General features: G+C 70.4%; 49 protein-coding genes (2 of these 49 only partly in view). 41 read left to right on the top strand and 8 right to left on the bottom strand.

All coding sequences use genetic code 11. From position 1 onward, the window contains the following. Positions 1 to 879 carry the 5' portion of a LysR family transcriptional regulator gene (locus tag AB0B64_RS01030; protein WP_358173619.1) on the bottom strand. The gene continues 81 nt to the left of window position 1, outside the view, so only the first 879 of its 960 coding nucleotides appear in the window; it begins with the start codon at positions 877 to 879; its stop codon lies beyond the left edge, outside the window. A 212-nt stretch (positions 880 to 1,091) separates the two neighbouring features. Here AB0B64_RS01030 and AB0B64_RS01025 point away from each other — a divergent pair, with 212 nt between their 5' ends. The 11 genes from AB0B64_RS01025 (at position 1,092) to AB0B64_RS00975 (ending at position 13,986) form a co-directional block, all read left to right on the top strand. Next, positions 1,092 to 1,802, top strand: a complete 711-nt coding sequence (locus AB0B64_RS01025; RefSeq protein WP_357952326.1) for an SDR family oxidoreductase — start codon at positions 1,092 to 1,094, stop codon at positions 1,800 to 1,802. Between the two features lie 136 nt (positions 1,803 to 1,938). Then, positions 1,939 to 3,186 carry a YbfB/YjiJ family MFS transporter gene (locus tag AB0B64_RS01020; protein ID WP_358173616.1) on the top strand — a complete coding sequence of 416 codons (1,248 nt, stop codon included), beginning with the start codon at positions 1,939 to 1,941 and terminating at the stop codon, positions 3,184 to 3,186. A 54-nt stretch (positions 3,187 to 3,240) separates the two neighbouring features. Further along, on the top strand, positions 3,241 to 3,609 hold the full coding sequence (locus tag AB0B64_RS01015; RefSeq protein ID WP_357952328.1) for an SgcJ/EcaC family oxidoreductase: 369 nt from the start codon (positions 3,241 to 3,243) through the stop codon (positions 3,607 to 3,609). A 69-nt stretch (positions 3,610 to 3,678) separates the two neighbouring features. Next, positions 3,679 to 4,914, top strand: coding sequence for a CoA transferase (locus AB0B64_RS01010; RefSeq protein WP_358173613.1), 1,236 nt, complete (start codon positions 3,679 to 3,681; stop codon positions 4,912 to 4,914). Continuing rightward, complete coding sequence (locus AB0B64_RS01005) at positions 4,911 to 5,921, top strand: LacI family DNA-binding transcriptional regulator (RefSeq protein ID WP_358173610.1); 1,011 nt, start codon at positions 4,911 to 4,913, stop codon at positions 5,919 to 5,921. The genes AB0B64_RS01010 and AB0B64_RS01005 overlap by 4 nt, the downstream gene beginning before the upstream one ends. Before the next feature lie 105 nt (positions 5,922 to 6,026). Next, the gene (locus AB0B64_RS01000; protein WP_358173606.1) at positions 6,027 to 8,408 is read left to right on the top strand and encodes a glycoside hydrolase family 2 protein; all 2,382 of its coding nucleotides are present in this window, start codon (positions 6,027 to 6,029) and stop codon (positions 8,406 to 8,408) included. Beyond that, the gene (locus tag AB0B64_RS00995; RefSeq protein WP_357952333.1) at positions 8,405 to 10,096 is read left to right on the top strand and encodes an ABC transporter substrate-binding protein; all 1,692 of its coding nucleotides are present in this window, start codon (positions 8,405 to 8,407) and stop codon (positions 10,094 to 10,096) included. The genes AB0B64_RS01000 and AB0B64_RS00995 overlap by 4 nt, the downstream gene beginning before the upstream one ends. 54 nt (positions 10,097 to 10,150) lie before the next feature. Beyond that, positions 10,151 to 11,137 carry an ABC transporter permease gene (locus AB0B64_RS00990; RefSeq protein ID WP_358173603.1) on the top strand — a complete coding sequence of 329 codons (987 nt, stop codon included), beginning with the start codon at positions 10,151 to 10,153 and terminating at the stop codon, positions 11,135 to 11,137. A 4-nt stretch (positions 11,138 to 11,141) separates the two neighbouring features. Then, on the top strand, positions 11,142 to 12,011 hold the full coding sequence (locus tag AB0B64_RS00985; protein ID WP_357952336.1) for an ABC transporter permease: 870 nt from the start codon (positions 11,142 to 11,144) through the stop codon (positions 12,009 to 12,011). Continuing rightward, positions 12,008 to 13,093 (top strand): ABC transporter ATP-binding protein, encoded by a 1,086-nt coding sequence (locus AB0B64_RS00980; RefSeq protein WP_357952337.1) that lies wholly within the window; start codon positions 12,008 to 12,010, stop codon positions 13,091 to 13,093. Before AB0B64_RS00985 ends, AB0B64_RS00980 begins: the two co-directional genes overlap by 4 nt. Further along, entirely contained in the window at positions 13,090 to 13,986 is an 897-nt protein-coding gene (locus tag AB0B64_RS00975; RefSeq protein WP_358173600.1) for an oligopeptide/dipeptide ABC transporter ATP-binding protein, read from the top strand. The genes AB0B64_RS00980 and AB0B64_RS00975 overlap by 4 nt, the downstream gene beginning before the upstream one ends. A gap of 68 nt (positions 13,987 to 14,054) precedes the next feature. Here AB0B64_RS00975 and AB0B64_RS00970 read toward each other — a convergent pair whose 3' ends face one another. Then, on the bottom strand, positions 14,055 to 14,972 hold the full coding sequence (locus AB0B64_RS00970; protein ID WP_358173597.1) for an LLM class F420-dependent oxidoreductase: 918 nt from the start codon (positions 14,970 to 14,972) through the stop codon (positions 14,055 to 14,057). A 240-nt stretch (positions 14,973 to 15,212) separates the two neighbouring features. On the opposite strand from AB0B64_RS00970, the gene AB0B64_RS00965 reads away from it, so the two are divergent. The 5 genes from AB0B64_RS00965 to AB0B64_RS00945 all read left to right on the top strand — a co-directional run bounded on the left by AB0B64_RS00965 (position 15,213) and on the right by AB0B64_RS00945 (position 21,682). Then, positions 15,213 to 17,582 carry a glycoside hydrolase family 6 protein gene (locus tag AB0B64_RS00965; RefSeq protein ID WP_358173594.1) on the top strand — a complete coding sequence of 790 codons (2,370 nt, stop codon included), beginning with the start codon at positions 15,213 to 15,215 and terminating at the stop codon, positions 17,580 to 17,582. A gap of 316 nt (positions 17,583 to 17,898) precedes the next feature. Beyond that, positions 17,899 to 18,795: an MEDS domain-containing protein gene (locus tag AB0B64_RS00960; protein ID WP_357952341.1), complete on the top strand. Its 897-nt coding sequence runs from the start codon at positions 17,899 to 17,901 to the stop codon at positions 18,793 to 18,795. Beyond that, complete coding sequence (locus AB0B64_RS00955; RefSeq protein ID WP_358173591.1) at positions 18,785 to 19,591, top strand: ATP-binding protein; 807 nt, start codon at positions 18,785 to 18,787, stop codon at positions 19,589 to 19,591. The genes AB0B64_RS00960 and AB0B64_RS00955 overlap by 11 nt, the downstream gene beginning before the upstream one ends. Before the next feature lie 484 nt (positions 19,592 to 20,075). Beyond that, positions 20,076 to 21,086, top strand: coding sequence for a PASTA domain-containing protein (locus AB0B64_RS00950; protein WP_358173587.1), 1,011 nt, complete (start codon positions 20,076 to 20,078; stop codon positions 21,084 to 21,086). Beyond that, positions 21,083 to 21,682, top strand: a complete 600-nt coding sequence (locus AB0B64_RS00945) for a hypothetical protein (protein WP_358173585.1) — start codon at positions 21,083 to 21,085, stop codon at positions 21,680 to 21,682. The genes AB0B64_RS00950 and AB0B64_RS00945 overlap by 4 nt, the downstream gene beginning before the upstream one ends. A 9-nt stretch (positions 21,683 to 21,691) precedes the next feature. On the opposite strand, the gene AB0B64_RS00940 is transcribed toward AB0B64_RS00945, so the two are convergent. Then, complete coding sequence (locus AB0B64_RS00940; RefSeq protein ID WP_358173582.1) at positions 21,692 to 21,934, bottom strand: hypothetical protein; 243 nt, start codon at positions 21,932 to 21,934, stop codon at positions 21,692 to 21,694. A gap of 9 nt (positions 21,935 to 21,943) precedes the next feature. On the opposite strand from AB0B64_RS00940, the gene AB0B64_RS00935 reads away from it, so the two are divergent. Then, positions 21,944 to 22,288: a hypothetical protein gene (locus AB0B64_RS00935; protein WP_358173579.1), complete on the top strand. Its 345-nt coding sequence runs from the start codon at positions 21,944 to 21,946 to the stop codon at positions 22,286 to 22,288. 77 nt (positions 22,289 to 22,365) lie between these two features. Here the strand turns inward: AB0B64_RS00935 and AB0B64_RS00930 are convergent, their stop codons facing one another. Then, the gene (locus tag AB0B64_RS00930; RefSeq protein WP_358173576.1) at positions 22,366 to 22,920 is read right to left on the bottom strand and encodes a hypothetical protein; all 555 of its coding nucleotides are present in this window, start codon (positions 22,918 to 22,920) and stop codon (positions 22,366 to 22,368) included. Between the two features lie 133 nt (positions 22,921 to 23,053). Here AB0B64_RS00930 and AB0B64_RS00925 point away from each other — a divergent pair, with 133 nt between their 5' ends. Beyond that, positions 23,054 to 23,761 carry a hypothetical protein gene (locus tag AB0B64_RS00925; RefSeq protein WP_358173573.1) on the top strand — a complete coding sequence of 236 codons (708 nt, stop codon included), beginning with the start codon at positions 23,054 to 23,056 and terminating at the stop codon, positions 23,759 to 23,761. A gap of 77 nt (positions 23,762 to 23,838) precedes the next feature. Here AB0B64_RS00925 and AB0B64_RS00920 read toward each other — a convergent pair whose 3' ends face one another. Next, on the bottom strand, positions 23,839 to 24,516 hold the full coding sequence (locus AB0B64_RS00920; protein WP_358173569.1) for a GntR family transcriptional regulator: 678 nt from the start codon (positions 24,514 to 24,516) through the stop codon (positions 23,839 to 23,841). 97 nt (positions 24,517 to 24,613) lie between these two features. Here AB0B64_RS00920 and AB0B64_RS00915 point away from each other — a divergent pair, with 97 nt between their 5' ends. The 14 genes from AB0B64_RS00915 (at position 24,614) to AB0B64_RS00850 (ending at position 43,550) form a co-directional block, all read left to right on the top strand. Then, entirely contained in the window at positions 24,614 to 25,486 is an 873-nt protein-coding gene (locus AB0B64_RS00915) for an FAD binding domain-containing protein (protein ID WP_358173566.1), read from the top strand. Between the two features lie 49 nt (positions 25,487 to 25,535). Then, the gene (locus AB0B64_RS00910; protein WP_358173564.1) at positions 25,536 to 26,042 is read left to right on the top strand and encodes a (2Fe-2S)-binding protein; all 507 of its coding nucleotides are present in this window, start codon (positions 25,536 to 25,538) and stop codon (positions 26,040 to 26,042) included. Between the two features lie 49 nt (positions 26,043 to 26,091). Further along, the gene (locus AB0B64_RS00905; RefSeq protein ID WP_358173561.1) at positions 26,092 to 27,552 is read left to right on the top strand and encodes a molybdopterin cofactor-binding domain-containing protein; all 1,461 of its coding nucleotides are present in this window, start codon (positions 26,092 to 26,094) and stop codon (positions 27,550 to 27,552) included. Between the two features lie 2 nt (positions 27,553 to 27,554). Next, positions 27,555 to 28,574, top strand: coding sequence for a molybdopterin cofactor-binding domain-containing protein (locus tag AB0B64_RS00900; RefSeq protein WP_358173558.1), 1,020 nt, complete (start codon positions 27,555 to 27,557; stop codon positions 28,572 to 28,574). Next, positions 28,568 to 28,870, top strand: coding sequence for an EthD family reductase (locus AB0B64_RS00895; RefSeq protein ID WP_357952352.1), 303 nt, complete (start codon positions 28,568 to 28,570; stop codon positions 28,868 to 28,870). Before AB0B64_RS00900 ends, AB0B64_RS00895 begins: the two co-directional genes overlap by 7 nt. After that, on the top strand, positions 28,867 to 29,739 hold the full coding sequence (locus AB0B64_RS00890; RefSeq protein WP_358173556.1) for a MoxR family ATPase: 873 nt from the start codon (positions 28,867 to 28,869) through the stop codon (positions 29,737 to 29,739). The genes AB0B64_RS00895 and AB0B64_RS00890 overlap by 4 nt, the downstream gene beginning before the upstream one ends. Then, on the top strand, positions 29,732 to 30,901 hold the full coding sequence (locus AB0B64_RS00885; protein ID WP_358173553.1) for a VWA domain-containing protein: 1,170 nt from the start codon (positions 29,732 to 29,734) through the stop codon (positions 30,899 to 30,901). The genes AB0B64_RS00890 and AB0B64_RS00885 overlap by 8 nt, the downstream gene beginning before the upstream one ends. Before the next feature lie 18 nt (positions 30,902 to 30,919). Then, a complete protein-coding gene (locus AB0B64_RS00880) occupies positions 30,920 to 31,831 on the top strand; it encodes an amidohydrolase family protein (RefSeq protein ID WP_357952356.1) in 912 nt (303 codons plus the stop codon). A gap of 75 nt (positions 31,832 to 31,906) precedes the next feature. After that, positions 31,907 to 33,580, top strand: coding sequence for a protein kinase (locus AB0B64_RS00875; protein WP_358173550.1), 1,674 nt, complete (start codon positions 31,907 to 31,909; stop codon positions 33,578 to 33,580). Between the two features lie 110 nt (positions 33,581 to 33,690). Continuing rightward, positions 33,691 to 35,526 carry a glycoside hydrolase family 97 catalytic domain-containing protein gene (locus AB0B64_RS00870; protein WP_358173547.1) on the top strand — a complete coding sequence of 612 codons (1,836 nt, stop codon included), beginning with the start codon at positions 33,691 to 33,693 and terminating at the stop codon, positions 35,524 to 35,526. A gap of 234 nt (positions 35,527 to 35,760) precedes the next feature. After that, entirely contained in the window at positions 35,761 to 37,092 is a 1,332-nt protein-coding gene (locus tag AB0B64_RS00865) for a BNR-4 repeat-containing protein (protein WP_357952359.1), read from the top strand. A 162-nt stretch (positions 37,093 to 37,254) separates the two neighbouring features. Next, positions 37,255 to 38,154 carry a CHRD domain-containing protein gene (locus AB0B64_RS00860; RefSeq protein WP_357952360.1) on the top strand — a complete coding sequence of 300 codons (900 nt, stop codon included), beginning with the start codon at positions 37,255 to 37,257 and terminating at the stop codon, positions 38,152 to 38,154. 238 nt (positions 38,155 to 38,392) lie between these two features. Then, the gene (locus AB0B64_RS00855; protein WP_358173545.1) at positions 38,393 to 42,358 is read left to right on the top strand and encodes a metallophosphoesterase; all 3,966 of its coding nucleotides are present in this window, start codon (positions 38,393 to 38,395) and stop codon (positions 42,356 to 42,358) included. A 58-nt stretch (positions 42,359 to 42,416) separates the two neighbouring features. Beyond that, positions 42,417 to 43,550 carry a HupE/UreJ family protein gene (locus tag AB0B64_RS00850; protein WP_358173542.1) on the top strand — a complete coding sequence of 378 codons (1,134 nt, stop codon included), beginning with the start codon at positions 42,417 to 42,419 and terminating at the stop codon, positions 43,548 to 43,550. A 27-nt stretch (positions 43,551 to 43,577) separates the two neighbouring features. Here AB0B64_RS00850 and AB0B64_RS00845 read toward each other — a convergent pair whose 3' ends face one another. Both AB0B64_RS00845 and AB0B64_RS00840 read right to left on the bottom strand, forming a co-directional pair. Beyond that, entirely contained in the window at positions 43,578 to 44,489 is a 912-nt protein-coding gene (locus AB0B64_RS00845) for a LysR family transcriptional regulator (RefSeq protein WP_358173539.1), read from the bottom strand. 47 nt (positions 44,490 to 44,536) lie between these two features. Then, complete coding sequence (locus tag AB0B64_RS00840) at positions 44,537 to 45,058, bottom strand: MauE/DoxX family redox-associated membrane protein (protein ID WP_357952364.1); 522 nt, start codon at positions 45,056 to 45,058, stop codon at positions 44,537 to 44,539. An 84-nt stretch (positions 45,059 to 45,142) separates the two neighbouring features. Here AB0B64_RS00840 and AB0B64_RS00835 point away from each other — a divergent pair, with 84 nt between their 5' ends. From AB0B64_RS00835 to AB0B64_RS00800, 8 genes are all read left to right on the top strand, one after another. Continuing rightward, positions 45,143 to 47,872 (top strand): BTAD domain-containing putative transcriptional regulator, encoded by a 2,730-nt coding sequence (locus tag AB0B64_RS00835; RefSeq protein ID WP_358173536.1) that lies wholly within the window; start codon positions 45,143 to 45,145, stop codon positions 47,870 to 47,872. 158 nt (positions 47,873 to 48,030) lie between these two features. Further along, entirely contained in the window at positions 48,031 to 48,216 is a 186-nt protein-coding gene (locus AB0B64_RS00830) for a hypothetical protein (protein WP_358173533.1), read from the top strand. 132 nt (positions 48,217 to 48,348) lie between these two features. Then, on the top strand, positions 48,349 to 48,999 hold the full coding sequence (locus AB0B64_RS00825; RefSeq protein ID WP_357952367.1) for a hypothetical protein: 651 nt from the start codon (positions 48,349 to 48,351) through the stop codon (positions 48,997 to 48,999). Beyond that, positions 48,996 to 50,873: an ABC transporter ATP-binding protein gene (locus AB0B64_RS00820; protein ID WP_358173530.1), complete on the top strand. Its 1,878-nt coding sequence runs from the start codon at positions 48,996 to 48,998 to the stop codon at positions 50,871 to 50,873. The genes AB0B64_RS00825 and AB0B64_RS00820 overlap by 4 nt, the downstream gene beginning before the upstream one ends. Beyond that, entirely contained in the window at positions 50,870 to 51,364 is a 495-nt protein-coding gene (locus tag AB0B64_RS00815) for a S26 family signal peptidase (RefSeq protein ID WP_357952369.1), read from the top strand. The genes AB0B64_RS00820 and AB0B64_RS00815 overlap by 4 nt, the downstream gene beginning before the upstream one ends. Before the next feature lie 178 nt (positions 51,365 to 51,542). After that, a complete protein-coding gene (locus AB0B64_RS00810; RefSeq protein WP_358173527.1) occupies positions 51,543 to 52,439 on the top strand; it encodes a hypothetical protein in 897 nt (298 codons plus the stop codon). 94 nt (positions 52,440 to 52,533) lie between these two features. Continuing rightward, positions 52,534 to 52,989, top strand: a complete 456-nt coding sequence (locus AB0B64_RS00805; RefSeq protein WP_358173525.1) for an SRPBCC family protein — start codon at positions 52,534 to 52,536, stop codon at positions 52,987 to 52,989. A 90-nt stretch (positions 52,990 to 53,079) separates the two neighbouring features. Beyond that, complete coding sequence (locus AB0B64_RS00800; protein ID WP_357952372.1) at positions 53,080 to 54,030, top strand: SPFH domain-containing protein; 951 nt, start codon at positions 53,080 to 53,082, stop codon at positions 54,028 to 54,030. Positions 54,031 to 54,087: 57 nt separating this feature from the next. On the opposite strand, the gene AB0B64_RS00795 is transcribed toward AB0B64_RS00800, so the two are convergent. Beyond that, positions 54,088 to 55,440 (bottom strand): cytochrome P450, encoded by a 1,353-nt coding sequence (locus tag AB0B64_RS00795; RefSeq protein ID WP_358173522.1) that lies wholly within the window; start codon positions 55,438 to 55,440, stop codon positions 54,088 to 54,090. A 318-nt stretch (positions 55,441 to 55,758) separates the two neighbouring features. On the opposite strand from AB0B64_RS00795, the gene AB0B64_RS00790 reads away from it, so the two are divergent. Then, positions 55,759 to 57,671 carry the beginning of a DUF4132 domain-containing protein gene (locus tag AB0B64_RS00790; protein ID WP_358173519.1) on the top strand. Its footprint extends 2,947 nt past the window's final position, so the window shows 1,913 of its 4,860 coding nt (coding positions 1-1,913); it begins with the start codon at positions 55,759 to 55,761; its stop codon lies beyond the right edge, outside the window.

Below are 57,671 nucleotides of genomic sequence, written 5' to 3'. Positions count from 1 at the left end.
CGCATCGGCGTCCAGACCGAGCCTGCCGACGTCACGGGTCAGGGCTTCGACGGCGGCCCGTACGGCGCCGCGCTTCTCGCCGTGGCGGCACACCAGGGCCCAGGTCCAGTACGGCGATGGATCGATCACCGGTCGCCGGACGAGATCAGGCGGCAGGGGAGTGGTCTGACCCTTCGGTGAATTGATGACGGGGCGGCGCAACCGGCGTACGTGGTCGAAGAACGCCGCGTCGGTGATGCCACCATCGTCGATGTGCACGGTCTGGGATCCGGTGTCGCGGGCGAACTCTTTGGCATAGCGGTTCCAGGAGTCCCAGGTGACGGTGTCGGTGTCCAGCAGCACCAGCGTGTCCCTGGCCCGGACCGCCGACGTTTCGGAGCCCGCGGAGATCGCGTGGAGCCGATCCGCGCCGATCAGCCGAGCCTCGAGATCGTAGGCGGCCAGGTCATCGGTCTGAACCCAGCAGATGGCCAGATCGATGCTGCCGTCGGCCACCCGGCCGGCCTGGGTGTGTGACGGCATGACCCACGCGTCGACGTGCAACTGCGCTATGCCGGACAGGCGGGCGGCCAGGTCGGGGGGCCGCCAGTTGACGTACCCGAGCCGGACCGGTTCGGGGGCGGACATACGGGCCGCGGACGCGCGCAACTCGTCGGCCTGTCCGAGCAGCGCCCGGGTCGGGGCCAGCAACGCCTCCCCGGCCTGAGTCAGCGCGACCGAGCGGCGGTCCCGGTCGAACAGCCGCACCCCCAGGTCCCGCTCCAGCGCCTTGATCTGCTGGGAGAGCGACGGGCCGGCGATGCGCAGCCGGGCCGCGGCGCGGCCGAAGTTCAGCTCCTCGGCCACAGCCACGAAATAGCGCAGCTGGCGTAGCTCCACCCGCCCATCGTAGAGCGGTAGGAGGCTGTGCCTACCAGCAGAGAGCAAGCCCGTCGTGGCGCGACGGCGACCGCTGGGTGCACGATGGAATGCATGGCCCCAGGGCAGGTCGGGACCCGGCCGCCCCCTGTCTGAGCCATTCCCCCCACGCCGGCACCGCCCGAGAGCGGTGCGGGTGCCACACGTCCACAGTCACTTACAAGGGGGAAGCAATGAGTACGCCAAAAGTCGCCGTGATCACCGGCGCGTCCCAGGGCATAGGCGCGGCGCTGGTGACCGCCTACCGCAAGCTCGGCTACGCGGTCGTCGCCAACTCCCGGTCGATCGCGGATTCCGACGACCCCATGGTGCGGGCCGTCGCCGGCGACATCGCCGCCCCGGCCGTCGGGGCGCACGTCATCGAGCAGGGGCTGAAGGCGTTCGGCCGCATCGACACGTTGGTCAACAACGCCGGTCTCTTCGTGTCCAAGCCGTTCACGGACTACACCGACGAGGACTACGACCTGGTCACGGGAGTGAATCTGCGCGGGTTCTTCGAGATCTCCCAGCGGGCCATCGAGGCGATGCTCAGCCAGGGCGGCGGCGGACACGTGGTCAACATCACGACCAGCCTCGTCGATCACGCCAACAGCAAGGTGCCGTCCGCGCTGGCGTCGCTGACCAAGGGCGGCCTCAACGCGGTCACCAAATCACTGGCCACCGAGTACGCCACCCGGGGCATCCGGGTCAACGCGGTCGCGCCCGGCGTCATCCGCACCCCGATGCACCCGGTCGAGACCCACGAAGCCCTGGCCGAGCTGCACCCTGTGGGCCGGATGGGCGACATCAGCGACATCGTCGACGCGATCATCTATCTCGAGCACGCTCCGTTCGTCACCGGCGAGATTCTGCACGTCGACGGCGGCCAGAGCGCCGGTCACTGAGCTGGTCATTCGGCCGGCGGCGGGGCGCGGGCGGTCGGTAACCCCAGGCGCCGCCCGCCCCCAACCTGCCGAAAGAGCCGCCGCCCGCCTCACCTGCCATCAGCCTCACCTGCCGAAAGAGCCGAGAGAAAGGCGCATGTTGACAGCCGTACCGGAGCAGACGATCGAGGCGACCTCGCTGGAGCGGCCCTGGCGGGTCGTCGGGCAGGGCGCGGCGGCGCTGGCGGCGGGCATGGGCATCGGCCGCTTCGCCTACACCGCGATCCTGCCCCTGATGCTCGCGCATGCCGGGCTCTCGCCGCAGCTCGGCGCGAGCCTGGCCACCGCGAACTACATCGGCTACCTCCTCGGCGCGGTCGCCGCGATCATCGCCCCCGCGATGGCCGCCTCCCGGACGACGCTGCGCCTGTCGCTGGTGATCCTGATAGCCACGCTGGCCCTGATGCCGCTCACGCACGTCGGCGCGCTCTGGTGGCTGCTCCGGCTGGTCGCCGGGATCGCGAGCTCGCTGATCTTCGTCGTCGCGGTCAACGCCATGCTCACCGGGCTACGCGGCCACGCCCACCACCTCACCGGCTGGGCCTTTGGCGGCATCGGCGCCGGGATCGCCCTGTCCGGCGTCGTCGTGCTGATCCTCCGCACCGCTGGTACATGGCAGCAGGCGTGGTGGACCACGGCCGCACTGACCGCCGTCTTCACGGTCATTGCCTGGCCGCTGCACGCCAGTCCGACGTCGCCCCACGCGGCGCCGGTCCCGCCCCGGCGCGGTGACGCGGTCGGGCTGCGCTGGTTCGGCGCGTTGCTGGTCGGCTACACCCTCGAAGGGACTGGGTACATCATCGCCGGCACCTTCCTGGTCGCCGCGATCGACCAGACCGCGCCCGGCTGGGTCGGCAGCTCCGCCTGGATCCTCGTCGGGCTGGGCGCTCTGCCGTCGTCGGCCCTGTGGGCCTGGCTCAGCCGTACGTGGTCGCGGCCGACGCTCCTCCTCGTCGCGCTCGTCGTGCAGGCCGTCGGCATCGCGCTACCGGTCCTGGTCAGCGGGGTCGCGGTGGCCCTGGTCTCGGCGGTGTTGTTCGGCGCCACGTTCCTCGGCATCGCCTCCCTCACCCTGGCCGTCGGCGCCCACCTGCGGATCCCTCGGGCGGTCGCGATCCTCACCACCGGCTACAGCGTCGGGCAGATCCTCGGCCCCTTGGTCGTCACCCCGCTCCTGCACCAGGGCTACAACCAGGCGCTGCTCGTCGGCGCCGCCCTCGTCGCGCTGGCCGCGGTCGCGACCGCCGCGCTGCGTCACCGCTTCCCGCATCACCTCGGCCCACTGCCCCGACGGGTCGACACCGCCCAACCGACGCACATCACGATCCATCCATCCGACCGCTGATATCCGATCACTGATATCCGATCACTGATATCCGACCGCTGACAGGAGAGCGCCATGACCAGTACCGCCGAGGCCGAGATCCTCCACACCGTCCTGGACCGATGGAAGAGCGCCGTCGACGCGCACGACCCCAAGCGCGTGGCGTCGTACTTCACCGACGACGCCATCTTCCAAGGTCTGCACCCGTACGGCATCGGTCCCGAGAGCGTCGCCGAGTACTACGACTCACAGCCGATCGGCATGACCGCCGCGTACGACATCCTGGAGACCCGGCGGATGGCCGACGACCTCGTCCTCGGCTACCTGCACGTCGACTTCACCTTCACCGACCGGCCGGTCGTGACGGTCAACCTGTGCGTGCTGGCGCGGCGGGCCGGCGACGACTGGCTCATCGACCACTATCAGGTCTCACGGCTGCCCTGATCCCCTGAAGCGCGGAAAGGGCGGCTATCGTCTCACTGCTGATGTCGTCGTGCTGAAGGGGGCGGCCCGGTGACGGACACCCGGCGCTCGCAGCCGTTGCGCGGCCTGCGGATCGTCGAGATCTCCAGCTATGTGGCGACCCCGCTGAGCGGGATGACGCTGGCCCAGCTGGGCGCCGACGTGATCCGGGTCGAGCCGATCGGCGGCGCGGTCGACCGTACGCGCTGGCCGCTGGCCGAGAGCGGGACGAGCCTGTACTGGTCGGGGCTGAACAAGGGCAAACGCGCCATCGAGGTGGACCTGTCCGCCGAGGAGGGCCGCGCACTCGTCGGCGAGCTGATCGTCAGCGGCGGGCCGCGCGGCGGGATCGTGATCAGCAACTCCGAGCGCTACCCGGAGCTGTCCTTCGAGGCGCTGCGCGCGCGCCGCCCCGACGTGATCCACGTGCTGCTCACCGGCCGCCGGGACGGCGGGGCCGCGGTGGACTACACGGTGCAGGCGGCGACCGGGTTCCCCCTGCTGACCGGCCCGGAGGACGTGGCGGAGCCGGTGAACAGCCTGGTGCCCGCCTGGGACGTGACCGCGGGGCTCTATCTGGCGGTCGGGCTGCTGGCCGCGGAGCGGCACCGCCTGCTGACGGGGGAGGGACAGCAGGTACGGGTCGCGCTGGAGGACGTTGCCCTGGCCACCGCCGGGAACCTCGGCTACCTCGCCGAGGCGCAGCTGAGCGGCACCCCGAGGGAACGCGGCGGCAACTACGTCTACGGCACCTTCGGCCGCGACTTCATCACGGCCGACGGCGGGCGGCTGATGGTCGTGGCGCTGACCGCCCGGCACTGGAGCGGGCTGCTGGCCGCGACCGGCCTGACCGACGTGGTCAGCGCGCTGGCCACCGCGCTCGGGGTGGACTTCGCCGACGAGCCGGCCCGCTACCGGCATCGCAAGGTGCTCGGCGAGCTGCTCGCGGGCTGGTTCGAGAGCCGTACGCTCGCCGAGGCCGAGTCGGCGCTGCGTACCGCCCGGGTGCTGTGGTCGAGATATCGCAGCTTCACCGAGCTGGCCGCGCTGCTGGGGGAGAACCCGCTGATGGGAGCGGTCGAGCAGCCAGGAGTCGGCGGGCATTGGGCGCCCGGCTCGCCCGTGGTGATGGACGGGGAGCAGTCGCCGCCCGCGGCGGCGCCGCAGGTGGGCCAGCACACCGGCGAGGTCCTGCGGGCCGAGCTCGGACTGTCGGCCCAGGACGTCGCGACGCTGCGCAAGCATGGTGTCCTGGATGAACCGGTAAACCCAGGGACAGCCGAATGAAGCGACCCACGATCGACGACATCGCCCGCCGGGCCGGCGTCTCGAAGGGCGCGGTGTCGTTCGCGTTGAACGGCCGTCCCGGTGTCTCCAGCGAGACCCGCCGCCGTATCCAGGCCATCGCCGCCGAGCTGGGCTGGCAGCCGAACAGCCTGGCGCGGGCCCTGTTCGACGGGCGGCCCGACGTGCTGGGCCTCGTCGTGGACCGGCCGGCGCGCACGCTCGGGCTGGAGCCGTTCTTCATGCAGTTGATCTCCGGCATCGAGGCCACGCTGTCGGCGGAGTCCGTGGGGCTGCTGCTGCAGATGACCGAGGACCCCGAAACCGAGATCGCGATTTATCGGAAATGGTGGGCGCAGCATCGGGTCGCCGGAGTGTTCGTCGTCGACCTGCGGGCCGAGGACTCCAGGATCGCCGTGCTGGAGGAGCTGAAGCTGCCCGCCGTGGTCATCGGCGGACCGGAGGGGACCGGGCGGCTGCCCGCTGTCTGGAGCGACGACGCCGGCGCGATCGGCGTCGTGATGGCGCACCTGGCCGGGCTGGGGCACCGCAGGATCGCCAGGGTCGCGGGGCAGGAGGAGCTCAGGCACACCCGCGTGAGAACCGCCGCGATGCGGGAGGCGGCGGCCAGGCTGGGCGTTACGGCCGTCACCGTGTACGCCGACTACAGCGGCGAGAGTGGCGAGCGGGCCACCCTCGACCTGCTGCGCGGCCCGGACCGGCCGACCGCCATCGTGTACGACAACGACGTGATGGCCGTGGCCGGCACCGCCGCCGCTCGCGAGGCGGGTTTCTCGGTGCCTGCCGATCTGTCCGTCGTGGCCTGGGACGACTCCGCTCTGTGTCTGCTGACCCGGCCGCATCTGACAGCGGTGAGCAGGGACATCGCCGCGTTCGGCGCCAAAGCCGCCCGGTCGCTGCTCAGCTTGGTTCAGGGCCGGGAGGTGGCCGACTCGCAGCAGGCCGAGCCGCGCCTGGTGAGCAGGGGGAGCACGGCCCCCCTGTCCTGAATCGGTTCAGTAATCGAGTGGAAATGTCCGCGACCAGACATTGAAACTAAACGGGTTTAGTGATGGCATGACGGCTAATCTCCGCTGCTCAACTCCGGAGGGTTGATGACCCCGCTCCGCCCCTTGACCGATTCCTGGACCGTCCGCTCGGCGAGCGGCGACGTGCGTGCTCCGGCCACCGTGCCCGGTTGCGTGCACACCGACCTGCTCGCCGCCGGTCTGATCCCGGATCCCTACCTCGACGACAATGAGACCCGCCTGGCCTGGGTGGGGCGTACGGAGTGGCGTTACGAGACGGAGTTCTCGTGGGACGGCACCGAGCACGAGCGCACCGATCTGGTCTGCGAAGGGCTCGACACCGTGGCCGAGATCGAGCTCAACGGCGTGCGCGTGGGCGAGACCGCGAACATGCATCGCTCCTACCGGTTCGACGTCCGCCCCGCGCTGCGCATCGGGAGCAACCGGCTGGCGGTGACCTTCCGGCCGGCGGGGGAGTACGCCGAGCGGCTGAAGGAAGAGCTCGGCGACCGGCCGGGCGCCTACACCGAGCCCTACAACTTCATCAGGAAGATGGCCTGCAACTTCGGCTGGGACTGGGGCCCGACCCTGGTCACGGCGGGCATCTGGCGGTCGATCGGGCTGCACGAGTGGAGCGGTGCCCGGCTGGCCGCCGTGCGGCCGGTGGTGACCGTCACCGACGGCGTCGCCCGGGTCGCCGTGCATGTCGAGGTCGAACGGGCCGTACAGGAGGAACTGCAGATCACCGCCACCGTCTGCGGCAGGTCTGTTGTGGGAGCGCTCCCATCGGACACGGCGGTACTTGAGGTCGACATTCCCCAGCCCGAGCTCTGGTGGCCACGCGGGTACGGCGAGCAGCCGCTGCACGAGCTGACCGTGACACTCGGCGACGACCTCGACAGCTGGCAGGGGAAGATCGGCTTCCGGACGGTCGAGCTGGACACGGCCGACGGCGCCTTCACGATCGTGGTCAATGGCCGCCCGATCTTCGCCAAGGGCGTCAACTGGATCCCCGACGACTGCTTCCCGGTCAGGATCGACCGCGCCCGTTACGCCGAGCGTCTCGCGCAGGCGTGTGAGGCAGGCGTCAACCTGATGCGCGTCTGGGGCGGCGGGCTGTACGAGAGCGACGACTTCTACGACCTGTGCGACGAGCTGGGCCTGCTGGTCTGGCAGGACTTCCCGTTCGCCTGCGCCGCCTATCCGGAGGAGGAGCCGCTGCGCTCGGAGGTCGAGGCCGAGGCCCGCCAGAACGTCACCCGCCTCATGCCGCACCCGAGCCTGGCCCTGTGGTGCGGCAACAACGAGAACATCTGGGGCTTTTTCGACTGGCACTGGCGCGAGCGGCTGGCCGGACGTACCTGGGGCGAGGGCTACTACCTCGACCTGCTGCCCGGCATCGTGGCCGAGCTCGATCCGGGCCGGGCGTACTGGCCGGGCAGCCCGCACTCGGGGTCGATGGACGTCCATCCCAATGACCCCGACCACCACAACATCCACATCTGGGACGTCTGGAACGAACGCGACTACACGGCCTACCGCGAATACCGGCCCCGGTTCGTCTCGGAGTTCGGCTTCCAGGGGCCCGCGACGTACGCGACCATCAAGCGGGCCATCGGCGACGACCCGCTCACGCCCGACTCGCCCGGCATGCGCCTCCACCAGAAGGCGATCGACGGTGACCTCAAGCTGGCCGCCGGGCTCAAGCCGCACTTCGCGCCGCCCACCGGCTTCGCCGACTGGCACTACCTGACGCAGGTCAACCAGGCCAGGGCGATCCAGCTCGGCGTCGAGCACTTCAGGTCCCTGTGGCCGCACTGCGCGGGCGCGATCGTGTGGCAGCTCAACGACTGCTGGCCCGTCACCTCGTGGTCCGCGATCGACGGTGACGGGCGCAGGAAGCCGCTGTTCCACGCGCTGCGCCGGGCGTACGCCGACCGGCTGCTGACCGTGCAGCCGCGCGACGGCGGCCTGGCGCTCGTGGCGGTCAATGACACCGACGAGCCGTGGGCGAGCGGCGCGGTGGCCGCGCGGCTCGGCGTGGACGGCAGGGAACTGCGGACCGAGAGCTTCGACCTCGAAGTGCCGCCACGTGGCGTGGTGACGGTGCCCCTTGGCGTGGGTGAGCCGGCCGACCCGGCCAGAGAGCTGATCGCGGTGCGCGCGGGGGAGCGCAGGGCGCTGTGGTTCTTCCTGCCGGACAAGGACCTCGACCTGCCCGAGGGGCGGTGCACGGTGACGGTCGAGGGGCGTGACGTGATCGTCAGCGCGCACACGCTGGTGCGGGATCTGGCGATCTTCCCTGATCAGGTGCACCCCGACGCCGAGGTGGACGACCAGCTCATCACCCTCCTGCCCGGCGAAAGCCATCGCTTCACGATAAATCGGGAAATCGGGGCTGATGTGCCCATGAGGTGGGTGAACGACCGCTCCGCCCTCCTACCCAACCCCCCTGGGAGAAATGCATGAGAAGAACCTCGATGATCGTGGCAGCGGCCACGCTTGCCCTCCTCACCGCCTGCTCGGGCGGCGGGGTGCCACTGACCGCCGGCAGCGCCGCTCCCTCCTCAGGCCCGGCCTCGGCCTCCGGAGGCGCCGCCAAAGACACCATCGTGAACGTCATCGCCGGCACCGGCCAGTTCAACGAGAACCTCAACCCCCTGGTCCAGGGCGCGCCCAACCTCATGGGCACCTGGGGGCTGATCTACGAGACGCTCATGTTCTTCAACCAGTCGAAGTCGGGTGACGTCCAGCCCCTGCTGGCCACCAAGTACGAGTTCGGCGACGAGGGCAAGTCGATCACCTTCACCCTCCGCGACGGCGTGAAGTGGAGCGACGGCAAGCCGTTCACCGCCGAGGACGTGGCGTTCAACTTCCTCTACCGCCGCGACAAGAAGGACCTGAACGCGGGCGGCAGCAACGTCAAGGACGCCCAGGTCCTCAGCCCCACCTCAGTGAAGATCAGCTTCACCGAGAAGATGTACACCAAATTGTGGGACGTGGCCGGTCACCAGTACATGGTGCCCAAGCACATCTGGGAGAAGATCGACAAGCCCACCAAAGAGACGAACACCAAGCCGGTCGGCACCGGGCCGTTCATGATGGGCGAGTTCACGCCGCAGAGCTACACGATGGTCAAGAACCCGAACCACTGGGACACCGGCAAGCCCAAGATCGCCGGAATGCGGTTCTGGTCGTACAACAACAACGACGCCTCCCTCCAGGCGATGGTCACCGGGCAGCTCGACTGGGGCGGCATGTTCATGGCCGACCCCGACAAGCAGTTCGTGGCCAAGGACCCCGAGCACAACGCCTACAAGAACGAGTCCCAGTTGTACGTCACCAACCTGGTGCCGAACCTGACCAAGGCCCCCATGAACGACCTGGCCGTGCGGCAGGCCATCAACCTCGGGCTCGACCGCGACAAGATCATCGAATTGGCGTTCGCCGGGCTCGGCAAGCCGGCCAGCCCGGCGGGCATAGTGCTGCCGCTCTTCCAGGACTACCTCTCGCCCAAGTACGCCACCGCGAAGCTGGAGTTCAACCAGGACAAGGCCCGCCAGACCCTGGAGGCGGCCGGATACGCCAAGGACGGCGACGGCTTCTACGCCAAGGGCGGCAAGCGCCTGTCGGTGACCTGCCATCTGGTGAGCGGCTGGACCGACTACGTCTCGGCCGCCCAGGTCATCAAGCAGCAGCTCAAGGAGGTCGGCATCGAGTTCAAATCGAAGGAGGTCTCCTTCAACGCCTTCGTCGACATGCAGCAGAAGGGCGACTTCGAGCTGATGATGTGGAACGCCTATGGCGGCCCGCACCCGTACTACATGTACGACAACATCCTCAACAGCAAGAGCATCCCTCCGGCCAACCAGAACATGGCCCGCTACAAGAACCCGGCCGTGGACGCCGCGCTGAAGGTCATCGCCGACACCCCGCCGGAGCAGACGGACACGATCAAGCAGGCGATCTACGCCATCCAGGACGCCGTCGTGGCCGACCTGCCCTACATCCCGCTGCAGCAGTCCAGCGCCCTGGCCGAGTTCCGGACCACCAACGTCACCGGGTGGCCCAGCGAGCAGAACCCGTACGCGCTCGGCCTGCCCTTCTCCCACCCCGACAACGGCATCGTGGCCAAGAACCTCCAGCCGGTGCAGTAGCAACGACGAGGACGCGACCGGGGCCGCGCGCCCCGGTCGCCCGGGGAGAATCACATGGCATACCTTTGGCGCAAGCTCGGCTTCTACGCGGTGGCGCTGTGGGCCGCGCTCACGATCAACTTCCTCATCCCGCGCCTGATCAGGGGCAACCCGGTCGACATCATCCTGTCGCGCTTCCAGAGCAGGCAGCCCCCGCCGCCGGAGTTCCGCAAGACCCTGGAGGTCATGTTCGGGGTGAGCGACGACCCGCTCTGGGTCCAGTACTTCGCCTACCTCCGCCAGCTGGCCACCGGGAACCTCGGCACCTCCGTCACCTACTACCCCGCCCCGGTGGGCACCGTGATCGGCCAGGCGATGCCGTGGACGCTCGGGCTGGTGTCGATAGCGCTGCTGATCACGGTCGGGCTAGGCGTCGGCCTGGGCATGGTGGCCGGGTGGCGGCGGGGGAGCTGGCTGGACGGGCTGATCCCGACCACGACGTTCCTGGCCGCGATTCCGTACTTCTGGCTGGCCCTGCTGCTGCTGTTCTTCCTCGGGGCCGGGCTCGGCTGGTTCCCGCTGAACGGCGCCTACGACTACGCCCACGTACGCATGGGCTTCACCGGCGATTTCATCGGCAGCGTGCTCTACCACGGTGCGTTGCCCGCGCTCACGCTGGTGATCTCCGGCATCGCTGGCTGGCTGCTCGGCATGCGCAACATGATGGTCTCGACCATGGCCGAGGACTACGTGGTCATGGCGCAGGCCAAGGGGTTACGGCCGCGCCGGGTGATGGTCGCGTACGCGGCCCGCAACGCCGTCCTGCCCAGCGTGACCGGGTTCGCGATCACGCTGGGCTTCTTCGTCGGCGGCCAGGTCGCCACCGAGGTCGTCTTCTCCTACCCGGGCGTGGGGTTCGCGCTGCTGCAGGCCGTCGGCAGCGCCGACTACCCGCTCATGCAGGGCCTCTTCCTGATCATCTCGGTGGCCGTGCTGGCCGCCAACCTCCTGGTCGATCTGCTGTACGGGCTGATCGACCCCCGAGTGCGGAAGGCGGGCTGAGGCAGTGACCGCTGTTGTGACCCTGGCCGCTCCCCGGGACCGGGTGCTCGGCCTGCCCCGATCGGGCAAGCTCGTCGCCGGACTGGTGATCGTCGGCTTCTTCGCCCTGCTCGCCATCGCCGGTCCCATCCTGGCCGGAGACCCCGAGGCCCTGGTGGCCGGGCGGCTCGAACCGCCGTCGGCGGAGCACTGGCTCGGCTCGACCGACACCGGGCAGAGTGTGCTGGCCCAGCTGATGCACGCCACGCGCGGGTCGATGCTGATCGGCGTGATCGCCGGGGTGCTGGGCACGGTGGGCTCGCTGCTCATCGGCGTCGTCGGCGGCTATTTCGGCGGCTGGGTGGACGAGGCGTTCTCCCTGCTCAGCAACGTCGCCCTGGTCATCCCCACGCTGCCGCTGCTGATCCTGGTCGCCGACTACGTCGAGGACAGCGGCCCGTTCACCTACGCCCTGATCATCTCGATGATCAGCTGGGCGGGCCCCGCGCGGGTCATCCGCTCCCAGGTCATGTCGCTGCGCAACCGCGACTACGTGGACGCGGCCAGGGTGAGCGGCGAGCCCGGCTGGCGGATCATGGTCTTCCAGATCCTGCCGAACCTCGTCCCCGTCATCGCCTCCGGCTTCGTCTGGGCGATCATCGGCGCCATCCTCACCGAGTCGGGACTGTCCGCGCTCGGCCTGGGCGGCGGCGCGGTCACCTCCTGGGGCGGGATGCTCTACTTCGCCCAGAACGGCTCCGCGCTCTCCATGGGCGCCTGGTGGTGGTTCGTCCCGCCGGGGGTGTTCATCGCCGCGCTCGGCACCGGGCTCTCGCTGATCAACTTCAGCATCGACGAGCTGATGAACCCGCGACTGCGAAAGGCGGCCGCATGAACGACACCGTCCCGTCGGTACGCGACATGAACGACCGCGACATGAACGACACCGTCCTGTCCGTACGTGACCTGAGCGTGGCTTATGGGCAGACCCGCGCGGTCCGCGGCGTGAGCTTCGAGCTGGGCCGCGGCCAGGTGCTCGGCATCGCGGGCGAGAGCGGCTGCGGCAAGTCGACCCTGGCGTACGCGATCAACCGGCTGCTGCAGCCACCCGGCCGGACCACCTCCGGCGAGGTCGTCTTCCACCCCAAGGACGGCGACCCCATCGACGTGCTGGCCCTGGAGGGCGAGGAGCTGCGGCGCTTCCGGTGGCGGCGGGTGGCCATGGTCTTCCAAAGCGCCATGAACGCGCTCAATCCCGTGCTCAGCGTCCGGCGCCAGCTCCACGACGTGTTCACCACCCACGAGCCGTCGATGTCCAGGCGCGAGCGGGAAGAGCGCTCCCGTGAGCTCCTGGAACTGGTCGGCATCGATCCGGGACGCATCGGCGCCTACCCGCATGAACTGTCGGGCGGCATGCGCCAGCGGGTGCTGATCGCGATGGCGATGGCGCTCAACCCCGACGTGGTCGTCCTGGACGAGCCCACGACGGCGCTGGACGTGGTGGTGCAGCGCGACATCCTGGAGGAGATCGACCGGCTGCGGGAGATGTTCGGCTTCGCCGTCGTCTTCATCACCCACGATCTGTCGCTGCTGCTGGAGATCAGCGATCATCTCGCGATCATGTACGGCGGCCGCATCGTCGAGTACGGCACCAGCAAGGACACCCTCATCCAGCCCCGCCACCCGTACACGGTCGGCCTGCTCAACTCCTTCCCCAGCCTGCGCGGCGAACGCCAGGCGCTGCACGGCATCCCCGGCAGCCCGCCTGACCTGTCGAAGGAGCTGGCGGGCTGCTCGTTCGCGCCCCGCTGCCCGTACGCGTTCGAGGGCTGCCACACCCACGAGCCCGAGCTGGACTCGATCCAGGACTCCCTGGTGGCCTGCCTCCAGTACGACCGCAGGCTGCACCCCGCCCGCCCCGACCGGCGCCTGCGGGAACGCCGCTTCGACCACGCCGACCATGAGGTGATCTCATGACCTCGATGACGGTCAGCCACCTGAGCAAGACCTTCAGGCTGTCCAGGAAGGAGCACCTCCGGGCGGTCGACGACGTCTCCTTCGAGCTGCGCTCCGGCGAGACCACCGCGCTGGTGGGGGAGAGCGGCAGCGGTAAGTCCACGATCGCCCGCATGCTGGCCAGGCTCGCCAAGCCCACCTCGGGCGAGATCCGGTTGGAGACCTCGAACTACCGCAAAGACGTACAGATGGTCTTCCAGGACCCGTTCGCCTCGCTCAACCCGGCCCACACGATCGGCTACCACCTCCGCCGCCCCCTGGAGATCCACAAGAGACCGGGCACGGCCGAAGAACTGCTGGAGCGGGTCAACCTGCCCGCCGCCTACGCCCGCAGGTATCCGCACGAGCTGTCCGGCGGCCAGCGGCAGCGGGTGGCCATCGCCCGCGCGCTGGCACCGCGCCCCAAGGTACTGCTGGCCGACGAGCCGGTCTCGATGCTGGACGTGTCGATCAGGCTGGAGATCCTCAACCTGATCGACCGGCTCAAGCGGGAGGAGGAGCTGGCCGTCCTCTATGTCACGCACGACCTGGCAACCGCGCGCTACTTCGCCCGCGACATCATGGTCATGTACCGGGGGCAGATCGTCGAGCGCGGCCCGGCCGACGACGTCATCCTCGCGCCGCGGCACCCGTACACCCGGCTGCTGGCCGAGGCCGCCCCCGACCCCTGGGCGGCGCACGAGGACGGGCGGCCCGCCCGGCAGGAGCGCAGGAGCGGCCCGCCCGTCGCCGATGGGTGCCTGTTCCGCAACCGCTGCCCGTACGCCGCCGACGCGTGCGCCGGCCAGATCCCCACCTACGGCGAGGAGCACCGCGTCCGATGCGTCCTGGGGGAGGGCGAGCCCGCGGCGTGAGCTGCCCTGGGCGACGGCGAGCCGCGGCGCGAGGCGTCAGCTCGAGACCACGTCGCTTTGGGCAGGTATCAGCTTGAGACCACGTCGCTCTGGGCCAGGATGCGCAGGTGTTCCAGCAGTTCGCCGCTGGTCTCGGCGAGCGGCTGGATGCAGACGTGGTCCGCGCCGGCGTCGAGGTGGGCCCGTACCCGCTCGATGATCGTCTCCGGGTCGCCCCAGGCCACGATGGCGTCGACCAGGGCGTCGCTGCCGCCGTCGGCGAAGTCCTTGTCGTCCCAGCCCAGCTCGCGCAGGTTGTTGGCGTAGTTGGGCAGCGCGAGGTAGTGCTTCGTGAAACCGCGGGCGGTCCGCCGGGCCCGCTCCGGGTCGGTGTCGAGCAGGACCGTCTGCTCCGGCGCCAGCACCGGATCGGGGCCGAGGACCGCGCGGGCGCGCGCGGTGTGCTCAGGGGTGACGAAATAGGGGTGCGCGCCCTGGGCGCGCTTCGCGGCCAGATCCAGCATCTTGGGTCGTAGCGCGGCCAGCAGCCGCGGCGCCGGCTCCGGCAGGGGGCCGCCGTACTCCGACGCGTCCATGGCATCGAGGTACGCGCGCATCGCGGACACCGGCTTGCTGTAGTCGTGGCCTCGCGCCGACACCAAGGGCGCGTGGCTCACGCCGAGACCGAGCACGAACCGGCCGTCGTACGCCTCCGCGAGGGCGTTGGCCCCGGTCGCAATGGCGGTGGCGTCCCGGGCCCAGATGTTGGCGATGCCGGTGGCGATCATCATCTGCCGCGTCCCGCTCAACAGGATCGCCGAATGGACCAGCGCCTCCTTGGCCTTCGGCCCCTCACCCACCCACAGGGTCCCGTAGCCCAGGCTCTCGATCTCGGCAGCCGCGTCGCGCTCGAATGAGGCCGATTCGCCGCCCAGTGTGCTGTTCCAGACCCCTACTCGGCCCATGCGCCGCTTCAGCGCCGCGACATCAATCGTCGTATCGGGCATCACAACTCCCCGCCTCGTCGTCAGAGTGGATCTCACGATACGTAACGGATCATCGGGGCAGGTTAATGCCCGATTCACGGGTTGCCGTATTTCGGCGGTCCGCGGCGTGCCTGAACCCGGGTGCCGTGGGAGCCGTACCTTCTGACGACTGTCTGGAGCGGAAAGCCCTGTTGCCTGCAGGCGTCAGCAGGACCTGGCGCCTTTCTGGACAGGACCTGGCGTCTTCTAGATGGGCAGGCGATGGCACACGGCACCAAGCGCGGCGACACGGTGGACGGGACGATCGGCGGTGATCCCCGGCTGGTCGGCGGCCATCGCATCATCCGCCGGCTCGGCGCGGGCGGGATGGGCGTGGTCTACCTCGCCGAGGGCGGGGCGCGGACACTGGTGGCGATCAAGGTCATTCACCGGCACCTCGCCGGCGACCCGGAGTTCCGCCGGCGCTTCCGCCGCGAGGTCGCCACCGCGCAGCGGGTCGCCCGCTTCTCCACGGCTCCCGTGCTCGAGGCCGATCTGGACGGCGACCTGGCCTATGTGGTGACCGAGTACGTGCCGGGGCCGACGCTGTACAGCGCGGTCAAGGAGTGGGGCCCGATGGTGGGCTCGGAGCTCGAAGGGCTCGCCATGAGCATGGCGGTCGCGCTGGGGGCGATCCACGCGGCGGGCGTCGTTCACCGGGACCTCAAACCGTCCAACGTGCTGCTGTCCCCTGCGGGCCCGAAGGTCATCGACTTCGGCCTCGCCTTCGCGGCCGACTCCACCACTCTCTCCGTCACCAGGATGGGCACGCCGGCGTACATGTCTCCGGAGCAAGTACGGGGGCTGCCGCTCGCCATGGCCTCCGACGTCTTCGCCTGGGGCGGGGTCGTGGTCTTCGCGGCCTGCGGGCAGCCGCCGTTCGGCTACGGGGCGGGGCACGAGGTGCTCTACCGGGTGGTCCACGACGATCCCGTACTGCCCAAGCTGGAGGGGGTTCTCGGGGAACTGGTGCCGAGGGCGCTGAGCAAGGACCCGGCGGCGCGGCCCACGGCGGCGGAGCTCGTGGACGCGTTCGCCGAAGGCCCGACGAGACGCCTCCCGCCCACCGCCGTCCCGCCCACCGCCGTCCCGCCCACCGCCGTCCCGGCTCCGACCCCGGCCGACACGCTCGCGACCGAGCCCCGCCTCGGCGCCGCACGACCACCTGCGCCCGTGCGTGAGGCCCCGATCGGCGCGCCCGACCCCGAGCCTCCGAGCACGCCATCCGGAGCAGAGGCCGAGCCGCCGGACGGCGATTCTAGGAGCCACCCGACCACCCCTGAGCCAGGCGGCGGCGTAGGTGCCAGGGCGGGCAAGGACCAGCGACGACGCCGCAGGGCCACATCGCGACGGCGGGTGTCGAGACGACGGTGGGTGTGGGGCGCCGCCGCCCTCGCCCTGGTGACGGCGGGAGCCGTCTTCACCTCCCTGGCGATCACCCCCCGAGACCCGTTGCCTCCCGGTCTGTCCGCGCGGCCCGCCGGAAACCCCGCCGTGGCGCAGGACGCGGGCACGCGGTGGCGGAAACTCCCCGGCCAGAACCCCCTGCGCGACGCCGGCGTCCGCTTCTACGTGCAGCCGGACACCGACGCGGCCCGACAGGCGCGGACCTGGTCGGCACAGGGCAGAACAGCCGACGCCGCGCTGATGCGGGCCCTGTCGGAGGTCCCCCAGGCCATCTGGCTCAGCGGCGGCTCGCCCGCCGACGTCTCCCGTACGGTCCGCGAAACGGTCACCCAGGCGGACCGGCAGGGGACGGTGCCGGTGTTCGTCACCAACAACATCCCGGGACGTGACTGCTGGAACGGCGGCGCCCCGAACACCGGCACCTACCGCACCTGGATCGACGCCGTCGCCGAGGGCATCGGAAACCGGCCCGCCGTCGTCGCCCTGGAGCCCAGCGCCCTGGCCCGGCTGCCCGGCAGCCCGGAGTGCCCGCAGGGCGGGGAGACCGCCGCCGTCCAGCGGTACGCCGACCTCTCGTACGCCGTGGAGACCCTCACCGGCCTGGCCGGCACCGCCGTCTACCTCGACGGCGGGCTGGCGGGGTGGCCGGCGTTCACGCAGATCGCCGACCGGCTGGTCAACGCGGGGGCGGTCCGCGCCGACGGCTTCTACGTCAACGCGGTCGGTTACCGCCCGACCGCCCGCTCGCTCGCGTACGCCGCGCAGCTGTCCAGATGTGTCTACCTGAGGGCGGCGTCGCGGACGGCCTCGTGCGCCGACGCGGCCCTGGCCGCCGTGCCAGACGACAGGCCCGGCCTGCCGCACTTCGTCATCGACACGAGCCGGAACGGTAGGGGCGAGTGGCAACCGCCGGCCGGCCGGTTCCCGGTGCCGGACGAATGGTGCAACCCTCCGGGCAGGGGCGCGGGAGCCCGGCCGACCGCCGACACCGGCACCCCACTGGCCGACGCGTCGCTGTGGCTGAACAGCCCGGGATTCTCCAACGGCCAGTGCACGCGGGGCACCTCGGGACCCGCGGATCCGGCGTACGGCATCGTCACCCCGGCCGCCGGCCAGTGGTGGCCCGACCAGGCCCTTGAGCGGGCACGGAACGCGGTCCCGCCGCTGCCGGCCGGTGCCCCATAGTGGCGGCCACCCTGCCGTACCCGCTGCGAGCGGCCGCTCGGCTGCCCCCACAGCGGGCGGCCGCTCGACCGTCCCCACAGCGGGTGGCCGCTCTGCCGCCCCCACAACGGGGAGTCATAGACTCGCTGCCGGACGGCGGCCTGAGCTGAGAAACAGCACGTCAGAGTGGTACGGGTGGCACCTGAATCCGCGATCCACGGATTACGAGGGCGCTCATCGGGCAGATGGGGCGGGGAAGAGTTACGGGCGGCACCCCGAATGCCTTACGGTCTGCTGGTCACTACTCTAAGTTTCGCAACGGTGCGTGCTCCGGGAGGTGGCCGCGATCGGGAAGGTGGCATGGGTGACGGTCGGTGCTGAAACGCAGATCACGGATCTGACCATCAACGATCATGCCTGCCTGACGTTCGGGGAGCATGAGGAGTTGCTCGACCTCACCACCGCCTTCGTACGGGACGGACTGGCCGAGGGGCAGCGCGTCGTCTGGCTGGCAGAGGAGCCGGAGCGCAGCCTGGCGGAGCTGGGCCGGCGGGGAGTGGTCGCGCGGGAGGCAACGACGGCTGGGCGAATGATGGTCATGACCTGCAAAGACGGGCTGCTGGACGGGCAGGCGTTCACCGCGGAGCACGCCACGCGGTGGCTGCGCGATCAGATGGTACGCACGGCGCGCGAGGGTTACCCCGGACTGCGTGTGGCGCTCGACATGAGCTGGGCCTTAACGCCGGTGAGCGGCATCGAGCAGTTGCCGGCCTTCGAGGAGGAGATCGCGGCGACGCTGGCGCGCGGCGGCGCGGCGGTCCTGTGCCAGTATGACCGCGAACGCTTCGACCCGATCACCCTCGCCTCGGTCTCGGGCTATCACACCCATACGGTCGCCGCGGCCACCTATCATCACGACGCGCTGCTGCGTATCTGCCGCCAGTACGCCCCGCCGGGCATACGGCTGGCCGGGCAGCTCGACCGGTCGGCCGAAGACGCGCTCAGGCTGGCCTTGAGCGAAACGATCCGGGTCGATGACGACATCACGGTTAATATGGCCGAGCTCTCCTTCATCGACCTGTCCAGCGCTCGTATGATCATTGACGCCGTCCGCAGCCTGCCCACGCCTCGCAAAGCGACACTGCGCTGCAGCCCTGCCATCCACCCGCGATTCGCCCTGCTCGGCGCTTCCGCGGTGCCCGGACTCAGCTTGGTGGCCACTCATGATGGGTAACCGGCCACCTGACCGTCGGGCGTCGCCCTCCGGCGAGGTGGAGGGCCGGCGTCGTCTGGAGAGTCAGCGAGATGGGGAGGGGCCGGTCGAGTCGGCCGTACTCCTGGACCAGCCCTTCGACCGCGATTCGCTCTATGCGCTGCGGGCGACATTGGAGGCGCACGCGAGCCAGGCGGGGCTGCCCGAGGGCCGAACCTCGGACGTGGTCCTCATCGGGCACGAGCTGGCCAGCAATGTCATCCTGCACGGCTCCGGGAGCGGATGGGTACGCTTGGAGGTCGCGGACGGCATGCTGCGCTGTGAGGTCGTCGACAGCGGCGCCGCTCACCCGGAGCAGGGGACTCCTGGATGGCCGTACCAGTTCGGGCACGGGCTGTGGATGGCCCGCTTCCTCAGCGACTTCCACACCGTGAGGCATGGCCCCGGCGGCACCGTCGTCACCGTGGGTTTCGCGCTGCCCAGTCCGCTCCGCCCGGCCTTCAAGCTGACCCGCCAATCCCAGAACGGCCGCACCACACTGAGCCTGGTGGGCGACCTCGACCAGCGGACGGCTCCGGACGTCATCGCCACCGTCGAGGACCTGATCTCGACGACCAAGCCCCTCCGGCTGGTCCTGGACCTGAGCGGCATGACGTTCTGGGATTCCACCGGCATCACCGCCCTCGTCACCTCACAGGAGCACGTCGCCGCCGCTCCGGGCGCGACCATGGCCCTGGCCGGGCTCTCGACGGAGCACCAGGGACGCCTTGACTCCCTCGGATTCGTCTCCTTCACCTATGACAACACCAGCCACTAGAGCGGTGACCGCAACGGTCCCTGGGTAGTTCGTCACGTGACAGTCTCTGTGGTTGCGTCCCTGCGATGCCCCTGCGGGGAGAGGAAGAACGGATACCCGGCGACTGCCTTGACGGGCACCGGTTCTTCCGGCGGCCGGATCCCGGGGGAGCGGGGCCCGGAAGGTGCGCCGGTCGCCGTATCAGGGTGTCTCGCGCTGAAGGTCTTCCCATGGCTGGTCGGCGATCGCGCCCACCAGCAGTGGTCCGTTCAGTAGGTTGGCGGTGAACGTCACGCCACCTGGCCTGTCCGGTACGAAACGTTCGTCGAGCTCTCGCCCTGTGCGTCGCGATATGCGGTGTTCCATGTGGCGGCTCGCTTTCTATCCGTCGCTGCCCTGTATTCCGCAACGCTGGACGCGTGTTCCTCTGAGTTGAGTATGGGACTGCTCATGCCCCGGCTGACCGGCGTGCCGTGTCTCCGATACTGAGGGTTAGGAGGTGACCATGCGGTTCGAGGTCGCGAAAGCGCTGGCCGTGAGCATGATTGCGCTGGCGGCGCCACCAGCGATGGCCAGACCGGCGGCAGCCGAGTCGCCGGCCCCGCCGACCCCGCAGACGGACACGCCTACCAACACGCCCACCAACACGCCCACCAACACGCCCACCAACACGCCCACAGACACCGACACGGACACACCCGCGCGGTCCTGCGCGCCTCTGGGCGATGCGGACAGCGCGTACGGGCCCAGTAGAGGGCCCGTGCCCAGGGTCGTGAATATGACCAAGAAAGATGCCGTGGCCGCGCTGGAGCAGGGCGGCTTCCACACGAAAGCGTCCTCCAAAGCGGCGGACGACTGGATCGTGCGCGGTCAGCGCCCGAGAGGAGACGCCTCCTGTGGCTCTACCGTGACCATCTACCTGGAAGCTCCGCCCGGCACGGACCCACGCACGCTGTCCTGCGCGCCTCTGGGCGATGCGGATAGCGCGTACGGGCCCAGTAGAGGGCCCGTGCCCGGGGTCGTGCATATGAGAAAGAAAAACGCCGTGCCCGCGCTGAAGCAGGGCGGCTTCCGCGCGAAAGCGAGACCCTCCAAAGCGGCGGACGACTGGATCGTGCGCCGTCAGGTCCCGAGAGGAGGAAGAGACGCCCCCTGCGCCTCCACCGTGACGCTGTACCTGCGCCCCGGGACACCAGATGAACAGGGCCAGAACCCCGGCGTGGTCGGCCCCACGCCGTCGGCCGGCCTCGACCCCACCAAGACGGACTCCTCGAGCAGCGTGGAGTCGCCCGGATGGCGGGTGGCCGTGGCCACCATGGCGGCGGGCGTGGCGGCCTGGGCGGTATACCGGGCCGTTCGCGGGCCTCGGCCCGCCCCGGCAGCCTCCGTCGTCTGCGTGCCGGGCGCGGATCCGTCCCCGGAAGTGGAGGTCCGCGACGTCGCGCCCACGGTCGGGGTCACCTTCGTGTGCCACCACGATCAGGGCCGCCAGGAGATCAGGGAGATTGTACGGTGACCGCAGCCTTCACTACCCATCCGAGCACCGCCGACCTGCTCCTCTACGTCGATCCGGACCGCGCGGCCGAGGAGTTGTCGCGGGCCGTTGACAACCGCCAGGTGCTCGACGAGATCAGGCAGCAGGTCCGGATACCGTCCGGCGAACTGGCGCACAAGGCCGGAGAGGCGGGTGCCGAACTGCTGCAGGGCATCGACCTGGGGTCGGTCCTGCTGAACGGCTGGGCGAAGTACCGCGATCTGCGGGCCGCCGCCCGCAAGACCCTGGATAATCCTGGCACGGGCCAAGTGGTGCCGCTGGCCGAGCACGAGGTCGTCTCCCATCACGAGCCGTACGTCGAAGTGCAGGTCAACGGGCAGCCGATGGGCCGGGTGACGTTCGGCGTAGACCTGATCCTGCATGTCACGATGATGCAGGCGGGCGTGCGCGCCGGTCGGCTCATGCTCCTGACAGGGGGTGACTGCACGGCTGCCATCGCCTGCACGATTCAGGGCGTGGAGGTGGCCAGGAAGGACTGCGCGCTGGTCACGCTGCCGATCAACTGCGACCTCGGAGAGGGTTACCCCCTGCTCGAGGAGACCAGGTCCGCGGACTGACGGAGGTTTCTACTCTTCGGTGGTGGTGGTGGCGGGCTGGTAGACCGCGTCATCGTCGCGCTCACACCAGAAACCGAACGCGTGCGCCCCGGGATGTGCCTCGAACAGGGTGGACCCCTCGTCGTCCACGCCGTCGCCTCTGAAGCCACGCCAGAGATCTTGGCAGTACAGCAGGTCGACCAGCCGCCGTACGCGGCCGTCCCAGCGGATCCACACGGCCAGTATGCCGCCCGGTCCGGCGGGCTCGCGCACCAGTGCCGCGTGAGCGTCGCGAATAGGCAGAAGGCCAAGACGATGACGTCCTGGCCTTCTGGATTTTCGGACTGGATCTTTTGCCAGACGGGGCTCTACCCGCTCTGGCGGCGTTCGTCGGGGACGGGCAGTTTCGGTAACGGGAGCGAGGACCTCGTCCGGGATGCGCTATGCCGCATGCGTAATTGCCGCCACGCCGGCACCCACAACGTCTGGACGTCGCGCTCGGGGTTCGAGCACGCCCAGATGAAGGCGCGTACCAGCTTCTCGGGCGGCAGCCGGGGCGAGTTGAGGGCTTCGCACAGACTGCTGGTGCCGAAGGCCTTGCTGGAGCGGCGGGTCAGTTCGCGGTAGCTGGCTCGCCGGCCCAGATCCGCTTCGACACATTGCCCACCGCCACCACCATCACTGTCCGTGGGGTGAGCGCCCGGTTACCGGCGACGCGCGGCCAGATCGCGGCCTTGTTGCCAGCGGGCCAGCGCCTCGGGGGACACGCGAGCGTAGCGGGACAGCGAGGCGACCGGGGTGTGGCCGGAGTAGGCGAGCAGGGTGGAGGTGTTGGCGCCGTCTTCGGCGGCGTGGGTGAGCGCGCTGTAGCGCAGCTGGTGCAGTGTGTACGGGCCGCTGGGCAGGTCGGCGGTGGCTTCCTCTCGGGCGGCGCTCTCGTACAGGAGCCGGAACAGGGTGCGGTCGCGCAGGGGCAGGGTCTGCCGGGTGAGCAGCGCCTCGACCTGGCCGCGGTCCAGGGCCTTGGTGCGGTCGGGGGTGCGGGCGCGGCGGCGCAGCGGGTCGCCGGGCAGCCAGTCCTGATCGCGCCACCAGGCGCAGGCGGAGCCGAGCGCGTCCGTGCGGGCGTTGAAGGTGGCCGCGGCCGCGCCACCCCAGCGGCCGGTGAACCACTCGGCGAGGCGGGTCGCGCCGGCCTCGCCCTCCAGCTCGGACAGTGACGCGTCGGCGCCGAGCTCGACGGCCGGTCCCCATCGCACCCCTCCGAACAGCTATCGCAGATAAGCACCCCGAGTCGCCCGGCCCGGCGTGGGAGCGCTCCTTGGAGCGTCCGATCCTTTGTCGAACCGCCCTCGCTTGCGAGTCCATGAGCATTGGCGGCAAGCTGGAGCGGTGGACTTAGGCATCATCAGTCTGGTCGTCTCGATCGCGATCGGCGTTCCACAGATCTACCTCGCCTGGCAGCAGGTACGCCTATCCCGGCATCAGGCGACACCCCGGCGGACGCGCCGGGCCGAGAACGCGCCCCGTCCCCCATCGCCTCCGGCTGCCACAGCCACCGAGCCGACGGCCTCTCCCGATCCCGCGCAGCCACCCCACGCCCCCACCGAGCCCACGCTCGCAGAGTCCCATCAGCGCCACGATCAAGAGGCCCATCGGCGCCTCGATCCGCAGCCCAACCCGCGTCTGGATCCGCAGGTGGCGGAATCTCGCCCCACCCCTCCGCCGCCGGACGCCCCGTCCGAGGATGCGGCGCGCGGTATCAACCCTGGCCTGCGGGACTACATCGCGCCGGCATCCCTGTGGATCGGGGGCTTCGTAAGCCTCTCCGCTCTCGGCTGGATCTTCGGATATGACGACCTGGCCAAGGAATACACGACCCCCACGGAGCGCGTGCAGCTGTCCGTCAGTCTCTGGTTCATGGCCGCGGCGCTCCTGATCACCAGCTCTTCGACCGGGTTCACCGCGTACGTGTGGCACCGCGAAAAGGCCGTCAACGACGACAATGAGGAACGCTTCAACCTGTACGTGGTGATGGCGGTGCTCGGCGCGCCACTCGCGCTGTGGCTCGTGATCGCCCGGCGCGCCGTGATGTTCTGACCTCCGGTTACCTGAGGAGGTCCGCCGAAACGATCACGATCGAAGACGACCCGGGCGTGCGTGCGGGGGGTCGGTGGTCAGCCTGCGGCGGAGTCGCGGGTGCGGCCGTGGGCATCGTGCGGGAGGTCGGCGTAGTGCCACTGGTGGTCGCGGGCGTGCCGGCACGCGGTCTCCAGGTCGCCGTCCTCGATCGTGGCCAGCAGGTCGGCGTGGTCGCGGACGATGTCGTGCAGGTCGACCTCGGTGGCGACCATCGTGACCGAGGTGCGTGCCTCGATCTGCAGGCCTTCCCATGAGAGTTTGAGCAGCTCGTTGTGCGCGGCCTCGACGATGCGCCGGTGGAAGGACACGCTGGCCCGCGCCGACGCCTCGCCGTCACCGCTCTCGGCGGCGGCCCGCATCGCCGCCACGTCCGTACGCAGCGCCTCCACCGGCATGGTCCCGGCCAGCAGGGCGAGCCGGGTGGCCGTCTCCTCCAGCGCCGCCCGTACGACGTAGCTCTCGCGTAGCGTCTCCTGGACGAAGGGCCGGACGAAGGTGCCGCGGCGCGGCTGGGTCTCCACCAGTCGCATCACCTCAAGCTCGCGCAGCGCCTCGCGTACGGGCGCCTGACTGGTGCCGTAGGTCGCCGCGAGCCGGGTCTCCACCAGCCGCTCGCCGGGCCTGAACTGGCCGGACACGATCCTGCCGACCAGCGAGTCACGGATCTGCCGGGCCAACGTGAGACGCGGCAGCTTGGAGGGCTCATCAGCCATGGAGTGATCCTACCGATTATCGATAGCCGTCTTGACTGAGGATACCTCGATAATCAATTATCGATAATTACACGCCGAGGGCTTGGAGGGCCGCGACATGGTGATCCAGGCGGTGCATATGCCGGAGTCCGCCGAGGCCGTGGTCGCCTGTTCGGCACGGGGTGGCTGGATCATGGGTGGCGGCACCGTCGTGATGCCGCTGGTGAGCAGCGGGGCCGCGCCCGTGACCGAGCTGGTCAGCCTGCGCCGGGCGGGGCTGGACGGCGTCGAGGTACGCGACGGGGTGGCCAGGATCGGGGCGGCGGCCACCCTCGCCGCCGTCGGCGAGCATCCCGGGCTCGCCTTCCTGCGCCCCGCGCTGCGGACGATCGCCTCTCCGACCATCCGCAACCAGGCCACCTTGGGTGGCAACCTGTTCGTCGCGCAGCCGTACGGCGACCTGGCCGTGTGCCTGCTCGCCCTCGACGCGACCTGCGAGATCGCCGGGCCGGACGGCCGGCGCGACGTGCCGGTGGCCGACGTGCTGGGCTCCGGGGTCGGCTCGGGTGAGGTCGTCGTGGCGGTACGGGCCACGGTGCCCGAACCGGGCACCTGGTACTACCACAAGGCCATGCGCCGCCGCCTCAACTCGGCGGCGATCGTGACCGTCGCCTCTGTGACCCGTACCGCCGACGGCGCGGTCACCGGCGATGGCGTGGGGACCTCCGACGGCCTGGTCACCTCCGATGGCGTGGTCACCTCCGTCGCGATCGCGCTTGGCGGTGTCGCCCCGCGTCCGGTGCGCGCGGTGTCGGCCGAGCGGCTGCTGCGGGGGCGTCCGCTGACCCACGAGGTCCTCACCGAGGCGGGTGAGGCGGCCGCCCGTGGTGACATCGACCCCTTCGATGACGCTTACGCCAGTGCGTGGTACCGGAGGCGGGTGCTGCCCGTGCATCTGCGGCGCGCGTTCATCCCTCCCGTGGTGCGGTGACCGCGATGGTTTCCCGGGTGGTTCGTGACACGACAGAAAGAGGTGGACCGTGCCGTCACAGATCGTCTCGCTCGTCGTCAACGGTGAGCAGCGGGAGTTCATCGCCGCGCCAGGGGCCACGCTGCTCGCGAGTCTGCGTGAGTCGCTGGGCCTCACCGCGGCCAAGCGCGGCTGTTCGCAGGGCGCCTGCGGTACCTGCACCGTCCTGGTCGACGGTCGGCCCGAGGTGGCCTGCCTTGTCGCGGTGGAGACCGTCGCCGGCCGCGAGGTCCGGACGCTGGAGGGGGTCGCCACCGGTGGTGAGCTGGACGAGGTGCAGAGCGCCTTCGTCGACTGCTTCGCCACTCAGTGCGGCTTCTGTACGGCCGGCATGATCATGGTCGCCGAGGCGCTGCTCGAACGGGATCCCGATCCGAGCGAGGAGGACGTCGTGGAGGCGATCTCGGGCAACGTCTGCCGGTGCACCGGATACCGGCCCATCGTGATCGCCATCCTGGAGGCGGCCAGGCGTCGGCGCGCCCAGCCCCAGCAAAAGGAGGAGGTGGTGGCGCGATGACCTATCGGCCCGCCCCTACCGAGACGAGCACGGAGGAGGCGGCGGCGCGATGACGGACCGGCTCGCCCCCACAGACCGGCTTGCCCCCGCGTACCGGCTCGCTCCCATTGACACCAGCACGTTCGCCGACGAGCGGGCCGCCGCGCGCACCGAGGTGGACGGCGGCGGCGATTTCACCGTGATCGGCTCGGTGGTCCAGCGGTCCGACGCGCGCGGCCACGTCACCGGCCGTACCGAGTTCTTCGAGGACGTGGCCCCGGCGAGGCTCGCCCACCTCAAGATGCACCGCTCCGACCGGCACCACGCCAGGATCCTGGACGTGGACCTGACCGAGGCCCTGGCCGTGCCCGGTGTCCTGCGGATCCTCACCCACGCCGACATCCCGAACAACCTCTACACCCCGCTCAAACTGATCGGCGTCGGACCCGATGACGAGCCCATCCTGGCCGTGGACAAGGTGCGCTACCTCGGCGAGCCCATCTGCGCCGTGGTCGCCGAGACCGAGGCGGCCGCGCTGGAGGGTGCGGCCAGGATCAGGGTCGCCTACGAGGACCTGCCGCCGGTCTTCGACGTCGAGGAGGCGTTGAAGGAGGGCGCGCCGCTGGTCAACGAGTACCACGGGCAGAACCACTTCATTTACGAGGGCCACCACTGCCGGCGGATCCGGTTCGGTGACGTGGAGGCGGCGTTCGCGCGGGCCGATCACGTCTTCGAGTGGCGCTACCAGTCCGCGCCGATCGAGCAGGCTCCCACCGAGACCACCGGGTGCGTCGTGGTCCCGCAGGCCGACGGGCGGCTGCGCATCCACTCCGACACCCAGGCGTGCTTCTTCACCCTGGACAACACCGCGCTGATCCTGGAGACGCCGTTCAACAAGTTACGCATCGTCGGCGGTACGGTCGGCGGCGGCTTCGGCGGCAAGGTGGACGTGGTGGTCGAGCCGGTCGCGTGCGTGGCCGCGATGGCGGCCGACCGGCCGGTCAAGTTCGTGTACGACCGGGCCGAGGAGATGCAGGTCTCCTCGCCGCGCGCGGCCGAGCGCATCTACATCAAGGACGCCGTCATGGCCAATGGCCGGATCATCGGCCGCAAGGTCACGCTGTACGTCGACGCCGGCGCGTACGCCCGCCACACCCCGTACGGCACCACCAAGGCCGCCGCGCACCTGCCCGGCCCCTACTCGATCCCGAACGTGTGGGCCGACTGCCACTGCGTCTTCACCAACCGCACGCCCTCCAGCGCCATGCGCGGGTTCGGCGTGACCATCGCCGACTTCGCGCTGGAGTCGCAGATGGACCGGATCGCCCGCGCGCTGGACCTGGACCCGCTGCGGCTGCGCCTGCTCAACGCCTACCGCGACGGGGACATCAAGGCCCACCGCAAGGTCGCCGAGGGTACGGCCCTGGTCGAGGTGATCCAGAAGGCGGCGGAGATGGCCGGGCACGAGCTGCCCGAGGCGTACCGCCGCATGTCCTCCACGACCCGAGACACGACCCGAGAGGGGCTGTAGCGATGGCGAAGCTGCGCGGGCGCGGGTACGCGTCGGTCAACTACCCGACCGGTATGAACCTGGGCGGTGACCCCTCGCAGGCGCTGATCCATGCCACGACCACGGGCACGTTCGTGATCTCGTTGTCCTCGGTGGACCTGGGCCAGGGCATCAAGACGATCGCCGCCCAGTGCGCCGCCGAGACGCTCGGCCTGCCGATCGAGAACGTCCTCGTCGACACCGCCGACACCGACACCGGCCCGCACTGCATGGGTACCTTCGCCAGCCGCGGCACCCACCGCGTCGGCAACGCCGTCATCATGGCCGCCGCCGAGGCGCGCGGCGTGATGCTGGAGGTCGCCGCCGAGGAACTGGAGGTCGACGCCGCCGACCTGGAGACCGACGGCACCGGCTTCATCCGGCTCAAGGGCGCGGAGGAGAAGCGCATCCACATCACCGACCTGGCGCTGGCCGCGCACTTCAAGCACGGGCGGACGATCTCCGGCCGCGGCATCTACCTCAAGGAACCGAGCACGCCGGTGCCCGAGACGGGGGAGATGGATCCCGACTCCTGCCAGGCGCACGCGTGTACGGCCGCCGTCGTCGAGGTCGACGACGAGACCGGGGTGGTCGAGGTGCTGGAGCTGTACAACGCGTACGAGATCGGCCGGGCGCTCAACCCGGCCATGGCGACGCAGCAGGTGGAGGGCGGGGCCTGGATGGGCGTGTCACACGCCCTGTTCGAGACCACCGAGCCCTATTACCCGTCGCGCGACCACGGGCCGCGCGACTTCGCCGGGTACCTGATGCCCGGCCCCGCCGACATTCCCGTACAGCACAGCCTGTTCCTCGAGCGCCCGGCCGGAAACGGCCCGTACGGCGCGAAGGGGATCGGCGAGATGACGGCGAACGCCCCGATCCCGGCCATCGCCAACGCGATCTTCGACGCCTGCGGCGTGCGCCTGGAGTCGATGCCGTTCACCCCCGAACGCGTCCTGCGCGGGCTGGACGCCCTGCGCCTGAAAGTGGAGGAATCATGCTGAAAGTAGTCTCCCTGCTCAAGCGGGCCGAGGGCCTGTCCCATGAGGAGTTCGCCAAGTGGGTGGTGGAGGACCACGTGGAGTTCGCCAAGAGGCTGCCCGGCCTGCGCAAGTACACGGTCAGCGTCACCACCGGAGACGGCGGGGCGTACGACTCGGTGAACGAGCTGTACTTCGACGACGAGGACGCCCGCGCCGCCGCGTTCGGCTCCGAGAACGGCAAGGCGGCCGCGGCCGACGCCGCCGCGCACACCTCCCAGCGCGTCCACCTGTTGACCACCGAGCACGCCCAGTTGTGACCGCCGCCGGGCTCTGGCGCGAGCCCGAGCTGGCCGCCGCGCTGGAGGGGGCGGGCTACTTCGCCGACGAGGGGCTGTGCACGGCCATCCACCTGGCGTTGCGGCTGGGCCGGCCGCTCCTGCTGGAGGGCGAGCCGGGCGTCGGCAAGACCGAGGTCGCCGCGGTGCTCTCTCGCGTCACCGGCCTGGACCTGATCCGCCTGCAGTGCTTCGAGGGGCTGGACTCCGGCCAGGCGCTGTACGAGTGGGACTACCCCAAGCAACTCCTCCAGGTCCGGGTGGCCGAGAGCCGTGGCCAGGACGTCGGCGACCTGTACAGAGAGGAGTTCCTGCTGCGCCGGCCACTGCTGCGCGCCGTACAGGCCGAGCGGGGCGCGGTGCTGCTGATTGACGAGATCGACCGGGCCGACAGCGAGTTCGAGGCGTTCCTGCTGGAGTTCCTGGGCGACTTCCAGATCACGATCCCGGAGCTGGGCACGGTACGGGCGCGTACGCCGCCGATCGTCGTGCTGACGTCCAACCGCACGCGCGAGCTGCACGACGCGCTCAAGCGGCGCTGCCTCTACCACTGGATCGCCTTCCCCGAGCCGGATCGCGAGCGGGCGATCCTGCGCGCGGCCGTCCCCGGGCTCGAGGAGCGGGCGGCGGAGGGGCTCGTACGGGCGGTGCAGCGCGTACGACGGCTGCCGCTGCTCAAGCGGCCCGGCATCGCCGAGTCGGTGGAGTGGGCACGAGGCGCCCTGGCGCTGGCCGACGGCGGCAGCCCGTGGCCCGTGGCGCTGCGCCGGGCACTCGGCCTGCTGATCAAGGACGAGGAGGACACCCGGCTGCTCCTCGCGCACGCGGAGGAGGTGTTCGACGATGCCTGACCTGACCCCCGCCGCGGACCATCTCTGGGGGTTTCTCACCGCGTTGCGCGGCGCGGGCGTGCCCGCCGCGCCGACCAAGCGCGCGGACCTGCTGCGGTCGATCGCCGAGTCCCCGCCGCCCGACCTGACCACGCTGTACTGGTACGCCCGGATCACCCTGCTCCAGGACGTGGGCGACCTGCCCGCCTTCGACCGGGTCTTCGACGCCTGGTTCCGGCAGGGCGGACCCGGCGAGCAAGGCCCGCCGCCCGAAGGCGACGACGGCGAGGCGCCGTCCCCCGGTGGACCCGGCGAGGACGACCCGCCACGTGAGGTACGGCCGGGCGACGGCATCGAGGCCAGCACCCTGAGCACCTACGGCACGCGCGAGTTCGGCCGGACCGGCGAACAGCGGTACGCGCTCATGCGCACGCTCGAAGCCGCCTGGCCCGCCGTACTGCCCGCCACGCCGTCACGGCGGCGCCGCCCGGCCCGGTCGGGGGACCGGCTGGACGTGCGGCACGCGTGGCGGCGCGCCCATCGCCACGACGGGGAGATCATCGAGCTGCGCCGCCTCGCCCGCCCACCGCGTCCGCGCCGCCTGCTGATCCTGGTGGACGTCTCCGGTTCACTGCGGCTGCACACCCCGGACCTGCTCCGCGTCGCGCACACCGCGCTGCGCGCGGCGCCGGCCCGTACGGAGGTGTTCACCTTCGGCACCCGGCTCACCCGGATCACCGCCGCGCTGTCGCACCCGCACGCCGATCAGGCGCTGCGGGCCGTGTCGGGGCTGGTCACGGACGCGGACGGCGGTACGGCGATCGGCGCGGCGCTGGCGCGTTTCCTGGGCAACCCGCGCTTCGCGGCGCTGGCCCGGGGCGCGCTCGTGATCGTGCTGTCCGACGGGCTCGAACGCGGCGACTGCGTCCCCATGGTGCGCGCCACGGCCCGTCTGTCGCGGCTCGGCCACCGGCTCGTCTGGTGGTCCCCGCTGGCCTGCTCGCCGACCTACCGCCCCGCCACGCGCGCCATGGCCGCCCAGCTCCCGAGTCTGGACCACCTCGGCGGCGTACGCGATCTGCCCACCGCATTGGAGGAGGTACGCCACCTCCCCGCCGTCCTGTCCGGCCCCCGCCACACTGCGGCGCGGCGCTGGTCCACCCCACGACCCATGGGAGCGTAAGTTTTGGACGGATTAGTTTTGGCCGGAATCGTGGACGCGCACCACCACATCTGGCGGGCCGCCGACCTGCCCTGGCTCCAGGGGGAGATGGTGCCGCGCATCTTCGGCCCGTACGAGCCGATTCGCCGCGACTACCCCGCTTCCGAGTACGTCGGGGAGGCCACCGCCTGCGGCATCACCTCGGCGGTCTACGTCCAGGCCAACTGGGCGCTCGGCCGTTCTGTGGACGAGGTGCGGTGGCTGCGTGACGTACACGCCGAGACCGGCTGGCCCACCGCCGTGGTGGGTTCGGCAGACCTGTTCGACGAGGGCGCGGCCGACGTGCTGCGCCGTCAGGCCGCCGTGACCTCGCTCGTGCGCGGCACTCGGCTGCAACTGCACTGGCACGAACGGCCGGAGTTCCGCTTCGCCGCCGCCCCCGACCGCATGAAGGATCCCGTCTTCCGGCGCAACATCGGCGTGCTCGCCGACCTGGGCTGGCTGTTCGAGCTGCAGGTGTTCCCCGCCCAGATGGCCGATGCCGCGGCCCTCGTGTCTGACTTCCCGGACGTGACGTTCGTGCTGGTCCACGCCGGTATGCCGGTGAGCGCCGAGCCGCCGGCCGTCGCGGAGTGGACCCGTGGCCTGAGGCTGCTGGCCGAGCGGCCCAATGTCGTGGTGAAGCTCACCGGCCAGGGCACCTTCGTGCACCGGGTGGACCGGTCGCTGATCGAGCGGGTGGCGGCCACGTGCCTGGAGCTGTTCGGCTCCGGGCGGTGCATGTGGGGCAGCAACTTCCCGATCGAGAAGCTCTGGACCGACCTGCCCACCCTGCTCTCTACCTGGCAGGACGTGCTCTCGGAGCGATCCGCCGAGGAGATCCGGGACGTGTTCGCCGCGACGGCCACCCGCGTCTACCGCCTTCATGAGCCGCTGGTGGAGATCGCGTAACGTGCCTGAAAATCGGGATCTATCCCGTTAAGGTGCATGGGGTCCGTTCCGGCCGTCACAGGAGTCACTCCACTCATGCCGAATGCCGAACCGCTGCACCCCGGCGACCCCGAGGTGATCGCGGCCTACCGGATCGTCGGGCGTCTCGGTGAGGGCGGCCAGGGCATCGTCTACCTGGGTCAGGCCCCGGACGGTCGGCCGGTGGCCGTCAAGGTGCTGCGGCAGTCCGTCGGCGGCGACGACCGCTTCGCCAAGGAGATCGCCGCGGCCCGGCGCGTGGAGCCGTTCTGCATCGCCCAGGTGCTCGACGCGTCGATGGGCGGCCGTCCGTACATCGTCAGCGAGTACGTCGAAGGTCCCTCCCTGCAGCAGGCGGGCCGCCATAGCGGCGGCGACCTGCAGCGCCTGGCGGTCAGCACGGCCACCGCGCTGGTCGCCATCCACCAGGCGGGCATCGTGCACCGCGACTTCAAGCCCGCCAACGTGCTGCTCGGCCGCGACGGGCCGCGCGTCGTCGACTTCGGCCTCGCCCGCGTCGCCGACTCCGCCGTCACCGTCACCAGCAGCGTCGTCGGGACGCCCGCGTACATGGCCCCCGAGCAGTTGGCGGGCGCGTACGTCGGCCCGGCGGCGGACGTCTTCGCCTGGGCTTCGGTCATGGTGTACGCGGCGACGGGCACGCCGCCGTTCGGCGAGGATTCGCTGCCCGCGGTCATCAACCGCATCCTGAGCCAGGAGCCCTTCCTGGGCGACCTGCCGGAGCCGCTGCGTTCGGTCGTGTACACCTGCCTGGCCAAGGATCCGGCCGCCCGCCCACAGATGCAGGACGTCCTGCTACGCCTGCTCGGCGGTGCCAACAGCGCGGGGAACCAGCACCTGCCGCCAGCGCCTCAGCACGCCCCGCCTGGCCCTGGGCACATTCCGCCCGGTCCGGGGTACGCCCCGCCAGGCCCTGGGTACGCCCCACCCGCTCCGGGGCACGTTCCGGCAGTTGGCGGTCAGCGTCCCGCGCGGCCGCGTCGTCGCTTTCCGCTGGTCGCGGGCGTCTCCGGAGTGGTAGCCGTGTGTCTGGCGGCCGGCGTCGTCGTCTGGAAAGGCCCGCTGAACGGGGGCGCCGCTCTATCGGCTCTGGCCGCGAACTCCAGCGAGCCGTCCCCCTCCGCCACCACGACCAAGCACAAAAAGACCGCCGCGCCCAAGAAGACGCAGACCTCGCCGATCACTCCCAAGCCCACGCACTCGCGCTCCACCCCCAAGCCCACGCACTCGCCCTCCACCCCCGAGCCGTCGCAGGAGCGCACCCCCGTCCGCTCTACCCCCAAGAACACGCCCAAGAACACGCCGAGGCCTACGAACACACCCACGAACACGGCGACGAAGAAACCGACGACAACCCGACCGTCGCCGACCGTGACCAAGAAGACCAAGGCCGCCTCCTTCAGCCTCGCCTACGTGCGGGTCGCCGGCTCGTCGAAGATCAACGACGAGGGGATCACCTGCTACAGGGGCTCGTTGGGCTTCGGCATCGGCATTGACTCCTCGCAGATGGGCGCCGCGTTCTCCTACCAGTGGCTCGTCGACGGTCAGGTGATCGAGAGCGGCTCCAGGCGGATCCCGTCCTACGGCCGAAGCGACTATTTCGGGTCGAAGAAGCAGATCACCCCCGAGCTCGGTACCAAGCACACGGTCGTCTTCCGGCTCACCTCGCCGACACAGCGCACCAAGTCGACCTCGTGGACCATGTGCTGACCCACAGCCCTCAAAGGCGCAGCGACGTCACCGCTGGACAATTCAATTCTTGAGGAAGTTAATTACCAGTACAATCGGTTGCACACCCCAGCCCTCTCGGGAGGCACCAGTTGCACTGGGTCATCACCGGCACACTGCTGGCCGGATTGCTCACCGTTCCCAACACCCCCACCGACACCTGGACCGTCAAGGCCCCCACAGGCGGGCCCGTCGCCACCGTCCACCTCGACACGCAGGGCCGCCCGTCCGTAGCCGTGTCGCGAGACGGCGCGACCGTACTCGAACCCAGCCCGCTCGGCGTCACCACGGAACAGGCCGACCTCACCACCGGCCTGAGTCTGACCGGCCGTTCCGGCCGCGTGGTCGTCGAGAAGTACACCACCACGGCCGGCAAGCGCCTCAATCGCCTGTCCGTGATGAACGAGACCCGCTTCCGCTTCACCCGTGGAGATGCCAAGCTCGACCTGGTCGTCAGGGCCGCCCGCGACGGCGTCGCCTACCGCTACGAACTGCCCGGCGCGGGCGCCGTCCTCAGCGAGGCGTCGGCGTTCGCCGTCCCCGCCGGGTCCACCGCCTGGCTGGCCGGTCACCGCCGCGACTATGAGAACCCGTTCATCCAGTACGCCGACGTCCCCCCGGCCGAATACCAGATGCCCGCCCTGTTCGGAGTGGGCCAGAACTACCTCCTGCTGGCCGAGTCGGCGCTGAACGGCTCCTACACGGGTCCCCGCCTGGTAAGCGACCAGGGCACCTACAAGATCGCCCTCTGGGACGCGCGGGTCCCCTACGACCACGGCCTGACCACGCCCTGGCGGGTCATGGTCACGGGCGACCTCGCGACCGTCACTGAGTCCACCCTCGTCGACGACCTCGCGCCCGGATCCCAGGTCGCCGACACCTCGTGGATCAAGCCGGGCAAGGTGCTGTGGAGCTGGCTGGCCGGTGGCCGGAGCGTGCAGCAGAGCCTTGAGCAGCAGAAGGAGTTCGTCGACTACGCCGCGCAACACCGCTGGCCGTACGTGCTGGTGGACGCCGGCTGGTACGACGATCCGGTCACCGGCGAGCGGGCCTGGACGGATCGGACGGCCGAATTCACCTGGATACCCGAGCTCGTCGAGTACGGAAAGGCGCGCGGCGTCGGCATCATGACCTGGCTGCGATTCTCCGACTTCGACACCCACGACAAGCGCGTTCAGCGCTTCGGATTGCTGCGTCAATGGGGCGTCAAGGGTGTCAAGCTGGACTTCATCGACTCCGAGGCGCAGGAGCGGCTGCAGTGGTACGACGGGACGCTGCGCGATCTGGCCGACAACCAGCTCATGGTCAACTTCCACGGCTCGACCGTGCCCAAGGGGATCAACCGCACGTGGCCCCAGGTCATGAGCATGGAAGGCGTGCATGGCGCGGAGAAGTCGTCGAACCTGACCACCAGCCACCTGGCGGCCCTGCCGTACACGAGGAACGAGATCGGCTCGATGGACTACACGCCGATGGCCTTCCAGCGCCCCAGCCGGCCCACTTCCGACGCGCATGAGCTGGCGCTGTCGGTGGTGTTCGAGTCGGGGCTGGAGAATCTGGCCGGGTCGCTGGAGGCGTACCGGGCGCGGCCCGAGGCGGAGCGCTTCCTCGACCAGGTGCCCACGGTGTGGGACGAGACGCGGCTGCTGTCCGGCAAGCCGGCCGACCACACGGTGATGGCCCGGCGTAGCGGCGACCGCTGGTTCATCGGCGCCGGAGTCTCCGGGGCGGCCCGGATGCTGCAAGTGCCGACGGGCTTCCTGCGGGGCCGGTGGCTGGTCGAGGTGACCGGCGACGGTGCCGATGGGCTCGTCCGTGAGACGCACGTGGTGCAGGGCGGCACACTGCCGGTGGAGGTCAAGGCGGAGGGCGGGTTCGCCGCCATCGCCTGCCGCTGGCGCCCCGGCTTGACGACCTGCGCCCGCTGAGGCTGAGGAACAGCACGGGCACCCCGGCCGATGTGCCCGTTGGGGAAACAGCGGCCAGGGACGCGGGCGCCCAAGCTCGCGTCCCTGGCCGACCATGAACGCGCTTCAGTAGCCCGGCAAGCGGTTGCAGAAGCCAGAAACTCGGATCTTTACAGGGCCTTGACCGCTCTCCATGCCGGAAATACCGTCATTGGTGCCTAATACCTCCGATCTATTCACGATGAGGGGCACCCTATGGATCGGCGAGACCTGCTGAAGGCCGGGGGCGTCCTGGCCGGGAGCGCACTGCTGGCCGGCGGCTTACCCGGACCGGCGTCGGCGGCACGGGCGGTGACTTTCCGGGTCATGACGGCCGCGACCGGCGTGGCGGCGAGGACCGACCGGCGGCCCGTCGCGGGGGGAGTCCACGATCCGAAGGCGGGGACGACGTTCGTCTCCTGGGGCGGGACGAACGAGGACAGCTACGTCCAGGCGTTCCGCCACGGCCGCTGGTCGGCGCCGCTGAAGATCATCGACGGGCGGGGCGACTCCCACAACTACCCGACCATGGTGCAGGCCGACGATGGGCATCTCGTGGTGGTCGTCGGGATGCACAACGGCGAGACCGTGGTCGCCAGGTCCCCGCAGCCGCACACCATCGACGGCGAGTGGAGCTCCCGGGTCGTCGCGGAGGGCGCGGCGGCCAGCTATCCGATGCCGTTCAAGGCGGCCAACGGGCACCTGTTCGTGTTCTTCCGGGAGACCACCCGGACCGTGGATCCGAGCGCGCCGACGGACAACCGGCCGATGCTGTTCATGAGGTCCACCGACCACGGGGTCACCTGGCAGAGCTCCAAGCAGCTCACTGGCCTGCCGTACGTGCTCGGCTCGACCGACAGGGCGGACAACCTCAACGAGATCTACGTCGGGCAGCTGAGGTACCAGCGGTGGCCCGAGCGCGTGCACCTGGTGTGGACGCTGGCCGGTGGCGGTCCGGACCAGCACCGGCACGACTACTACCACAAGGACATCCACTACGCCTGGTTCGACCCCAACGCGCTGACCTTCCACGCCGCCGACGGCACCGACCTCGGGCCGCAGCTGACCAACGACGAGATGGAGGGGCCCTGCAAGGTGGCGGTGACGCCACTTGAGCGCCCGGCCGACGTCGTCTCGCCCGACTACATCCAGCTGGTCGGCTGGCTGCGGAACGGCCGGCCGTTCGTGGTCTGGTTCACCAGGGACGACGCCCTCGGATTCCACGACTTCGCCTCGGTGTGGACGCCACGCGGCTGGCAGACCAGCGAGGTGGCCACCGGGCTGCGTACGAGGGAGATGGAGCAGATCGGGCCGGACACGTGGCGGGTCTACACGACGGTAGACGGGCAGTCCGGCATCGCGACCCATCGGCTGGAGCACGGCCGGCGGTGGACGCCCGAGACCGTGATCCCCACTCCCAAGCCGGTCCAGCGGATCGAGCTCATCACCCGCTTCCGTGACCCGGCCAGGATCCTGGCCACCGGAGCGTCGAGCGCCCGCGAGGTCACCGTGGCCGACGGCGACGTCTACGTGGCGGGCCAGGACTGAGCCGGCCGTCCGGGCGGGGGCGGCTCGGCGCCATGTTTCCTCAGGTCAGCACCACTGCGATGCCATCTTTTCCGCATATCACCGAGAATGCGCATTTATCCGCAGTTGAACCCCACAAGGGAGGCAGCCGTACCAGGCCGAGAGAGAACGGAAAGGGTAATCATGAACATGCGCACCCTCATTGTCCCCGGCCTTGCTGCCTCCCTCGTACTGATCGCCACTTCGCTCAACCCGATTTCCGCACAAGCGACCACCCCCGTTTACCTGGCCGCGTCGCTCAAAGGCGCGAACGAAGTGCCCGCCCAGGGCATGAAGGTAGGTGACGCGGACGGAAGCGCGCTCGCCGTGTTCCGCATCCATGGCAACCGGGTCGACTACGCCGTCCGGTGGAGCAAAGTAGACGCGCCCAGCGGGTTCCACATCCACCGCGGCGAGGCGGGTGAGAACGGCGACGTCAGGGTCCCGTTCTTCGTCGAGGCGCTGCCCAACACGTTCCACGCCGTCAAGGGCACGGTCCAGGTGCAGGACGGCGCTCTGCTCAGCCGCATCGTCAGCCATCCCGGCAAGTGGTACGCCAACCTGCACAACGCCGAGTTCGGCGGCGGCGCCGTACGGGCCCAGCTGTACCGGATCCGCCCGGTGGAGCTGGAGTCGGTGCTGTCGCACGGGTTCGGCGCCACGCTCACCACACGGGCCGACGGGCGCCAGGAGATACCGGCACCCGGCATGAAGGTCGGCGACCGCGACGGGCGCGCCGGTTGGCTGGTCCAGCCGGAGGGCAACCGGGTGTGGTTCGCCGCCGCGTGGGCGGGGGTCGGGCCACCGGTCGGCGCGCACATCCACCGCGCCCCGAAGGGCAAGAACGGGCCGGTGGTCGTGCCCTTCTTCGCCGCCGAGAAGGGCCTGCCCGCCAGCGTCAACGGCATCGCCGGCAGCACGACCACCTCTACAGCGGTGGCCCGCCGCATCTGGAAGAAGCCCAAGAACTGGTACGCGAACCTGCACACCGCCGCGTTCCCGGGCGGCGCGGTACGCGGCCAGCTCTACAAGGGCGACTGGTAAGCCGCCCCGCCTCTACAAGGCAAGGCTCACGCGCCGTCCGAGCACGGCGCGTGAGCCTTGTAGAAGCGGGTGATCGACCAGGTCATGGCCGATGGCGGCGGCAGCGAGCACGCACAGTTCTTCTTCCCGTCAGCCTCTCTATGCACAACGTTCACACGGGCCCTCCAACGTGTCCGCTCGAGGGCAACCGGCTTGGCCGGTTGCCCGTGCGTGCATGCAAGTGAAGGGACTGCGCCTGATGCGGCCAGCAGCAAGACATTTATTCGACGGCGTACGGAGCCGGGGGCGCCTGGCCGCCGTCGGCACGGCCGTGGCGCTACTCGTGAGCAGCCTCGTGACGGCGGCGTACGCCGACCCGGGCCCGGCGGAAACGGACCGAGGACGGCCCACCCCGACGCCGACCACTTCCCAGAGCCCTCCGACGCTCACTCCCATCAGCGGGTCCTACCTCGAGGGCAAGGTGAAGGTCGCCGCGACCCCGGTCGCGGCCGGAGACAGCGTCACGAAACTCGCCATCGACGGCGCCGCGGTCAACGCCACCAAGACCGTGGGCGTCTCCAAACTCCGCTTCGACGTGGGCTCCAACTCCACGGAGGCGCAGTACCACAGCTACGTCCTCGTCAACGGCGCGCACCGCAGCGACATCGGCGACTACGTGAACGAACGAGCCACCATCGACATCCCCAACGAGCAGCTCGTCAAGGGCGAGAACACCGTTGAGATCGTCGTCGGCACCGTCCAGTCCTCCTGCGGCACCAACTACGACGACTTCGTGCTGTCCGACGTGGGCCTCGAACTGCTCGGCGAGGTCGCGGACGGCGAGGACAACCCGTACACCCTGTCCTTCGGCGACGGCAGTTGCGGCACGAACACCTCGCTGCTGAAGCGGGCCACGCTCAAGTTCTTCGTCCAGGCCGACCCGCAGGGCACCACCGGTCTCGCGGCGGAGCTGGACACGACGACGCTGGCCAACGGCGAGCACGCCATCACCGCCACGACCGCGGCCGGGGCGAGCGTCAAGAACACGGTGACCGTGAACAACGCCCCGGCCGGCGCGCCGCGGCTGATGCCCACGGACGGCACGCTCGTGGCGGGCACCAAGCCGGTCTTCGCGAACGTACCGGCCACCGGCGAGGGCGGCGTCAAGTCGCTCACCGTCGACGGCGCCGAGCCCGTCACGAAGGCCACGCTCGGCAACGGCGCCGCGAAGCTCGGTTTCGACGTGGGCGCGGACTCGATCGACGACAAGTACGACAACTTCCTGCTCGTCAACGGCAAGCGCGTCGACCTGGGCGGCTCCTGGGTGAACCAGCGGGTGACCGTCGCGGTCCCGGCCAGGTTCCTGGTCCCGGGCGACAACACGATCAAGCTCGTCACCGGGGACTACAAGGAGACCTGCGGCAACGGCCGCGACGACTTCACGATCACCAACCTGGACCTCGCCCTGGACGGCGCCACCGTGAAGGGCCAGGACATCAAGTCGTCGTACGAGATGGGCGACGGCACCTGCGGCAGCAACCAGAGCGCCCTGCGCGAGGCCGAGCTGCGCTACACGATCGACGCCCCGGCGGTGCACGTCATCGAGACGCTCGGCTCGGGCGACGCGACCCTCAGCTTCAACGTGGGCACCAACTCGATCGAGGCGCGCTACCAGAACTACCTGCTCGTCAACGGCCAGAAGGTCGTGCTCGACGGCGACTTCGTCAGCCGCCGCGTCGATTTCACGATCCCGAACGAGTTCCTGGTGCCCGGCTGGAACACCATCGACTTCGTGGCCGGCACCTTCCCGACCTCGTGCGGCAGCAACCGCGACGACTTCGCGATCTCGAACATCGCCCTCACCCCGGTGGGCGGCACGGCGACCGGCCAGATGGTCAAGACCTCGTACGGCATGGGCGACGGCAACTGCGGCGACAACGTGAACCCGCTGACCGAGATCGACCTGGAGTTCCTCGTGGACGCCCAGGCCCGCGGCCTGCGCGCCGACCTCGACACCAAGGCCATCAAGGACGGCAAGCACACGCTGGAGGCCACCTCGGCCGCGGGCAAGGCCGCCACGCGCCTGCTGGTCACGGACAACTCGGCGCCGAAGGTCGCCAAGAGCGTCCCGGCCGCGAACGAGAAGATCACCGCCTCGGTGATCCTGGACGTCAAGCTCGAGGACGCCTCGGCCGTCGTGTCCGGGCCGGACGTCAAGCTCGACGGCCGGCCGATCGAACTGGGCGCCAAGGTGGGGCCCGGTCTTCGAGCCGGCAAGCACACGCTGGCCGTGACCGGCGCCGACGGCCTCGGCAACACCGCGGTCCGCGAGGTCGTCTTCGAGTCCGCGGGCATCCCGGACGTCCCCGCCGAGCTGACCCCGGCGCTGGGAAGTGTCGACGTGTCGGATCCGGTCAAGCTCTCGGCGAAGGTCGCCGAGCCCGATGGCGGCCGGTTGACGGCTACGTTCTCGGAGGCCAAGATCCTGGCGCCGGACCAGGCGTACCAGGGCACGACCCAGACCCTTCCCACGACCCTGCAGGTTCCGGGTGAGAAGCGCGTCAGGACGGACGGGCTCGACCCGGCCGACGGCAAGACACTGGACGCGCCCACCGGCCAGGACGTCACGTATCAGCGGTTCGACGTCCAGGTCGAGGGGCACGTGGACTCGCCGGTCCTGCGGTGGGAGGGCGTCATCGACCCCGAGCGCCTGGTCGCGCTGCGGGTGTGGAACACCAAGGACAAGGCGTGGGACCTGCTGACGAGCGCCCGCGGCGCCGCCACGGGCAAGACCGCACTCACGGCCGTGGTCGACACCAAGTACATCGACAAGCGGCAGGTCCACGTCATGGTGACCGGTGAGGACCCGTTCGCCGACGACATCGAGCCCGGCGACCCCAACGGCTTCGCCGACCCCGCCACCTACGACTTCTCGATGGTCCACTTCACCGACACCCAGTACATCTCCGAGGGCGCGGTGGAACAGGAGACGCCCGAGGAGCGCGCGGTGTGGGAGCGCGCCTACTCCGGCATCGTCGACTGGATCAAGGCGAACAAGGACCAGCGCAAGATCTCGTACGTCGCGCACACCGGCGACATCATCGAGAACAACATCCGCAAGCCCGCCGACGAGGCCACGCAGAAGCAGGTCGTGGGCGAGTTCGAGGTGTCGTCGAAGCAGCAGCGCGTGCTGGACGAGGCGAACATCCCCAACGGCGTGATCGCCGGCAACCACGACAACCAGTCCGGCACCGAGGAGGGACCGGAGGCCATCTACAACAAGTACTACGGCCCCAACCGGTACCAGGACGCCTCCCAGGGCTGGCAGCACGCCAAGTACGGCGGGCCGTGGAAGGAGGGCGACAACCAGAACCACTACGACCTGTTCTCCGCCGGTGGGCTGGACTTCGTCGTGGTCGGCCTGTCGTACGGCGTGACGAGGGACGAGGCCGAATGGGCCGACTCCATCTTCAAGAAGTTCCCGGGCCGCAATGGCATCCTGCTCTCCCACGACTACCTCGTGCCGAGCACCAACCCCGACGGGCGCGGCGCCGGATTCTCCGCGCCCGACGGCTCGATGCTGTACAAGACCGTGGTCGAGAAGAACCCGAACGTCTTCCTGATCCTCGCCGGTCACGAGCACGGCGTGGGCACCAACGTGAAGCCGAAGGTGGGCCAGGTCGGCAACGGCGTCGTCGAACTGCTGGCGGACTACCAGTTCTACACGGTCTCGGCCGACCGTCTCGGGCTCACCGAGATCGGCGGGTACAAGCCGGACGACCAGCTCCAGTTCGGCGCGAGCTTCTTCCGGCTGCTGTCGTTCAACGTCAAGCGGGCGGAGCTGAGCGTGGACACCTACTCGCCGCTGCTCAACGACTTCGGCGCCACCGAGTTCGATCCGCTGCGCCGCTACAACGGCAAGGAGGACAACATGGTGCTGCCGGTCGATCTCACCTCCCGTACGACGAGCTTCCAGACCGACTCCCTGGCGCTCTACAAGCCCAGCCGGATCATCGGCAAGAGCACGGTGACGTCGGGCGAGGTGGCCTCGGTCACCTGGGACCGGCTCAAGGACGACACGGCCTACGCCTGGTTCGTCACGGCGCGTTCGGCAGGCGGCGGTGTGACCGCCTCCGAGCCGAGCGTCTTCGTCACGAAGGACAAGGACGGCCGTCCGGGCAAGTGGGGACCTGACTCGCCCATGTACCACTGGTTCAACCGCTGATCCAGCCGCCGCCCCGGACCTGGTCCGGGGCGGCATCCCCCTCTTGGAGACACGAGACATGCCCCATATGCGGCGGTTGGCCACGCTCGTCCTCGCCGTCGTCCTAGGTGGCGTGCTGGCCGGCCTGACGCGTCCCGCCCCGGCGGCGGCGCACGACGTCACGACGACCGCCCAGACCGAGGTGACCGGCACGGGGACGAACGTCAAAGTCGTGCTCGACCTCGAGTACGACCTGCTCATGAAGTCGGCCTGGCTCTACGCGGAGGCGTACGAGGCGAAGGAACGGGCCGAGCAGCTTCGCCAGCTCACGATCAACCGCGACGCCGTGACCACGTACGTCACGCGCCGCTTCGACGTGGCGTACGAGGACAAACCGTGCGCGCCCACGCAGGTGGGCGCGGCGGACATACGCCTGCGCGACAAGGTGGCCTTCGCCGTGCTGACCTACGCCTACGCCTGCCAGGGCGACGGCGGGGGAGCGCACGCGATCTCCAGCGCGCTGTTCCCCGACGCCGAGAGCTTCGTCCACAGTACGAAGACCATCGTCCGCTACGACGTCGACGGCGAGAAGGGCTCGGCCGTCCTGGCCGCCGCGAACCCGACGCTCAAGGTCGGCGAGCATCCGGCGCCGAACCAGATCGGCGAGTTCTTCCTGCTCGGCACCGAGCACCTGCTGTTCGGCCTGGACCACGTCCTCTTCCTGCTCGCGCTGCTCATCGGCGCGCGCCGCCTGCGGGACGTCGTCATCACGGCCTCCGCCTTCACCGCCGCCCACAGCATCACGTTCCTGCTGGCGGCGATGGGGGTCGTGGACGTTCCCGGCCAGATCGTCGAGCCGATCATCGCGGGCTCGATCATCGTCGTGGCCCTCGCCAACCTCCTGGGCCGGGGCGAGGACCGGCTGGGCAGATGGCGGCTGCCCATCGTGTTCGCCTTCGGGCTGGTGCACGGGCTCGGCTTCGCGGGCGCGCTGGACATCGACCAGAGCGGATCGTGGGAGCTGCTCCTGTCGCTGCTGAGCTTCAACCTCGGCATCGAGGCCGCGCAGCTCGCGATCATCGCCGTGCTCTTCCCGCTGCTGGTGCTGCTGCGCCGCACGCCCGCCGCCCGCTGGGGGGTGGTCGCGCTGTCGGTCCCCATCGTGGCGGTCAGCCTGTACTGGTTCGTCGATCGCATCCCGCTGCCGCTCTGACCGGGCACCGGCCCGGCCGAGGTCCGGTCAGAGGATGGTGAGCGGGTCGGCGGCGCGTTCGCGCAGGGCGGTGATGACGCTCGCGAGCGGGCCGCCGCGATCCGTCGCGCCCGCGGGCCAGACCACGCCGAGCCGGAAGTGCAGGTCCGGGTCGTCCAGCGGCACGAGGACGAGCCCGGACTCGGTCAGGACGCGGCCCGCGATCGTGTTGGGCGTTATCAGGGACAGAGCGCGCGAGTGGGTGATGTGCGCGGCGATCTGTACGACGTCACTGTGCGGCATCTCCCGGATCCGGGTGACCCCGCCCTCGCGCAGATGGTCGCGCAACCCCTTCATCACCAGCGGGTGCACCTTGAACGAGGTGAGCAGCATCTGCCGGTCGGCCAGGTCACCGAGCGTGAGCCGGGTACGGCCGGCCAGCGGGTCGTCGGCCCGCATGGCGATGGCGAAGCTGTATTCGGCGAGGGCCAGGCTGTCGAGGCCGGGGGCGTCCACAGGCAGGTGGACGACGGCGATGTCCAGCCGGTGCGCCGCCAGCAGGGCGAGCAGCCCCGCCGAGGGCTCCAGGCTCACCGGCAGCTCGATCCCGGGACTCACCCGCGCGAACGTCTCCAGCACCAGGTCCAGGACCTGGGTGGGGGCGAGCGGCGTGGCCCCCACCCGCACGGCCGGGGCGACGACGGCGGGCCCGGCCGCGAGGTCCGCCAGCGCGTCGAAGCGGGCCAGCACGTCGCGGGCCGGCTCCAGGAACGCCCGCCCGAAGGCGGTCAGCTCGACCTGGTGGTAGCCCCGGTCGAACAGATCCTTGCCGAGCTCCTTCTCCAGCTCCCGGATGCGGCGGCTGAGCGGGGACGACGTCACGTGGAGCCGTTCGGCGGCGCGCCCGAAGTGGAGCTCCCCGGCCACGGCCACGAAGTAACGGAGCTGCTGGATGTCCATCTCGCTCAGAGTAGCGACGGACCCCGGCGATCAATCACCCGCACTGATCACGACGGCGCCAGCAACGAGACGAGATCGTCCCATCGGGCGAACAGCAGCCCCAGAACAGCGCCGAAAACGCCGACCACCACGCTGAGCGCCGGGTCGAAGGACCCGCTCACCAGCGACCCCGCCAGCCCGAGCAGGGCGATCACGACGAGCACGACGTTGCGCACCACGTGTTCTACGCCCAAGGGCGTCTGGGTGGGGCCGAAGCAGCGGCAGGCCACCTTGTTGCCCCTCCGGACGACCAGCGCGACGGCGACGGCCAGACACCCGAGCAGCCCGGCCGCGAGGACGAACGACGCCGATCCGGCCCAGCGAAGGGGAACCGCGGCCAGCACGATGACCCCGCCCTCCGCCACCACCGTGGCGACCGCCGCCGGGACCTTCACGCCGCCGACCAGCCCCATCGCGCCGACCGACACGACGAACTCGTCCCAGGCCCGGCGGCTGGACACCTTGCCCACCAGCGCGAGCGTGAACATCGTGAGCAGCAGCAGTCTGCTCGCCACGTCGACGTACTGCATGATCACAAGGTAGCCACGGGCGAGCGGATCCAGCAAGAGGGGCCTCGTTACGCTCGAAGATCCACGAGCAGGGAGTAGACCGTCGTGCTGATTCGGTTGCTCGGACCCGTCGAGGTGGAGCGTTCGGGCCAGACCAACCCCGTACGGCCGCCGCAGGTCGCGCTCGCCTTGGCCGCGCTCGCGTGGGAGGTCGGCCGGGTCGTGTCCGTCGAGACGCTCCTCGCCCGGGTCTGGGGCGAGCAGGTTCCGCCCGGCGCGCGGCGCACCCTGTACACCATCATCACTCGCATCCGCCGCGACGTACTGGCCGGTGACGGCGCCGTCGTCCAGCGGACCGGCGGCTACCTGCTCGACGTGGACGAGTCCGCGGTGGACGTGTCGCGCTGCCGGAGCCTCGCCTATCAGGCGATGGCCGAGCCGGACCCGGCGCCGCTGCTGGGCGAGGCTCTTGCGCTGTGGCGCGGCGACCCGCTGACCGGGCTGCCCGGTGAATGGGCCGAGCGCGCCCGTCACCGGCTGCGCGACGAGCGCAAGGCGACCATGCTGCGGTGGGCGCGTACGGTGACCGGCCGCGACGCCGCGGCCGCCGTGGCGGCGCTGACGCCGCTGGCCGACGAACACCCGCTGGACGAACTCCTGGCGGCCGCGCTGATCGAGGCGCTGCACACGTGGGGGCGGACCGCCGAGGCGCTGGCGCACTTCGCCCGGGTACGCCGGACGCTCGCCGACGAGCTGGGCGTCGAGCCGGGTACGGCATTACGGCGCGTCCACCGGATGCTGCTGCGCTCCGGCGACGTGGCCGAGACCACGCACGTGGTCCCGGCCCAGCTGCCGGTCGACCTGAGGGGCTTCGTCGGGCGGGCGGCGGAGCTGGACCGGCTGGCCGAGGCAGCGACCGGCGACCGGCCGGCGAGCGCGGCGGTCTGCGCGATCTCGGGACCGCCCGGAGTGGGCAAGTCGTCGCTCGCGCTGCGCTGGGCGCACCTCAATCGCGACCGCTTCCCGGACGGGCAGCTGTACGCCGACCTCAGCACGGTCGACCCGGCCGACGCGGCCGTGGTGCTGCCCCGCTTCCTCGGCGCGCTCGCGATCCCGGAAGCCCAGATCCCGTCGGACGTCGAGGCCCGGATCGGGCTTTACCGCAGCCTGCTGGCCTCCCGGCGGGTCCTCGTCGTGCTCGACGACGCCCGCGGCGCCGAGCAGGTACGCCCGCTGCTGGCCGGCGCGCCGGGGTGCCTGACGCTGATCACCAGCCGGGCCGAGCTGACCGGCCTGGCGGTCACCTCGGGCGCCTCCCTGGTACGCCTGGACGTCCTGCCGGACGACGACGCCTACCGCCTGCTGGCGGCGCGGCTGGGCGAGCCCAGGCTGGCGGCGGAGCCCGAGGCCACCGCGCTGATCATTCGCCGGTGCGGCCGGCTGCCGCTGGCCCTGGCGATCGTCGCGGCGCAGCTGGCGCGGCACACCGACCTGCCGCTGGCCGAGGTCGCCGCGGACCTCGCGCGGCCCGGCGCCGACCTGGAGCCGTTCGCCCACAGCGACCCGGCGATCGACCTGCGCGGAGTGTTCGGGCGCTCGTACCGGGACCTGCCCGAGCCCGCGATCCGGCTGTTCCGGCGCCTCGGTCGCCACCCCGGGCCGCACGTGTCGCTCGCCGCGGCGGCGAGCCTGGCCGCCCTGCCGGTGGACCGCACCCGGGAGCTGGCCGCGCGGCTCGACCGCGCCAACCTGGTCGACCTCCGCGCGCCCGGCCGCCTGCACCTGCACGACCTGCTGCGCGTGTACGCGTCGGAGCAGGAGCGGGCCGCCGACAGCCGGACGGTACGGCGGGGGACGACGAGGCGGCTGCTGGACCACTACCTGCATTCGGCGTGCGCGGCCAGCGAGGTCTGCTACCCGCACCGCGAGAAACTCCAGCTGGAACCACGGGCGCGCGGTGTCGTGACGGAGCGGTTCGCCGATCAGGCGGAGGCCCTGCGCTGGTACGCCGACGAGTCCGTGGCACTGCCCGCGTTGCTGACGGAGGCGACCGAGGCCGGGCTGGACCGGCACGTGTGGCAGCTGGCGTGGGCGTTCTCGGAGTTCATGCAGCGCCGCGGCCCATGGGAGCAGGTGCTGGGCGTTCAGGCGGTGGCGTTAGAGGCGGCCGAGCGGCTCGGCGACCGGCTGGCCCAGGCCCGGTGCCACAACTGCGTCGCGCGCGCCCATGTCAGGCTCGGCCGCGACCTGGCGGCCATCGAGCACTTCCAGCGGGCGATCGAGCTGCATCGCGACCTCGACGAGCCGGTCCTGGAGGCGCACGTCCACCTGGGCCTGACGGTCTCGCTGAACCGGGTGCGACCCGCCGGACAACTGGGCCACACGCTGCGCGCGCGGGAGCTGTTCCGGCAGGCCGGCGATGCCATCGGCGAGGCGCGGGCGTTGAACAACGCAGGCTGGTTGCGGGCCCAGGTCGGCGAGTACGACCAGGCGCTGGCCGACTGCCGCCGGGCACAGCGCATCCTGGCCGAGTTCGGGTACGCCCAGGGCGAGGGCCACACCTGGGACAGCATCGCCGTCGTACTGGCGGCCAAGGGCGACTTCGCGCAGGCCGTGGCGTCCTACGAGCGGGCGGTGGAGTTGCTGCGCGGCTGCGACGACCTCCACCCGGCCGCCGAGACGCTGGTCCGGCTGGGCGAGACGCACCTGCGGGCCGACGACACCGCCGCCGCGCTCGACGCCTGGAAGCGGGCGGCGGAATGCTACGACGCCCTCGGCGACGCGCAGGCCGACAAGGTACGCGCCCGCATCGCGGCCCACGACCAGGAGGGGTGAGCCCGGTTCTCGGTGGGCCGTTAAGAATTCGTTGAGAAATCGCTCAGAGCCCGGGTGCAGGCTGCGAGGCGCGGCGGGACGGTCGGCGTGGGCCGGCCGTGCTCCGCCGTGCCGGCCGGGCGATGGCCCGCCGGGACCGCCGCCGATATGGAGGTTCGATGCGCGTCGTGACCAGAACGGCCGACCGGCTCCTTGAGCTGGTCGCGCCCCACACTGTGGCCCGGGCTGCCGACTGCGCCTATGAGTGCTGCAAGTTCCCCGCATTCACCGCGAAGTACTGCTGCTACTACCCGAACGGTCACGTGTCGTGCGGCGGTTGCAAGAGCGTCGTCTTCTGCTCGTAACCACTCGTTCCCGAGCCCGCTCAGGTAGCGCGCGGGCCTTCACGGTGACGAGTACGCCGCGATGACCGGTGCCCGGCGGTGGTCGGCCGCGGCCGGGCACACCCTCATGAGCTTTCGACACGGAGATGTCTAGTGCCTTACCTGATCGCCATCGTGGTCCTCGTCGGCGCCCTGTGTCTGCTGGACCTGCTGCTGACCCTCGGCGTCATCCGGCGGCTCCGGGAGCAGACGAAGCTGATCGACGCGCTGTACGAAGCCGTCGGCACGGGCGTCCTGGCCGGAGCGGGCGACGGTCTGTCCGTCGGAGAGGTCGTCGGTGACTTCGACGCGACGACCGTGGACGGCACCCGCGTCACGCGCAACCTGTTGCCCGAGGGGACGGTCGTCGCGTTCATGTCGCCGGACTGCCAAGGCTGCCACGAGCAGCTTCCCGAGGTGGTCTCCTGGGCGGCGGGGCAGGACCGGTCGCGGGTGCTCGCGGTGGTCGACGGACGCTCGGGTGATCCCGCGTCCTTGGTCACCAAGCTGTCGCCCGTCGCCCAGGTGGTCGTGGAGGAGGCGCCTTCGGGGGTCGCCAACGCGTTCCGGGTCCAGTCGTTCCCGACCTTCTTCCAGGTGGCCGAGGGCGGCAAGCTGCTTGCCAGGGCACCCCGGATCTCTCGGCTGCCGGCCGTTTCGCCGACCGTGTCCACCGCCGTTTCGCCGGCCGTGGATACCGTCGGTTCCTCGGCCGTGGACACCGTCGGTTCGTCGGAGCGGCAGGCCGAAGAGCAGCCGGCGTGAGCAGTCGCCGGCCGGGGACGGCGCCGGCGCCCCGGGTCCTGGCGGGATGCGGGCTGCGGGCCGCCGGGATGGTGTGGCGCTCGGCGCCGGCCCATGTCCTCGGATATCTGGCGGTCACGCTCGTGGGCGCGGTCGCCCCGATCGCCCTGGCCTGGCTGACGAAGGCCGTGCTGGACGGCCTGGCGGACCGCCGGACCACTGTGCTGCTCGGCCTGGCGGTGACGATCGCCGTCGTGACGACGGCCGCCGTGGCGGCGACGCACGCCGCGCACTATCTGCGAGCCGAGGTGGACCGCCGGGCGGCACAGCGCGCCAAGGACGAGCTGTTCGCGGCGGTGACCCGCTTCACGGGACTGGCCCCGTTCGAGAGCCCCGCCTTCCTCGACCGGCTGCGCCTGGCCCAGCAGAGCGCGAGCAACCCGGGCAGGCTGGTGGACACCGCGTGCTCCGCCGCGCGCAGCACGGTGACCGTGGTCGGGTTCGTCGGCTCCCTGGCGTTGATCAGTCCCGCGTTCACCGTCCTGGTCCTGCTGTCGGCCGTACCGGCGCTGCTCATCGAGCTACGGCTGTCGCGGCAGCGGGTCGCGATGATGTGGCGGATCGGGCCGGCCGAGCGGCGGGAGCTGTTCTACGCGCACCTGATGTCGACCGCGGACGCCGCAAAGGAGATCCGCCTGTTCGACCTCGGCGCGTTCCTGCGCCTGCGCATGCTGGCCGAGCTGCGGACCGCCAACGTGGCTCGCCGGCGGATGGATCGGCGGGAGTTCCTCGTACAGGCGAGCCTGTCGGGCACGTCGGCGGCCGTGGCCGGCGTGGGACTCGTCTGGACGATCCTCGCGGCGGGCCGTGGGCAGCTCAGCGTGGGCGACGTGTCGATGTTCGTGGCGGCCGTCGCCGGTGTGCAGGCCGCGCTGAACGTCATGGTGTCGGCCGGCGTGATGGCCTACGAACAGCTGTTGACGTTCCACCATCACGTCACGATCGTGACCGCGGGCCCCGACCTGCCGGCGCCGGGCGAGCCCAGGCCGCTCGCGCCGCTGCGCCGGGGCATCGAACTGCGGGACGTCTGGTTCAGGTACAGCGACGACCATCCGTGGGTGCTGCGCGGCGTCAACCTGTTCATCCCGCACGGCCGGACGGTCGCGCTGGTCGGCCGTAACGGCGGCGGCAAGAGCACGCTGGTGAAGTTGCTGTGCCGCTTCTACGACCCGACGCGCGGCGCGATCCTGTGGGACGGCGTGGACCTTCGCGACGTGGCGCCGGAGGCGCTGCGCGCCCGGATCGGCGCGGTCTTCCAGGACTTCGTGGCCTACGAGATGACGGCGACCGACAACATCGCGCTGGGCGACCCGGCCGCCACCGAGGACCGGACGCGCGTCGAACGCGCGGCATGCGACGCCGGCGTCCACGACACCGTCGCGGCGCTGCCGCACGGCTATGGCACGCTCCTGAGCCGCCAATTCACCCCGGAGGAGGAAGGCGAGGAGGGGGCGGGCGTGCTGCTGTCGGGCGGGCAGTGGCAGCGGGTGGCGCTGGCGCGGGCGTTCCTGCGCCGCGACCGCGATCTGATGATCCTCGACGAGCCCAGCGCCGGGCTGGATCCCGAGGCCGAGTACGAGGTGCACAGCCAGCTCGCCAGCCTGCGGGCCGGGCGCACCAGCGTGGTGATCTCCCATCGCCTCGGCGCGGTCCGCGACGCCGACCTGATCGTGGTGCTGGCCGACGGCGTGGTCACCGAGGAGGGCACGCACGCGGCCCTGCTGGCGGACGGGGGGACGTACGCGCGGCTGTTCACCCGGCAGGCCACCGGTTACCGGGACGAGGTCAGCCCGGTTTCCAGGGACGAGGTTCATCCGACGGGAGTGGGGCGTTGATCGGCGCGCTCGCCGGCGTCGCCGTGGTGATGCTCGTCATCATCCTGTGGCTGCGCAGGCGGTATGTGGTGGTGACCGTTCATGGGGAGAGCATGCTGCCGACGTATCGGCCGGGCGAGCGCCTGGTCGTCCGGCGGACATCACCCCGTTCACTGCGTACCGGGCAGGTCGTTGTGCTCGCGGGAGTGGTGAAAGGGTCGCGCGCTGGAGCGGCGAGAGGGCCGCGCGCCGGCGCGGTGGGAGGGTCGCTAGCGGACGAGGCGGGCACGGGCTGGATCGTCAAGCGCGTCGCGGCCGTCCCGGGTGACCCGATACCGAGGGACACGGTGCCCGCGCTGCGGACCGCGCCGGGTACTCACGTGCCAGCCGGGCACCTGGTCGTGCTGGGGGACAACGCGGACCGTTCGTACGACTCCCGCCGCTCCGGATATCTGACGACGGACCGCTTGCTCGGCGTGGTGCTCCGCAAGGTCGGTCGGCCGCTTAGCTGATTCGCGGGTGCTATTGAATACGCGAAGAATAGGCCGGATATTTCTGGCCGAAAATGGGCCGGTCTTTTCATCTTCCCCGGTCGTTTCACCATTATGGCAAAAAGCGGTCACGAGCCTTGTTGGGCCGGTCGCGCGGGCGCACAGTCGAGGCACCGTCTACCGGAATGGAGCGCTATTTATGGACGGAACGGTCGCACCACAACGCCGCGCGAAAAACCTCGTACGACGTCTCTTGGCCGCCGGCCTCGCCCTGTTCGTCGTGGCCTTCCTCGTCGCGCCGCCCGCGCAGGCCCTGGCCCTGCCGACGCCGAATGCATTCGTGACGAACCTCGACCTGGAATGCTTCAAAACCACCCCGTACCAACCGCCCGCCACCACCCTGAAGCTGCGGCACCTCAACCCCGTACTCGCCAATCAGCCGAACCTCCAGGTCACGCTCGGACAGCGCGAGCAACTGTGCGTCCCGGTGGCCAAGAACAACGTGATCCCGCCGCCGGGCGTCCTCGATTTCATCAGGTTCGTCGACCTGTCGTGCTACCGGGTCACCGGCCCCTCGCTCAACCTGAACCTGGCGCTGCGCCACCTCAACCCGGTGCTGCAGAACGTACCGGGCATCGGGGTCGTCCTGAACGTGCCCCAGCATCTGTGCGTCCCGATCTCCAAGAACGGCGTGGTGCCCGCCCCGGACGTCGTACGGCTCATCTCCCACATCGACCTGCTGTGCTACGCCCACACCCCGAACCCGGCCATGAACGTCGGCCTTGTCCTCACCCAGCTCAACCCTGTCCTGACCAACCAGATCCCGCCTTCGGACGCCCGGGTCACCGCCGCCCGCCAGCTCTGCGTGCCGGTGCAGAAGTCCGGTGACGACATTCCGGCGGACGTGATGAACATCGTGCGGTGGGTCGACCTGGAGAAGTTCGACATCACCGCCTCGACCATCACGCCGGTGTCGCTGACCCTGAAACACCTCAATCCGGTGCTGGCGAACCTGCCGGCCGAGAACGCCATGCTGACCGGCGCCGTGCAGCTGGCCGTACCGGTCTCCAAGAACGGAATGATCCCGCCGAACTGAGCCGGACGAACTGAGCCATAGGTGACGCCCGAGGAGAGCGACGACTGCGCGCCGTCACCCTCCTCGGGCTCCGCCGCCGCCGTATCATCACCGGGTGATCGAAGTGCGAGAGTACGGCGAGATCTCCCGCCCGGCCGCGGCCGTGTGGGCGGTCGTCGCCGACTACGGGCAGGACCCGCGCTGGCGCAAGGGCGTCGAGACGATGGCTCCGCGCCCCGGCGGGATCGTCCGGGTGGGCACGACCACCGCGGAGGTGATGCGGTTCGCGGGCCGGACCTACCGCAACGGAGGGGAGGTCACCGGGGTCGAGCCAGGGCGCTCGTTCGACTGGCGCACCACCTCGGGGATCGACGCCGAAGGGGGCAGGAGCGTCGTGTCACTCGGCAAGGACCGGTGCCGCTTCGCCTTCCACGTACGCGTCGCCCCGCGCGCCGCCTCTGAGAGGCTGCTGGAGCCGGTGCTGGGGTGGCTGCTGAGGCGGGCGATCCGTGCCGACATCCGCCGCCTGGCCGACCTGCTCCACCACGACGCGCGGGCGAGCCGGCTCTGAGCTTTGTTCGTGCCGTTGACCAGGACTTGACGCCTTCCTTGCCTGACAGGTGCGTCCCCGGATCTAGCCTTGAGCTGGAAGGGGCACGCCATGATCATCAATATCGTGCTCGGGCTGATCGTCCTGTTGACGGTCTGGGTAGCCGTCAGCGCCATCAGGGTCGTCAACCAGGTGGAGCGCGGTGTGGTCTTCCGCCTCGGCAGGGCTCAGCGGGAGGTCCGCCCGCCTGGAATCACGTTCCTCATTCCGGCCGTGGATCGGATGAAGAAGGTGAACGTACAGATTGTCACGATGCCGGTGCCCACACAGGAGGGCATCACCCGTGACAACGTCTCCGTTCAGGTCGACGCCGTCGCCTATTTCCGCGTCGTGGAGCCGCTGCGGGCGGCCATCGCGGTACAGGACTATCTGTTCGCGATCGAGCAGGTGGCGCAGACCTCACTGCGCTCGATCATCGGCAAGAGCGATCTGGACGACCTGCTGTCCAACCGCGAGCAGCTGAACAAGGGCTTGGCGCTGATGATCGACAGCCCGGCGCTCGGCTGGGGCATCCACATCGACCGCGTGGAGATCAAGGATGTCCATCTGCCCGAGGGCATGAAGCGATCCATCGCCCGCCAGGCCGAGGCCGAGCGGGAACGCAGGGCCCGGGTGATCACCGCGGACGGGGAGTTCCAGGCCGCGCGGAAACTCTCCGACGCCGCGGCCATCATGACCGAGGCGCCTGGCGCGCTTCAGCTGCGGCTGCTGCAGACCGTGGTGGAGGTGGCGGCCGAGAAGACCTCCACGCTGGTCATGCCGCTACCCGTGGAGCTGCTGCGCTTCTTCGAGCGCTCCGCGAGAAGCGAGCCGACCGTGGACACCGCCAGCTCGCCGGCGCGGCAGGTCGAACAGCAGACAGCCGTGGACACCACCGGTTCGCCGGAGCGGCAGACCGAAGAGCAACCGGCCGTTACGGACTCCGCCACGCCCGAGCTGGCTCCGCCAGGGTCCTCCTTCGAACGCTCCGCCGCGAAGAACGCGGCCTCGCGCGCCCCATAGACACCTGACTCGTCAAGGTACAAAGCCGGTCGGAAAGCTCAAAGCCGGTCGGAAGGCTTAAGGCCGGTTCGGGCGGAATTCGGCGCGCAGGTCGGCCGGGAGGAACGCGGCGCGCAGGCCCGCCGGTGCGAGGCGCCCGCAGAACTCGGGTTCCGCGGCCTCCGCGTTCGGCGCGTGTACGTGAAAACGCTGGGCGATACGGGACGTGGCGAGGGTGAGCTGACGCATCGCCGCGGCCGAGCCGAGACAGTAGCGAGGCCCGGCGCCGAACGGTATGTAGGTCCCGGGCGCCGGGCGGGCGGTGTCCCATCGAGACGGATCGAACTCGTCCGGGTGAGACCACCAGCGAGGGTCGCGATGGATCAGGTACGGGGTGGTCAGCACCTCATCTCCCGGCCGCAACCGCCACTCGCCGAACGTGACGGCGGTGCGCGCGACCCGGGTCATCATCCAGGCAGGGGGAGTCAGCCGAAGAGTCTCTTTGACCACCGCCTCGGCCAGCGGAAGACGAGCACATGGGCATCCGGCCCCCACCGACGCGCCTGCCTCCTCCGCGAGGGCGGCGGCCAGACGTGGGCGGATCGCGAGCTCACGGACTATGGAGGTCAACGCCGCAGCGGGCACGCCGTGCCCACCGACCAGGATGCTCCACAGAGTGGTCACCACCGACTTGTCGCCCATTGCCGAGTTCTCGGTGGTAGCCGGGTCTTCGGTGGTTGCCGGATGGGAGCCGTGCGGGATTCCGAGCAGGACGTCGAGCAGGTCCCGATGCCGTCGCCGGGCGGGCTCGGCGCGTCTGGCGGAGACCAACCGGGTCAACGCCTCGACCGTGCGGCGGTGGACACGGAAGAACCGGCGGTTGCGCGGCGACGGTACCCACGCGGGAAGCTGGAACTCGGCGCTCTCGAACGGGAGCAACGCCGCGTGGTTGGCCGCGAGCAGCTCGGGGATGCCCGCGGCGTCCTCGCCGAGGCACAGATCGGCCACGACCTGCCCGGCGAAGTCGAGCATCACCGGCAGCACGTCGACCGTACGGCCCGCCGTCGCGTCGAGTACGGCGTCCAGGATCGCGACGATCCGGCCGTCCATGCCCGCCACCGCGTCATCGCCGAGAGCGGGGCGCACCGCGCGGCGCGCCCCCATCCACGGGTTGATCATCTCGGCGGCGCCGTGCAGCGCCGACGAGCCGGCGAACGGTGCCAACTCCGTGACGTAGTCGCGGTTGGTGGCCGTCAGAACCTGATGGGTGAGCCGGGGGTCGATGGTGAAGACGACCCGGTCGTCGAAGGAGAACACGTCGCCGTAGTCATGATGATGGCGGCGGAGAAAAGAGATGCGGTCCTTGTCGTAGTCGACCGCATTGCCCATCAGCCAGTGACCGCGAGGCCCTGGTGGGCGTGCCGTGTCCAACTGGCTGGGCTTACTTACTTACCGTGGTGGTAGGGCCAGTAGATGTATCTGCCGCTGACTCGGACCTTGCCGACGAGGCGGGCAGCCACATGACGTAACAGTCGCACGGCTCTGTCTCACCATCCTTCCTGATCGAGCGGGATAACGTGACTATGAATCATGTTTTCCGCCCGGTCAATCCCTGATCGGCGTCCACGAACGCGCGCCAGGTATCCGTTCTTCCGCTCCTCGGAGAGGGTCCCTTCCCTTCCGAGAGACCCCGCTGCTGCTCCGGGAGATCAACAGCGGAATGTCCTAGGGATGATCAAGAATGGCGCCATGAGATGGATCGGGATTGCGACGGGCCACGAGCTCACCGTCGAGGGGACGCGGCGGCCGGTGCTCGCCTGCCGGACGGCCGCGGGCCGCGTGCTGGCCAAGGTGCCCGCCAACGTCAGGAAGGATCCGATCGCGGTACGGCTCGCCGCCCTCTGCGACCGGCTCGGCGAGCACGCGCGGGCGGTGCACGACCGGGTCGAGTCCTGGATGGTACGGTCGCTGCCCGTCCCGGCCGCGGTGTTCGCGGCCGTGTGGGACGACCCGGTGTGGCGCGAGACGCTCACTGACCTGGTCATCGCCCCGATCGTCGACGGCACGCCCGACCTCGCCCGCTGTGCGCTCCTGCGCGAGGGCGCGTGGACGGGCGCGGACGCCTTCGCGATCCCGCACCCGCTGCTGCTCGGCGACGAGCTGCCCATCTGGCGGGGACGGGGCCTCACGCAGGTTGTCGAGCAGGTCCGCCGCGAGGTGTGGACGCGTCCCGCGAGCATGGATCGTACGTTCGGCGTGGTCAACACCTTCGGATACATGAATGCCTGGTACGAGAGCGGCGCCGTGTTCGAGCGCCGCGTGCACGAGCTGGGCGGGCGCATCAAGGGGGACGAGGCGCGGTTCACCGTGCACGCGCCCGAGCCGCTCGGCATCGAGATCGACCTGCACTGGAGCGGGCCGATGAGCCCGGCCTACATGGACGAGCTGAGCTTCACCGCGGGCGGCCGGGAGATCGGCGACATCGCCTGGTCCGAGGGCATCCGCATGCTCATGGCTCTGTACGCGGACCGCACCGTGGAGGAGACGGAGCCGATGGTGGAGGCAGCCGAGGCGTACTCCCGCTACTGCGACGCCCACCAAGGCGAGCCCGGCACCGTGGTGCCCTCCGGCATCGCCGCCCCGACCCGCGACGTGCTGCTGCGCGCCGGGGCGGTGCTGCCGAGCCCGCCCGCCGGCTCCGACGAGGACACGTGCGTCGCTATCCGCTACGAACACTCCGTCCTGGACGAGCCGGTCGTCGAACTCGTCCGGCGCGCGGCCGTCGACGGCGACAAGGCCGAGAAGTCGCTGTACGACCTGGACCCGGTGGCGGAGACCGGCGTCGGCACGGTGCACGCGGGCCCGCTCGGCTTCCTCGCGTCCGCCCTGCACCGGTACCCGGCGCACCGCGCCCGCATCCTGGCCGCGCACACCGACCTGCGGGCCGCCCGCGGCCTGGCCGCCCGCAAGCCCGGCCTCGCACGCACCGCGCTCACCCGTACCGGCGACGACCTGGAGACGCACGCGCCCGAGCTGCTGCCGCCGTTCTACGAGGAGTGCGCGCGGATCCTGGCCGCCGCGGGCAGCGCCCGCTTCGCCGCCGCCTTCTTCGAGAAGGCCCGCGCCGCCGAGGGCGCGCACGCACTGCCGGTCGACGAGGCCGCGCTCGTCGCGGCGCACCTCGATGCGGGACCGGACGCCGCCGGAACGGCCACACTCAAGAAGCACGGCAAGCGGCTCGCCGCCCGCCATCCCGCCCCCGGCGCGTACCGCTGGCACCGCAGCCTGCTCACCGAGTGGTGCGAGGAAGTCCCGGACGGTGCGGACGGCGCGCTGGCCCTGGCCGACGGCTGGGCGGCACTGGCGAAGGCCGCCGGGCACGCGCTCGGCGGGCCCGAGGACGAACGCGCCGTACGGGCCCTGCTGGACAGCGGCTGCATGGAGTCGGCACCGCAGGCCTTCTGGACGTTCGTCCTTCCGTTGCTCGGCCCGATGGCACGGGCGGACGCGGGCATCGGCCGCGCGCTCCTCGGCGTCCTGCCGCTGCCCGCCGAGGACACCCCCAAGGCGAAGAGCGCGGCAGTGTCGCTCCTGCTCGGCAACCTCGCTGGCGTGGGCCTGACCGCCCCGTTCACCACGTCCCCCGGGCTGACGGGGGCGGC

Source organism: Nonomuraea sp. NPDC049129, from assembly GCF_040648495.1.
GTDB lineage: Bacteria > Actinomycetota > Actinomycetes > Streptosporangiales > Streptosporangiaceae > Nonomuraea.
The sequence above is the reverse complement of the archived record's forward strand: the minus strand, read 5'-3'. Positions and strand labels throughout refer to the sequence as shown.

Excerpts from the sequence above, each read along its gene's own strand:
- AB0B64_RS00875 (WP_358173550.1), top strand. The coding sequence starts at position 31,907 with ATGCCGAATGCCGAACCGCTGCACCCCGGCGACCCCGAGGTGATCGCG.
- AB0B64_RS00840 (WP_357952364.1), bottom strand. The coding sequence starts at position 45,058 with ATGCAGTACGTCGACGTGGCGAGCAGACTGCTGCTGCTCACGATGTTC.
- AB0B64_RS00830 (WP_358173533.1), top strand. The coding sequence starts at position 48,031 with ATGCGCGTCGTGACCAGAACGGCCGACCGGCTCCTTGAGCTGGTCGCG.
- AB0B64_RS00845 (WP_358173539.1), bottom strand. The coding sequence starts at position 44,489 with ATGGACATCCAGCAGCTCCGTTACTTCGTGGCCGTGGCCGGGGAGCTC.
- AB0B64_RS00900 (WP_358173558.1), top strand. The coding sequence starts at position 27,555 with ATGGCGAAGCTGCGCGGGCGCGGGTACGCGTCGGTCAACTACCCGACC.
- AB0B64_RS00965 (WP_358173594.1), top strand. The coding sequence starts at position 15,213 with ATGGCACACGGCACCAAGCGCGGCGACACGGTGGACGGGACGATCGGC.
- AB0B64_RS01000 (WP_358173606.1), top strand. The coding sequence starts at position 6,027 with ATGACCCCGCTCCGCCCCTTGACCGATTCCTGGACCGTCCGCTCGGCG.
- AB0B64_RS00855 (WP_358173545.1), top strand. The coding sequence starts at position 38,393 with ATGCGGCCAGCAGCAAGACATTTATTCGACGGCGTACGGAGCCGGGGG.
- AB0B64_RS00895 (WP_357952352.1), top strand. The coding sequence starts at position 28,568 with ATGCTGAAAGTAGTCTCCCTGCTCAAGCGGGCCGAGGGCCTGTCCCAT.
- AB0B64_RS01005 (WP_358173610.1), top strand. The coding sequence starts at position 4,911 with ATGAAGCGACCCACGATCGACGACATCGCCCGCCGGGCCGGCGTCTCG.
- AB0B64_RS00955 (WP_358173591.1), top strand. The coding sequence starts at position 18,785 with ATGATGGGTAACCGGCCACCTGACCGTCGGGCGTCGCCCTCCGGCGAG.
- AB0B64_RS00995 (WP_357952333.1), top strand. The coding sequence starts at position 8,405 with ATGAGAAGAACCTCGATGATCGTGGCAGCGGCCACGCTTGCCCTCCTC.
- AB0B64_RS00950 (WP_358173587.1), top strand. The coding sequence starts at position 20,076 with ATGCGGTTCGAGGTCGCGAAAGCGCTGGCCGTGAGCATGATTGCGCTG.
- AB0B64_RS00865 (WP_357952359.1), top strand. The coding sequence starts at position 35,761 with ATGGATCGGCGAGACCTGCTGAAGGCCGGGGGCGTCCTGGCCGGGAGC.
- AB0B64_RS01025 (WP_357952326.1), top strand. The coding sequence starts at position 1,092 with ATGAGTACGCCAAAAGTCGCCGTGATCACCGGCGCGTCCCAGGGCATA.
- AB0B64_RS00810 (WP_358173527.1), top strand. The coding sequence starts at position 51,543 with ATGGACGGAACGGTCGCACCACAACGCCGCGCGAAAAACCTCGTACGA.
- AB0B64_RS00975 (WP_358173600.1), top strand. The coding sequence starts at position 13,090 with ATGACCTCGATGACGGTCAGCCACCTGAGCAAGACCTTCAGGCTGTCC.
- AB0B64_RS01015 (WP_357952328.1), top strand. The coding sequence starts at position 3,241 with ATGACCAGTACCGCCGAGGCCGAGATCCTCCACACCGTCCTGGACCGA.
- AB0B64_RS00990 (WP_358173603.1), top strand. The coding sequence starts at position 10,151 with ATGGCATACCTTTGGCGCAAGCTCGGCTTCTACGCGGTGGCGCTGTGG.
- AB0B64_RS00800 (WP_357952372.1), top strand. The coding sequence starts at position 53,080 with ATGATCATCAATATCGTGCTCGGGCTGATCGTCCTGTTGACGGTCTGG.
- AB0B64_RS00970 (WP_358173597.1), bottom strand. The coding sequence starts at position 14,972 with ATGCCCGATACGACGATTGATGTCGCGGCGCTGAAGCGGCGCATGGGC.
- AB0B64_RS00980 (WP_357952337.1), top strand. The coding sequence starts at position 12,008 with ATGAACGACACCGTCCCGTCGGTACGCGACATGAACGACCGCGACATG.
- AB0B64_RS00915 (WP_358173566.1), top strand. The coding sequence starts at position 24,614 with ATGGTGATCCAGGCGGTGCATATGCCGGAGTCCGCCGAGGCCGTGGTC.
- AB0B64_RS00885 (WP_358173553.1), top strand. The coding sequence starts at position 29,732 with ATGCCTGACCTGACCCCCGCCGCGGACCATCTCTGGGGGTTTCTCACC.
- AB0B64_RS00905 (WP_358173561.1), top strand. The coding sequence starts at position 26,092 with ATGACGGACCGGCTCGCCCCCACAGACCGGCTTGCCCCCGCGTACCGG.
- AB0B64_RS00860 (WP_357952360.1), top strand. The coding sequence starts at position 37,255 with ATGAACATGCGCACCCTCATTGTCCCCGGCCTTGCTGCCTCCCTCGTA.
- AB0B64_RS00920 (WP_358173569.1), bottom strand. The coding sequence starts at position 24,516 with ATGGCTGATGAGCCCTCCAAGCTGCCGCGTCTCACGTTGGCCCGGCAG.
- AB0B64_RS00850 (WP_358173542.1), top strand. The coding sequence starts at position 42,417 with ATGCCCCATATGCGGCGGTTGGCCACGCTCGTCCTCGCCGTCGTCCTA.
- AB0B64_RS01020 (WP_358173616.1), top strand. The coding sequence starts at position 1,939 with ATGTTGACAGCCGTACCGGAGCAGACGATCGAGGCGACCTCGCTGGAG.